This is a genomic window from Vibrio barjaei, assembly GCF_001639065.2.
GTDB lineage: Bacteria > Pseudomonadota > Gammaproteobacteria > Enterobacterales > Vibrionaceae > Vibrio > Vibrio barjaei.
Genome location: NZ_LQXO02000006.1, coordinates 172,810 through 230,480, shown reverse-complemented (window position 1 = coordinate 230,480; position 57,671 = coordinate 172,810). Strand labels below are relative to the sequence as shown.

The 57,671-nt window shown below is 44.6% G+C and carries 52 protein-coding genes (2 of these 52 only partly in view); 17 read left to right on the top strand and 35 right to left on the bottom strand.

Translation table 11 applies throughout. The annotated features are described in order from the left end of the window. The 15 genes from AWH66_RS25305 to yceD all read right to left on the bottom strand — a co-directional run. Positions 1–286, bottom strand: the 5' portion of a protein-coding gene (locus tag AWH66_RS25305) for a hypothetical protein (RefSeq protein WP_083399946.1). The gene continues 260 nt to the left of window position 1, outside the view; the window shows 286 of its 546 coding nt (coding positions 1–286); it begins with the start codon at positions 284–286; the stop codon falls past the left edge of the window. A gap of 206 nt (positions 287–492) precedes the next feature. Beyond that, positions 493–1,926 (bottom strand): PTS glucose transporter subunit IIBC, encoded by a 1,434-nt coding sequence (gene ptsG / locus AWH66_RS03705; protein ID WP_063605659.1) that lies wholly within the window; start codon positions 1,924–1,926, stop codon positions 493–495. Between the two features lie 454 nt (positions 1,927–2,380). Further along, the gene (locus tag AWH66_RS03700; protein WP_063605660.1) at positions 2,381–3,148 is read right to left on the bottom strand and encodes a TatD family hydrolase; all 768 of its coding nucleotides are present in this window, start codon (positions 3,146–3,148) and stop codon (positions 2,381–2,383) included. Positions 3,149–3,238: 90 nt separating this feature from the next. Further along, positions 3,239–4,195: a DNA polymerase III subunit delta' gene (gene holB / locus AWH66_RS03695; RefSeq protein WP_063605661.1), complete on the bottom strand. Its 957-nt coding sequence runs from the start codon at positions 4,193–4,195 to the stop codon at positions 3,239–3,241. A gap of 3 nt (positions 4,196–4,198) precedes the next feature. Further along, the gene (gene tmk / locus AWH66_RS03690; RefSeq protein WP_063605662.1) at positions 4,199–4,837 is read right to left on the bottom strand and encodes a dTMP kinase; all 639 of its coding nucleotides are present in this window, start codon (positions 4,835–4,837) and stop codon (positions 4,199–4,201) included. After that, complete coding sequence (gene mltG / locus AWH66_RS03685) at positions 4,834–5,850, bottom strand: endolytic transglycosylase MltG (RefSeq protein ID WP_063605663.1); 1,017 nt, start codon at positions 5,848–5,850, stop codon at positions 4,834–4,836. Before mltG ends, tmk begins: the two co-directional genes overlap by 4 nt. Continuing rightward, a complete protein-coding gene (gene pabC, locus AWH66_RS03680) occupies positions 5,847–6,650 on the bottom strand; it encodes an aminodeoxychorismate lyase (RefSeq protein WP_063605664.1) in 804 nt (267 codons plus the stop codon). The genes mltG and pabC overlap by 4 nt, the downstream gene beginning before the upstream one ends. A gap of 81 nt (positions 6,651–6,731) precedes the next feature. Continuing rightward, positions 6,732–7,973, bottom strand: a complete 1,242-nt coding sequence (fabF, locus tag AWH66_RS03675) for a beta-ketoacyl-ACP synthase II (RefSeq protein ID WP_063605665.1) — start codon at positions 7,971–7,973, stop codon at positions 6,732–6,734. Positions 7,974–8,067: 94 nt separating this feature from the next. After that, positions 8,068–8,301, bottom strand: coding sequence for an acyl carrier protein (gene acpP / locus AWH66_RS03670; RefSeq protein WP_004406112.1), 234 nt, complete (start codon positions 8,299–8,301; stop codon positions 8,068–8,070). A gap of 162 nt (positions 8,302–8,463) precedes the next feature. Continuing rightward, positions 8,464–9,198: a 3-oxoacyl-ACP reductase FabG gene (gene fabG / locus AWH66_RS03665; RefSeq protein WP_062460413.1), complete on the bottom strand. Its 735-nt coding sequence runs from the start codon at positions 9,196–9,198 to the stop codon at positions 8,464–8,466. A gap of 16 nt (positions 9,199–9,214) precedes the next feature. Then, positions 9,215–10,138: an ACP S-malonyltransferase gene (fabD, locus tag AWH66_RS03660; protein ID WP_063605666.1), complete on the bottom strand. Its 924-nt coding sequence runs from the start codon at positions 10,136–10,138 to the stop codon at positions 9,215–9,217. Positions 10,139–10,194: 56 nt separating this feature from the next. Beyond that, positions 10,195–11,145: a beta-ketoacyl-ACP synthase III gene (locus AWH66_RS03655; RefSeq protein WP_063605667.1), complete on the bottom strand. Its 951-nt coding sequence runs from the start codon at positions 11,143–11,145 to the stop codon at positions 10,195–10,197. Between the two features lie 5 nt (positions 11,146–11,150). Further along, positions 11,151–12,176, bottom strand: a complete 1,026-nt coding sequence (plsX, locus tag AWH66_RS03650) for a phosphate acyltransferase PlsX (RefSeq protein WP_063605668.1) — start codon at positions 12,174–12,176, stop codon at positions 11,151–11,153. Positions 12,177–12,185: 9 nt separating this feature from the next. Further along, on the bottom strand, positions 12,186–12,356 hold the full coding sequence (gene rpmF / locus AWH66_RS03645) for a 50S ribosomal protein L32 (protein ID WP_031493499.1): 171 nt from the start codon (positions 12,354–12,356) through the stop codon (positions 12,186–12,188). Positions 12,357–12,399: 43 nt separating this feature from the next. After that, entirely contained in the window at positions 12,400–12,927 is a 528-nt protein-coding gene (gene yceD / locus AWH66_RS03640; RefSeq protein ID WP_063605669.1) for a 23S rRNA accumulation protein YceD, read from the bottom strand. A 135-nt stretch (positions 12,928–13,062) separates the two neighbouring features. Here yceD and AWH66_RS03635 point away from each other — a divergent pair, with 135 nt between their 5' ends. After that, positions 13,063–13,647, top strand: a complete 585-nt coding sequence (locus AWH66_RS03635; RefSeq protein ID WP_063605670.1) for a Maf family protein — start codon at positions 13,063–13,065, stop codon at positions 13,645–13,647. A 72-nt stretch (positions 13,648–13,719) separates the two neighbouring features. Here AWH66_RS03635 and rluC read toward each other — a convergent pair whose 3' ends face one another. Continuing rightward, a complete protein-coding gene (gene rluC, locus AWH66_RS03630) occupies positions 13,720–14,667 on the bottom strand; it encodes a 23S rRNA pseudouridine(955/2504/2580) synthase RluC (RefSeq protein ID WP_063605671.1) in 948 nt (315 codons plus the stop codon). Positions 14,668–15,284: 617 nt separating this feature from the next. Here rluC and rne point away from each other — a divergent pair. Next, positions 15,285–18,248, top strand: coding sequence for a ribonuclease E (gene rne, locus AWH66_RS03625; protein WP_063605834.1), 2,964 nt, complete (start codon positions 15,285–15,287; stop codon positions 18,246–18,248). 331 nt (positions 18,249–18,579) lie between these two features. After that, on the top strand, positions 18,580–20,139 hold the full coding sequence (locus tag AWH66_RS03620; protein ID WP_063605672.1) for a SulP family inorganic anion transporter: 1,560 nt from the start codon (positions 18,580–18,582) through the stop codon (positions 20,137–20,139). 36 nt (positions 20,140–20,175) lie between these two features. Here AWH66_RS03620 and AWH66_RS03615 read toward each other — a convergent pair whose 3' ends face one another. Continuing rightward, a complete protein-coding gene (locus AWH66_RS03615) occupies positions 20,176–20,460 on the bottom strand; it encodes a YeaC family protein (protein WP_031494478.1) in 285 nt (94 codons plus the stop codon). Between the two features lie 142 nt (positions 20,461–20,602). On the opposite strand from AWH66_RS03615, the gene AWH66_RS03610 reads away from it, so the two are divergent. Continuing rightward, entirely contained in the window at positions 20,603–21,418 is an 816-nt protein-coding gene (locus AWH66_RS03610) for a DUF2989 domain-containing protein (protein WP_063605673.1), read from the top strand. An 84-nt stretch (positions 21,419–21,502) separates the two neighbouring features. Here the strand turns inward: AWH66_RS03610 and msrB are convergent, their stop codons facing one another. Further along, positions 21,503–21,904, bottom strand: coding sequence for a peptide-methionine (R)-S-oxide reductase MsrB (gene msrB, locus AWH66_RS03605; protein ID WP_063605835.1), 402 nt, complete (start codon positions 21,902–21,904; stop codon positions 21,503–21,505). A 362-nt stretch (positions 21,905–22,266) separates the two neighbouring features. Here msrB and gap point away from each other — a divergent pair, with 362 nt between their 5' ends. From gap to AWH66_RS03575, 6 genes are all read left to right on the top strand, one after another. Continuing rightward, entirely contained in the window at positions 22,267–23,262 is a 996-nt protein-coding gene (gene gap / locus AWH66_RS03600) for a type I glyceraldehyde-3-phosphate dehydrogenase (RefSeq protein WP_004748683.1), read from the top strand. Between the two features lie 144 nt (positions 23,263–23,406). Further along, positions 23,407–24,291: a D-hexose-6-phosphate mutarotase gene (locus AWH66_RS03595; protein WP_063605674.1), complete on the top strand. Its 885-nt coding sequence runs from the start codon at positions 23,407–23,409 to the stop codon at positions 24,289–24,291. A gap of 70 nt (positions 24,292–24,361) precedes the next feature. Then, on the top strand, positions 24,362–25,174 hold the full coding sequence (gene rlmA, locus AWH66_RS03590) for a 23S rRNA (guanine(745)-N(1))-methyltransferase (RefSeq protein ID WP_063605675.1): 813 nt from the start codon (positions 24,362–24,364) through the stop codon (positions 25,172–25,174). Positions 25,175–25,278: 104 nt separating this feature from the next. Then, positions 25,279–26,229: a ChaN family lipoprotein gene (locus tag AWH66_RS03585; RefSeq protein ID WP_063605676.1), complete on the top strand. Its 951-nt coding sequence runs from the start codon at positions 25,279–25,281 to the stop codon at positions 26,227–26,229. A 143-nt stretch (positions 26,230–26,372) separates the two neighbouring features. Then, positions 26,373–26,738, top strand: coding sequence for a hypothetical protein (locus tag AWH66_RS03580; RefSeq protein WP_063605677.1), 366 nt, complete (start codon positions 26,373–26,375; stop codon positions 26,736–26,738). 91 nt (positions 26,739–26,829) lie between these two features. After that, positions 26,830–28,704, top strand: a complete 1,875-nt coding sequence (locus AWH66_RS03575; RefSeq protein ID WP_063605678.1) for a BCCT family transporter — start codon at positions 26,830–26,832, stop codon at positions 28,702–28,704. A 37-nt stretch (positions 28,705–28,741) separates the two neighbouring features. Here AWH66_RS03575 and AWH66_RS03570 read toward each other — a convergent pair whose 3' ends face one another. Further along, positions 28,742–29,179 carry a YcgN family cysteine cluster protein gene (locus tag AWH66_RS03570; RefSeq protein ID WP_006071312.1) on the bottom strand — a complete coding sequence of 146 codons (438 nt, stop codon included), beginning with the start codon at positions 29,177–29,179 and terminating at the stop codon, positions 28,742–28,744. 159 nt (positions 29,180–29,338) lie between these two features. Between AWH66_RS03570 and AWH66_RS03565 the strand changes: the two genes are divergently transcribed. Beyond that, positions 29,339–29,587 carry a YkgJ family cysteine cluster protein gene (locus AWH66_RS03565; RefSeq protein WP_063605679.1) on the top strand — a complete coding sequence of 83 codons (249 nt, stop codon included), beginning with the start codon at positions 29,339–29,341 and terminating at the stop codon, positions 29,585–29,587. Between the two features lie 77 nt (positions 29,588–29,664). Then, the gene (gene aqpZ / locus AWH66_RS03560) at positions 29,665–30,360 is read left to right on the top strand and encodes an aquaporin Z (protein WP_063605680.1); all 696 of its coding nucleotides are present in this window, start codon (positions 29,665–29,667) and stop codon (positions 30,358–30,360) included. A gap of 69 nt (positions 30,361–30,429) precedes the next feature. On the opposite strand, the gene recR is transcribed toward aqpZ, so the two are convergent. The 6 genes from recR to AWH66_RS03530 all read right to left on the bottom strand — a co-directional run bounded on the left by recR (position 30,430) and on the right by AWH66_RS03530 (position 36,159). Continuing rightward, a complete protein-coding gene (gene recR / locus AWH66_RS03555) occupies positions 30,430–31,029 on the bottom strand; it encodes a recombination mediator RecR (protein WP_063605681.1) in 600 nt (199 codons plus the stop codon). Between the two features lie 22 nt (positions 31,030–31,051). Continuing rightward, positions 31,052–31,381, bottom strand: coding sequence for a YbaB/EbfC family nucleoid-associated protein (locus tag AWH66_RS03550; RefSeq protein WP_006071316.1), 330 nt, complete (start codon positions 31,379–31,381; stop codon positions 31,052–31,054). Between the two features lie 110 nt (positions 31,382–31,491). Next, entirely contained in the window at positions 31,492–33,675 is a 2,184-nt protein-coding gene (dnaX, locus tag AWH66_RS03545) for a DNA polymerase III subunit gamma/tau (protein ID WP_063605682.1), read from the bottom strand. A 13-nt stretch (positions 33,676–33,688) separates the two neighbouring features. Beyond that, positions 33,689–34,234 (bottom strand): adenine phosphoribosyltransferase, encoded by a 546-nt coding sequence (apt, locus tag AWH66_RS03540; protein ID WP_063605683.1) that lies wholly within the window; start codon positions 34,232–34,234, stop codon positions 33,689–33,691. Between the two features lie 133 nt (positions 34,235–34,367). After that, complete coding sequence (locus AWH66_RS03535) at positions 34,368–34,775, bottom strand: YbaN family protein (protein ID WP_063605684.1); 408 nt, start codon at positions 34,773–34,775, stop codon at positions 34,368–34,370. 280 nt (positions 34,776–35,055) lie between these two features. Next, on the bottom strand, positions 35,056–36,159 hold the full coding sequence (locus tag AWH66_RS03530; protein ID WP_063605685.1) for a response regulator: 1,104 nt from the start codon (positions 36,157–36,159) through the stop codon (positions 35,056–35,058). Positions 36,160–36,513: 354 nt separating this feature from the next. Here AWH66_RS03530 and AWH66_RS03520 point away from each other — a divergent pair, with 354 nt between their 5' ends. Beyond that, complete coding sequence (locus tag AWH66_RS03520) at positions 36,514–37,389, top strand: LysR family transcriptional regulator (protein ID WP_063605687.1); 876 nt, start codon at positions 36,514–36,516, stop codon at positions 37,387–37,389. 81 nt (positions 37,390–37,470) lie between these two features. Here the strand turns inward: AWH66_RS03520 and purF are convergent, their stop codons facing one another. The 10 genes from purF to fabB all read right to left on the bottom strand — a co-directional run bounded on the left by purF (position 37,471) and on the right by fabB (position 51,455). Next, a complete protein-coding gene (gene purF, locus AWH66_RS03515; RefSeq protein ID WP_063605688.1) occupies positions 37,471–38,979 on the bottom strand; it encodes an amidophosphoribosyltransferase in 1,509 nt (502 codons plus the stop codon). Positions 38,980–39,015: 36 nt separating this feature from the next. Further along, a complete protein-coding gene (locus tag AWH66_RS03510; protein ID WP_006071324.1) occupies positions 39,016–39,504 on the bottom strand; it encodes a CvpA family protein in 489 nt (162 codons plus the stop codon). Positions 39,505–39,565: 61 nt separating this feature from the next. After that, on the bottom strand, positions 39,566–40,129 hold the full coding sequence (locus AWH66_RS03505; RefSeq protein WP_063605689.1) for an SPOR domain-containing protein: 564 nt from the start codon (positions 40,127–40,129) through the stop codon (positions 39,566–39,568). An 18-nt stretch (positions 40,130–40,147) separates the two neighbouring features. Continuing rightward, positions 40,148–41,428 (bottom strand): bifunctional tetrahydrofolate synthase/dihydrofolate synthase, encoded by a 1,281-nt coding sequence (gene folC, locus AWH66_RS03500; RefSeq protein WP_063605690.1) that lies wholly within the window; start codon positions 41,426–41,428, stop codon positions 40,148–40,150. Between the two features lie 42 nt (positions 41,429–41,470). Next, entirely contained in the window at positions 41,471–42,397 is a 927-nt protein-coding gene (accD, locus tag AWH66_RS03495; RefSeq protein ID WP_063605691.1) for an acetyl-CoA carboxylase, carboxyltransferase subunit beta, read from the bottom strand. Positions 42,398–42,575: 178 nt separating this feature from the next. Further along, entirely contained in the window at positions 42,576–43,379 is an 804-nt protein-coding gene (gene truA, locus AWH66_RS03490; protein WP_063605692.1) for a tRNA pseudouridine(38-40) synthase TruA, read from the bottom strand. Positions 43,380–43,529: 150 nt separating this feature from the next. Then, positions 43,530–47,672: a FimV/HubP family polar landmark protein gene (locus AWH66_RS03485; RefSeq protein WP_063605693.1), complete on the bottom strand. Its 4,143-nt coding sequence runs from the start codon at positions 47,670–47,672 to the stop codon at positions 43,530–43,532. A 196-nt stretch (positions 47,673–47,868) separates the two neighbouring features. Then, entirely contained in the window at positions 47,869–48,882 is a 1,014-nt protein-coding gene (locus AWH66_RS03480; RefSeq protein ID WP_063605694.1) for an aspartate-semialdehyde dehydrogenase, read from the bottom strand. Beyond that, positions 48,866–50,011: a 4-phosphoerythronate dehydrogenase gene (locus AWH66_RS03475; protein WP_063605695.1), complete on the bottom strand. Its 1,146-nt coding sequence runs from the start codon at positions 50,009–50,011 to the stop codon at positions 48,866–48,868. Before AWH66_RS03475 ends, AWH66_RS03480 begins: the two co-directional genes overlap by 17 nt. A 232-nt stretch (positions 50,012–50,243) precedes the next feature. Next, positions 50,244–51,455 (bottom strand): beta-ketoacyl-ACP synthase I, encoded by a 1,212-nt coding sequence (gene fabB, locus AWH66_RS03470; protein ID WP_006071332.1) that lies wholly within the window; start codon positions 51,453–51,455, stop codon positions 50,244–50,246. A gap of 175 nt (positions 51,456–51,630) precedes the next feature. On the opposite strand from fabB, the gene mnmC reads away from it, so the two are divergent. From mnmC to AWH66_RS03450, 4 genes are all read left to right on the top strand, one after another. Continuing rightward, entirely contained in the window at positions 51,631–53,640 is a 2,010-nt protein-coding gene (mnmC, locus tag AWH66_RS03465) for a bifunctional tRNA (5-methylaminomethyl-2-thiouridine)(34)-methyltransferase MnmC2/FAD-dependent 5-carboxymethylaminomethyl-2-thiouridine(34) oxidoreductase MnmC1 (RefSeq protein WP_063605696.1), read from the top strand. A gap of 179 nt (positions 53,641–53,819) precedes the next feature. Beyond that, positions 53,820–54,881: an ABC transporter substrate-binding protein gene (locus AWH66_RS03460; protein ID WP_083399945.1), complete on the top strand. Its 1,062-nt coding sequence runs from the start codon at positions 53,820–53,822 to the stop codon at positions 54,879–54,881. Between the two features lie 7 nt (positions 54,882–54,888). Next, positions 54,889–56,715, top strand: a complete 1,827-nt coding sequence (locus tag AWH66_RS03455) for a sensor domain-containing diguanylate cyclase (protein ID WP_063605697.1) — start codon at positions 54,889–54,891, stop codon at positions 56,713–56,715. A gap of 123 nt (positions 56,716–56,838) precedes the next feature. Beyond that, positions 56,839–57,671: the 5' portion of a DUF4056 domain-containing protein gene (locus tag AWH66_RS03450; protein ID WP_063605698.1), read on the top strand. Its footprint extends 241 nt past the window's final position; 833 of the gene's 1,074 nt are visible here — the first part of the coding sequence; its start codon is at positions 56,839–56,841; the stop codon falls past the right edge of the window.

The window sequence follows — 57,671 nt, the reverse complement described above, 5'->3', positions numbered from 1 at the left end:
CGGCAAAGTTAACAGTATTATTGATTTGACCAACAATACTTAATCCTTGATCCAGTCCCATACCGATCTTGAAGCCAGAGTTACCACCGCTGCTGCGCGATGAACTTCTAGACTGATTAGATTTTTGACTGCTTTGGGCTGGCTTACTTGCCGCTGGAGTAGCAGTTTGGTTTTCTTCAACAATTTGCCATTGCTCTTCACCGCCAGCAGTATTGCTTGCAAACGTTGCAAATGACGAAATGGTAGCCATAGTAAATACCACTACCAAAGGAAATTTAATTTTCATAGGTTTGCTCTCTGATTGTTCATGCCTGCTCTTCTGCTTAATTGAGAGCTTATATCGTCTGGCATGTAAGTTGGAATAACGGCATTCTAGAGAGGCACGTAGTACAAATGTCATGACAAGGAAAACAGAGAGCAAGAATTTCCACTTCACACAAACAAAAAAAGGGAAGCAAATGCTTCCCTTTCCATTGTTATTGAACGTGTTGATTAGCCGTGGTTACGAATCCACTCGTCCATATCTGTTTTCAGGTTATCTGATTTAGTACCGAAGATAGCTTGAACACCACCTGATACTACAACTACACCTGCCGCACCAAGTTGCTTAAGCTTATCTTGGTCAACGATTTCAGTGTCAGCTACCGCTACACGCAGACGAGTAATACATGCGTCTAAACCTGTGATGTTAGCTTTACCACCGAATGCCGCAACTAGTTCGCCAGCCATTTCGCTACCAGAAACTGCCGCAGCTGCATCTTCAGACTCGTCTTCACGACCTGGAGTCTTAAGGTCCATTGCAGTGATAACTGTACGGAACACAAAGTAGTAGATTGCCGCGTATACTAGACCAACACCAATCATCAGACCCATTTTCTGAGCGTGGCCAGAAAGAACTAGGAAGTCGATAAGACCGTGTGAGAATGAAGTACCGTGTACAAAACCTAGAGTGTTAGCAACAACGTATGCAGAGCCAGCTAGTAGAGCGTGGATTGCGTATAGTACTGGAGCAACGAATAGGAATGAGAATTCGATTGGCTCAGTAATACCTGTTAGGAACGATGTTAGTGCTGCAGAAGCCATGATACCCATAACTTTCGCGCGGTTCTCTGGTTTAGCACAGTGTGCAATAGCGATTGCAGCAGCTGGTAGACCGAACATCTTGAACATGTAACCGCCCGCTAGCTGACCGAAGCCATTACCAGCAGCACGAGATGCTTCATCTGCAACTAGGTAACAAGTTAGTACGCCGTTTTGAGTTTCGCCCGCTGCGTTTACACAAGTACCTGCTTCGAAGAAGAATGGTACGTTCCAAACGTGGTGTAGACCGAATGGGATTAGAGAACGCTCAACAACACCGTAGATACCGAATGCTAGTTGTGGGTTTTGCTCAGCAGCCCAGTGAGAGAATGCACCGATTGCAGCGCCGATTGGTGGCCATACGATAGATAGTACGATACCTAGTGCGATTGCAGTGAAACCAGTGATGATTGGCACAGCACGCTTACCAGCGAAGAAACCAAGATATTCTGGAAGCTGAATTTTGAAGAAACGGTTGAATGCCCAAGCAGCCACACCACCGACAAGGATACCACCTAGTACACCTGTATCGATTTTTTCAACACCCATTACGCCAGCCATAACGCTTAGCGTAGCTGTCATGATGCCGTAACCAACGATTGCAGCAAGACCTGCAACACCATCGTTGTTAGTGAAGCCTAGTGCAACACCCACAGCGAATAGAAGAGCCATTTGGCCGAATACTGAACCACCAGCTTGTTCCATTAGATTAGAAACAACATCTGGGATGAAGCCAAGGTTGGCAGCGCCTACCCCAAGTAGAATACCTGCAACTGGTAACACCGATACTGGTAGCATCAGAGACTTACCAACTTTTTGCAGGTTAGCAAAAAGGTTCTTAAACATGTTTATGCTCCTGATAAAGTTATTAGTTTATGGGCTCTAACGGCACACCCCCGTAGCCTTAAATGTTAGCACCCATAGAAAATGTAACCACGAATTGAATTATATTTTCTGCCTCTAAATATATATTGATGCCCCTCATGGTTTCTACACACTTACGAAATTTAGTTTCAAAACTACGCTTGGATCACAGTTCATTAGCCAAAATGTAATGCTTTACACAAATCATAAGTCATTGTTTTAATTAATGTTAATATTAACATTAATTAATTTTACGCAGTGAATAAAATACACTCTTAAGTTATTTTACGTAACATAATTACAGTTTGTGCAGACTCACTACTTTTTTCTCAACAGATTTGGTGAACATTGACTTTTTTTGACTTTTTCAATTTTAGAAAACAAAAAAGACGCAATATGCGCCTTTTTTAATCACTCTTAGCGAGAAACTTATTTTTTATCGCAAAAATAGATCGTGGTAATTTTGGGTTGTTTTTTCACCGACTTCTTTAAGAGATACCCCTTTTAACTGTGCTATGTACGCTGCAACTTCAACTACATAAGCCGGTTGATTCTCTTTCCCTCGATGAGGAACAGGAGCAAGGTAAGGCGAATCTGTTTCAATAAGCAGTCGCTCTAACGGCAACTCTTTAACCACCTCTTTCAGCTCTTTGGCTTGCCTAAAAGTGACAATTCCAGAGATAGAAATGTAGAAGCCTAACTCCATCGCTGCCTGAGCAAATGGCAAATCCTCTGTAAAACAATGTATGACACCACCACACTTGTCAGCCGAACCATTTTTCAGAATAGCTAAAGTGTCTTCACGTGCGTTTCTCGTATGAATAATCAGGGGCTTATTAACCTCAACCGCTACCTCTACCTGTTGCTCAAATCGGGTTTTCTGAAGGACGGCTGTTTCCGGTTGATAGTGGTAATCCAGTCCTGTTTCACCAATAGCAACCACTCGGTTGTGTGAGGCATATTGCTTAAACAGCTCAAGAGAGAAGTCACTTTCAACGTCTAATGGATGGACACCACATGAGGCCATAACCTCTGAATAAGGTTCTATTAACTCCAACATCTTTGGAAATGAACCTAATGTCACACCCACTGATAACAGCTTCTCGACATTGGCTGATTTAGCTTTATGAATCACATCTTGAATGTCCAAATGGACATCCTCATAGTCGAGTTTGTCTAGGTGGCAGTGAGAATCTACAAACATAATTTTCTAACTTAAATTTGATAATGATGAACGAGCTTTGCGTTAGCCAAGCTCGTTCAAAGTAATATAGCGCAATGACTAATTCTAGACTTAGTTCAACCCATAAAGCCAATCAGCCACGAGTAATTCAGTGTTAAGGCCTGGAAAGGAACGTAATTGCTCGCTCAGTGCTTGTAGCGACTGAGCATGCGTATATAGGCTTTCGTAACCGTACACTTCAGCAATTTGGCTCGCTTCAGGTAAAGACGTTTGAATATCAATACCTAAGGAAGATTTTTGAGCACAGCTAAGAAGTAACCACAACCAATTGAGCTGAGTAGAAAGCTCGCTACTATTCTTCATTAACGCTGTGATAAATTCATTAGTATCTAAACCATCACTACGAATAAAACCGATGAAGGCGCCAATTAACGCTTGATACTCTTTATTTTGTCCCGACTCTACAAACTGACGCGTTGAAATCGGTTCAAAATGGCAAAGTAGCGCAGAATGACGAGGGACGGGCTTTCCTATCTCTTTGCTAACCCAGTCAATACACATTTGTTCGGAAGGCGATGAAACATGCCACACTTCACAACGACTTCTGATCGTTGGCAGCAATAACTTGGTGTTATCAGTCAACAAAATAAACAAACATTGCGCCGGAGGCTCTTCGAGTGTTTTTAACAGCGCATTGGCTGCCGAGGCATTCATACGATCGGCTTGAGGAATAACAATAACTCGATAGTGACCAAACTGAGAAGACTCTAATGCCCACTTGTTTGCTTGTCGTATCTGCTCAACGGATAACGATTTTTTATCTTTCTCGGGAAGCACATAGTGAACATCGGGGTGTCCACTGGCCTTAAGTAAATCGCAACAATGGCAGAATCCGCAAGGTTCAGACTTGTCGTTTTGACACATCAGCCCTGCGACGTATCGTTCAATCAGTGATTCCGGAGCCAAACCTACCTTAGCTTGAATCAACATCGCTCCGGGCACGTGCTGTCGTTCAAGGTTATCCTTAAGCTTCGACCAAATTGGTACTAACCACGGATAGACTTGCATAGATTACCCTTTTTGCTTTGCTAACCAAGTACGCACAACCTGCTGGATCGAGTGCTGTACATCTTCAATTTTCTGGCTCGCGTCAATAATAGCAACTGACTCATCATTGTTCGCCATTTCAAGATAGCGCTCACGGGTGCGCTCAAAGAAACTAATGTCCATTTTTTCGATTCGGTCGAGTTCACCTCGTCCACGTGCACGCTCAAGACCTAAACGTGGGTCGATGTCCAGATACAAAGTAAAATTGGGTTTGAATTCACCAATGGCAATATGCTTTAGCGAAGACATCACAGTTTGATCAATTTCACGACCACCGCCTTGGTATGCTTGTGAAGACATGTCATGTCTATCACCAATTACCCAAGCACCTTTTGCTAACGCCGGCTTGATCACTGTCTCAACCAATTGGATACGTGATGCATACATTAACAGTAACTCAGCGCGGTCTTGCAGCGGCTCGCCTTCGTGTTCTTCTTTGACCAAGGCTCGCATTTTTTCTGCTAGAACTGTCCCTCCAGGTTCACGTGTATTAACGATTTCCTGAATGCCAGCTGCATCCAACTCAGCTCGCAATGTACTGATCGCTGTGCTTTTCCCTGCACCTTCTAGTCCTTCAATAACGATAAATTTTGCTTGGCTCATTTTTTACTTCTTAATTGTCTTAAGTATTGTTGGACCGCTCGATTGTGGTCTCGTAGATTTTTGGAAAATACATGTCCACCTGTACCGCTCGCAACAAAGTATAAGTAATTGCTATCTTCAGGATTTACTGCAGCAAGGATAGACGCTTTGCCTGGCATAGCAATTGGCGTAGGTGGCAAACCATTGATGACATAAGTGTTATACGGAGTTGCCTCTCGGAGATCTTTCTTTCTAATATTGCCATCGTAACGATCGCCCATTCCGTAAATAACGGTAGGATCGGTTTGAAGTCGCATACGCTTATTGAGTCGATTCACGAAGACAGACGCTACTCGCTCTCTTTCTGATGGTACCGAGGTTTCTTTTTCAATAATAGAAGCGAGTATCAGTGCCTCATAGCTATTCTTTAAGGGTAATTTATCTTGTCGAGTCTCCCAGCTCTGCTCTAGGATAACATTCAGCTTTCGATGAGCACGCTTCAAGATGTCTAAATCACTATCACCAACAGAATAATGATAGGTCTCAGCAAGAAACAGCCCTTCCAGCTTTTCACGTTCAATACCCAATTGCTGCGCAATTTCTGCTTCTGTTAACGTGTCTGTCTCATGCTCAAGATATTCTGCTTGTTTGAACTGCTCTCGCCACTCTTTGAAAGTAGACCCTTCGATAAAAGTGATCGCGAGTTGATATTCTTTGCCATCAATGATCGCGTTGAGTGCTTGCTCAAAAGTCATCCCCGGTAGGACTTCGAAGGTACCCACTTTTATTTGAGTAAGATTCGGATGAAAACGACGAATAAGAGATGAAAATTGAGTAGGCTTAATCCACTGATCGTCTACGAATGTTGAGATGACCGTATTGAGATTATTACCTCGCTCCACGGTTACAAGATGTGGTTGTTCAATATTCAACGGCTGAGCGATAAATTCGTTTACGCTCTGTTTAACATATAGAAAGCCACCTAAAGCAATTGCTCCTAAAACAACCACTGCAAACAAAAACTTCTTTATCACTGACCTAACTTCTCCTGAATACGTCTTGTCATGCTTCCAATAGGGAATTGAGCATCCTGAATTTTGGTTACGGGCGCAACCCCTAAAATACAATTGCTAACGAATATCTCATCTGCGGACATCAATGTGTTGAGCTTAAAAGAGTCGATTGAGATCGGCAGCTCATCTTGATTTGCTACTCGTATAACTTCTTCACGCATAACACCTTCTACTCCGGCCATATCAAGACTTGGCGTGTGAAGTACACCATCCCTAATCCAAAAGATATTCGCCATTGTAGTTTCGATCACGTTACCGTTAATATCCAACACGACTCCATCGAGACGGTCACTACGTTCAACTTCTTCCTTTGCAAGGATTTGCTCCAGACGATTGTTATGCTTTAACCCCGCTAGCAACGGGTTTAGCCCCAATGCGACTTCACAAAGTGTCAGCTCAAGGCCAACTTGGCGTAATTCAGTATAGCTATCAGGGAAATCGAACTGGCTTAGGGTAATCAAAGGGCCTCGATTGACACAAGGACTATAACCTCGCCCTCCTTCACCACGGCTCACATGTATTTTAATGCCAGCTAGTGCTTTGCGTGACACAACTCGCTCAAGTTCTGCCTTCATCTGTTGCCAATCTACAGCCGCTATCTTCAGACGCAGTAAAGCCCGTTCCATTCGCTTAACATGTTGACCCCACAACTGCATTTTGCCTGACTTAGTCAGAATCGTTGTAAAGCAACCGTCACCATATTGAAAACTTCTGTCCGTAACTGAAACATGGTCGACTTGATTTCCATCACGCCAAAACATAGTTCTTCCTTTAAAAACAAAACGGCTTAATGCTAAGCATCAAGCCGTTTGAATACAAGTGTCTTGTACGATTACCGCGGGTTACATCTTTTTGAAAATCAATGAACCGTTAGTACCGCCAAATCCAAATGAGTTACAAAGTGCATATTCCATGTCAACTTTGCGTGCAGTATGTGGAACTAAGTCTACATCACACTCAGGATCTGGATTATCTAGGTTAATCGTTGGCGGAACAATTTGATCAACCAAAGACATAATAGTGATGATCGCTTCCGCTGAACCCGCTGCGCCTAGAAGGTGGCCTGTCATCGATTTTGTCGATGACACTAGCACTTTCTTCGCACCTTCTTCGCCAAGAGCACGTTTAATGCCTTTAATCTCAGCAACGTCACCGGCTGGTGTTGAGGTACCGTGAGCGTTCACATAACCGATTTGTTCACCAGTAATGCCTGCATCACGAAGTGCAGCTTCCATCGCTAGAGCGCCACCAGAGCCATCTTCACTTGGTGAAGTCATGTGGTAAGCATCACCACTCATACCAAAGCCGACAAGCTCAGCATAAATTTTCGCGCCACGCGCTTTAGCATGCTCATACTCTTCAAGAACGATCATACCTGCACCGTCACCCAGTACGAAGCCATCACGGTCAACGTCCCAAGGACGTGACGCTTTTTGTGGCTCGTCGTTACGAGTAGATAGCGCTTTAGCCGCACCAAAACCTGCCATACCAAGTGGCGTAGAGGCTTTTTCCGCACCACCCGCTACCATTGCTTCAGCGTCACCATACGCAATCATACGTGCAGCATGACCGATATTGTGAAGGCCAGTCGTACATGCAGTAGAGATTGCGACGTTAGGACCACGAAGACCAGCAAGAATAGAAAGTTGGCCAGCAACCATATTTACGATAGTCGAAGGTACAAAGAAAGGGCTTACACGACGTGGGCCTTTCGTTACCAACGCTTGATGTCCCGCTTCGATTAGGTCAAGACCACCAATACCAGAACCAATAGCTACACCGACACGGTGTTGGTTTTCTGGAGTGACTTCTAAACCAGAGTCTTTGAGAGCGTGCATGCCTGCCACGATGCCATATTGGATAAATAAATCCATTTTCTTAGCATCTTTTTTAGACACGTATTCACTACCATCAAAGTCTTTTACTAAGCCAGCGAAACGAGTTGAAAAATCGGTTGTATCGAAATGTTCAATATTTACGATACCACTCTTACCCTCCAAAAGGGCTTTCCATGAAGATTCTACGGTGTTGCCTACCGGTGACAACATACCCATGCCAGTGACAACAACACGACGCTTGGACACGATTTTATTCTCCGGGATATTTGTGATTCTATTTGAAAGGATAGAAGACGTTTAAAAAAACACAGGCGGCCAGAAGGCCGCCTGGAAAGAGATATTACTGAGCGCTGTTTACGTAGTCGATAGCAGCTTGAACAGTAGTGATCTTCTCAGCTTCTTCATCAGGAATCTCAGTGTCGAATTCCTCTTCTAGAGCCATTACTAGCTCAACTGTATCTAGAGAATCTGCACCTAGATCGTCAACGAAAGAAGCTTCGTTCTTAACTTCTGCTTCGTCTACACCTAGCTGTTCAACAATGATTTTCTTTACGCGTTCTTCGATGTTGCTCATTTTTCTTTTCCTTTACAGATTTCGCTTTATGCGATGTTTCCGTAGTTTATTCGAACTATTGAAAGTTGCAAGGGGGTCCTTGCTGGTCAAACCACAATTTTAGCGAATTTAACCGAAATTCAGCACATTTTTGACTTAAATCATGCACAAATGTTGCACAGATCAAACCATGTACATGCCACCATTTACGTGAAGTGTCTCACCTGTGATGTATGCCGCTTCTGGTGATGCAAGGAATGCAACAGCAGACGCAATTTCACGAGGGTCACCTAAACGACCAGCAGGTACGTTGGCTAGTGTAGCAGCTCGTTGCTCATCATTCAGTGCTTTTGTCATATCTGTTTCGATAAAACCTGGTGCAACTGTGTTCACGGTCACACCGCGAGATGCAACTTCACGTGCCATTGACTTAGTAAAACCAATTACGCCCGCTTTCGCTGCCGCGTAGTTCGTTTGACCTGCGTTACCCATAGTACCAACAACAGAACCTACGTTGATGATACGACCTTGACGCTTCTTCATCATACCGCGTAGTACTGCTTTAGACAGGCGGAAGATAGACGTTAGGTTAGTGTCCATGATATCTGTCCACTCGTCGTCCTTCATACGCATAAGAAGGTTGTCGCGTGTAATACCAGCGTTGTTTACAAGAATGTCGATCGCACCAAAATCAGCGTTGATCTGCTTTAGTACTGCTTCGATTGAGTCGGTATCTGTCACGTTTAGTGCCAAACCTTTACCATTCTCACCTAAATACTCGCTGATCGCCGCAGCACCATTTTCAGATGTTGCTGTACCGATTACTGTTGCACCGCGCTCTACCAATAGCTCGGCAATTGAGCGACCGATACCACGGCTAGCACCTGTTACTAAGGCAATTTTGCCTTCAAGGTTCATCATTATCGCGTTCCTTTTATTTTACCGCTTCAAGTGACGCAGCATCGTTTACTGCTGCAGCACTCAATGTCTTAACGATTCGCTTCGTTAGACCTGTTAGTACTTTACCAGGACCAAGTTCCAGCAATTTCTCTACGCCTTGCTCGCTCATTTTCTCAACACCTTCAGTCCAACGAACTGGGTTGTAAAGTTGACGAACTAATGCATCTTTGATTTTCGCAGGGTCAGTTTCAGCGGCGACATCAACATTGTTGATCACTGATATTTCTGGAGTATTAAATTCAAGCGCGTCTAGAGCAACTGCGAGTTTATCAGCAGCAGGCTTCATCAGTGCGCAGTGAGATGGTACTGACACAGGTAAAGGCAGCGCGCGTTTTGCACCAGCTTCTTTACAAAGTGCACCTGCACGTTCTACTGCCGCTTTGTTACCAGCGATAACAACTTGACCTGGAGAGTTAAAGTTAACTGGAGAAACGACTTCACCTTGAGCAGCTTCTTCGCAAGCCTTAGCAATAGACTCATCATCAAGACCGATGATCGCATACATCGCACCAACACCTGCTGGTACTGCTTCTTGCATTAATTGACCACGAAGCTCAACCAGTTTGATCGCTTCTTTAAAATCGATAACACCAGCACAAACTAATGCAGAGTACTCACCAAGACTGTGACCTGCCAAAAGAGCTGGCTGTTCTAGTCCTTGCTCCTGCCATACACGCCAAATAGCGACTGAAGAGGCTAACAATGCTGGCTGAGTACGGTGAGTTTGGTTTAGATCTTCAACTGGACCATTTTGAACAAGTGCCCACAAGTCGTAACCAAGTGCCTCAGATGCTTCAGCAAATGTCGCTTTAACTACATCATATTGCTCGCCCAGTTCTGCAAGCATTCCAACTGTTTGTGAACCCTGACCAGGGAACACGATTGCAAAATTACTCATCGTTATTTCCTTAAACAACGCAATCTAAATTAGTATTGGTTTGGATTTTGCTGGGATTAGAAACGAACAAGCGCCGATCCCCAAGTAAATCCGCCACCAAAGGCTTCCAGCAACAGATTTTGTCCACGTTTAATACGGCCATCGCGTACTGCTTCGTCTAGTGCAGTAGGAACCGTTGCCGCAGAGGTATTCCCATGACGATCAAGGGTAACCACCACTTGATCCATCGACATACCAAGCTTTTTAGCTGTTGCTGAAATAATTCGATAGTTCGCTTGATGCGGAACAAGCCAATCTAGCTCTGACTTATCCATATCATTTGCCGCTAATGTGTCTTTAACCAGCTTTGACAATTGTGTCACCGCAACCTTAAAGACTTCATTGCCTGACATATTCAGCCATTTATCAAGTTCACCACCGCGTACCGGCATCTCAAGACTTAACAAGTCTCCAAATCGACCGTCAGCGTATAGGTGAGTAGAAATAATGCCAGGTTCTTCGCTAGCACCCAGTACGACTGCGCCTGCCGCGTCGCCGAACAGAATAATAGTCGAACGATCAATGTCTTCAACTGTCTTCGATAAGCAATCAGAACCGATAACTAAAACATTTTTAGCCATACCAGAGCGAATGTGCTGGTCAGCGACTGATAGTGCATAAACGAAACCAGTACATGCTGCCGCCATATCAAATGCAGGACAACCTTTAATACCAAGTTTTGCTTGAACTTGACATGCGGATGATGGGAAAGCATGGCTACTGCTGGTCGTTGCTACGATAATGAGATCAATGTCATCTTTATCGATACCAGCCATTTCGATAGCTCTTACCGAAGCTTCGTAGCCCATATCTGCAACAGTTTCGTCTTCTGCGGCAATTCGTCGCTCTTTGATACCTGTGCGAGTTACGATCCATTCATCTGTCGTATCTACCATTTTCTCTAGATCCGCGTTAGTACGAATCTGAGATGGCAGGTAGCTGCCCGTACCTAAAATTTTGCTATACATGAAGACTAATACTGCCTCTCGAGTAACACTGCTTCTAGACGATCGCTGATTTGGTTCGGGACTTGGCGTTTAACCTCGTGAACCGCTTCGCCTATTGCATGAACAAGTGCTGAAATATCAGCACTTCCGTGGCTTTTTATGACAATGCCGCGCAATCCTAACAAACTTGCCCCGTTATACTGGTCGGGGTTCAGTGTTTTCACCTCAGTTATGAGATCGGAAAACAATATTCTTGCTACCCATCCTTTCCATGTAGAGGCGGTCAGTTTTGCTTTTAGTTTATCTAAAATCAGTTGAGCCGTTCCTTCGCACGCTTTCAACGCTGTGTTTCCAACAAATCCATCGCAAACAACGACATCGGCGGCGTCGTGTAACAACTCGTTACCTTCGACGAAACCAATATAGTTGATAGATTGCGTTTGAGTAAGCATTTCAGCGCAACGTTTTACAAGATCGTTGCCTTTTATTTCTTCAGCGCCAATGTTTAAGATGGCGACCTTTGGTTTTCTGCCTAAATGCTGTTCTGCTAATGCACTGCCCATGACCGCAAACTGAAAGAGAGAATCCGCATCGACCGATGCGTTGGCACCTAGATCGAGCATCCACGTCTTGCTTCCCGACACAGTCGGCAACGCGGTGACTAAAGCAGGCCTATCAATACCTGGTAACAGTTTCAGTCGAAAGCGAGATAATGCCATTAGTGCGCCGGTGTTACCGCTGCTTACGCAAGCATCAGCATTTTCTGACTCAACGAGATCAATCGCAATACGCATTGAGGTATCGTGACTGTTTCTAAGCGCAAAGGAGGGCTTTTCTGAATTCGAGATGACTCGGTCACTATGCATAACCTCTAAACGGGCAGTGCGTTGGTAACCTAGTTGATTGAGTTGTGTATTTATCGACGGTTCGTCGCCGACAAGAACCACTTTTAGCTCTGGGAAAAGCGACAGTGCCTGCACGGCGGCAGGCACTGTTACGGAAGGACCGAAATCCCCGCCCATTGCATCAAGTGCAACGGTTATATTATGCAAAGGTCAACCTTACTTGTTGATAACCTTTTTGCCACGGTAGTAACCGTCAGCAGTCACATTGTGACGTAGGTGAGTTTCACCTGAAGTTGCGTCTACAGATAGTGCAGCTGAAGTTAGCGCATCATGTGAACGACGCATGCCACGCATAGAACGTGACTTCTTGCTTTTTTGTACGGCCATGGACCCTACTCCTATGTTAGTAATTTAAACGTCAGTAACAGTGTTACTCACGCTTTAAGCTCTTTAAAACATCAAATGGATTTGGCTTATCTTCTGGAACCTCTTCCGGAATATCTCCAAAAACCATGTTGTTTGAGTCAACGCTACAATTTGCTATATCGTGCATTGCGACTTGAGGCAGGTTTAAGATGAACTCGTCTTCAACTAATTGTATGAGATCGACCTCACCGTACTCATTAAGATCTACCAAATCATAATCTTCCGGTGCATCCTCTTCACTTTTCTCACTATAGTAAGGAGTGTAAGTGAATTGAACTTCACACAGATGTGTGAAAATCTCATTACAACGCTGACATTCCAAATCAACTTCGATGTTAGCTTTACCAGAGATAACAACGAGTCGCTGTTCATCATGCCCAAAGGACAATGTCACTTCAGCATCGCGTTTTACGCTACTAACTGACTCGCTCAGACGCTTAAAAAGACTTACTTGGATGATGCCATCAAAGTCCAATCTTTTTTGTGCTGTCTTACCCGGGTCAACAGTTCGCGGTATTTTTACCTTTTGCATAGGGCGCGAATATTATCTTCCAAAACGGATTTAGTCAAAGAAAAAGGCTAAAAAGTTGTACTTTTTTTGCCTACAGATTAAGAATCTAACATTATGTCTAGAATCTGCAATTATGATAAGAAAAACTGTACCAAAATGAAAACAATTCGACTCATTTTAGCCTCAACGTCTCCGTACCGTGCGGAGCTTTTATCCAAATTAGGTTTAGACTTTGAAGCTATTGCACCAAACGTTGAAGAAACTGCACAAGAGCACGAAACGGCAACAGAGCTAGTTCAGCGACTCGCATTAGCAAAAGCGAGTGCGTTAAAAAATGAAAAAGACGCCGTCATTATTGGCAGCGATCAAGTTTGCGTCATCGATGGCAATATCATCGGCAAACCGTTGACTCGCAGCAATGCAATACACCAACTTCAGCAACAAAGTGGAAAAACTGTTCGGTTCTATACTGGACTAGCAGTCTACAACACCAAAACTCAACAATCGGAAACCGTTCTTGATACTTTTGATGTGACGTTTCGAAAATTAACGACCACTCAAATCGAGCGTTATGTCGATATGGAACTACCACTATACTGTGCCGGAAGTTTTAAGAGCGAAGGGCTCGGTATCACGTTATTTAGTCAACTCAATGGTAAAGACCCAAATACTTTAGTCGGACTACCTCTCATTGATCTTGTCACTCTCTTAGAGAAACAAGGCATATCTCCACTAGCTTAAAAACAGAAGCGTATAAACAAAAGCGGAGTGCTTCTGGGATTGAAGCACTCCGCTCTAGTTATAGTTCTCAAGTTACACGCCTGCTTTTAGCTTTTTAATCGCTTGCTGCAACTTTGGCTCCATCTCAGCATGTATTTCCATTTTTTCATCATTCGCTGGGTGCACAAAGACAATGTTTGCAGCATGCAGGAACAAACGGTCTAGGCCCACTTTCGCTGTATAAGCATCAAATCGGCGATCACCATAGCGATCATCCCATGCTATCGGATGGCCAGTATATTGAGTATGTACTCGAATTTGGTGGGTACGCCCGGTAATTGGACTTGCTTGAACCAGCGTTGCCTGCTCAAACGACTCTAATACTTTAAAGCGAGTTTCTGAAGGTTTTCCATTAGGGTTAACCCTAACAATACTGTTCACTTCATTCTTTAGCAGCGGAGCTTTTACTACTCGACAACTAGGCTTCCATTTCCCCATGACTAGGGCGAAGTAATACTTCTGCACGGTCTTCTCACGAAACTGAGCTTGCAAATGACGCAAAGCAGATCGCTTCTTCGCAACTAAGAGAATACCTGAGGTATCACGGTCAATACGGTGCACTAATTCTAAGAAGCGTGCTTGTGGCCGTAAGGCCCTTAGTGCTTCAATCGCACCAAACTTCAAACCACTACCACCATGAACCGCAATTCCAGATGGCTTATTTAAGATCAGCATGTGGTCGTCTTCATAAATAATTTGCGACTCAAGTTCTGCTACTTTATTCAATTTTGTGCTGATCGGCGTTTCTTCTTGCTTCTCTTCAATTGTGACAGGAGGTATACGGACGCTATCACCTGCTTGAAGCTTGTATTCCGCTTTGACACGCTTTTTGTTTACACGTACCTCACCCTTGCGCACAATTCGGTACACAACACTCTTAGGAATGTTTTTCAATTGGTTGCGCAAAAAGTTATCGATGCGCTGACCAGCCATATCGTCGTCAATATCGACAAATTGGACTTTAGTTCTAATTTCACTCATTTCGCTATTATAACATTCAAAGCGGCAAGAAAATAACGCTTTCTATTGGTAATTTTGTCGATGAGATAGTGGAAAAACCATCAACAACACGCGCTTAGCCATTGACTGAACAAGCTGTGGATAGAAATCAACCAGTTTGAACCAGCTTTTACGCTTGCTGAGATATTATCGCTTAAAATCAGCACATTAAACGTACATTGCCTAGGCAGAATCAGATTTTTTTCTGTGGTTTATACTAAAGCTGATTGCTGATAATTCGCTGCGCTGCTATAGTTCACAGCTGCAATAGGTAATTAAAATCGATTTATGATTTGTCGATATTATCTTTGAGCAATTTTAACTATGAGTAGAACGCTTAGTTTTGAGACGCAGCAACTGGCATAAGACGTTGATCGCTAAGACTTCCTTGTCACCTACTCACGTAATCGTGTTGAGTATCACCGCCACATATGCGGAGCACACAGCGAAAGTTCTGTGTGAAGACTGTAGTGCCCAAGAGCATCCCTTCCAGCCGGGAGGCTGCATTTTACAAAGCCATGGGATCCGGCACCACGACTTACGAAAACTGTGACAAGAGCACTGATGAAAACAAAGAAAATACAACGAGAATTTCTGTAATGAAAAGAATGTTAATCAACGCAACTCAAAAAGAAGAGTTGCGTGTCGCTTTGGTCGATGGCCAGCGACTATTCGATCTTGATATCGAAAGTCCAGGTCACGAATCTAAAAAAGCGAATATCTACAAAGGACGTATCACTCGAGTTGAGCCTAGCCTAGAGGCCGCTTTTGTTGACTACGGTGCCGAACGCCACGGCTTCCTCCCTCTCAAAGAAATTGCACGCGAATACTTCCCTGAAGGCTACACCTACCAAGGTCGCCCAAGCATTAAAGATGTCTTGAGCGAAGGCCAAGAAGTGATCGTGCAAGTTGAGAAAGAGGAACGCGGTAGCAAAGGTGCTGCATTGACAACCTTCATCTCTCTAGCAGGTAGTTACTTAGTACTGATGCCTAACAACCCTCGTGCTGGCGGTATTTCTCGTCGCATTGAAGGTGAAGAGCGTACAGAGCTAAAAGCTGCCTTGAGCACTCTAGAACTACCACAAGGTATGGGCCTAATCGTTCGTACTGCGGGCGTGGGCAAAAGTGCAGAAGAGCTGGAGTGGGATTTGCGTTTCCTCCTAAACAACTGGGAAAACATTAAGGGTGCAGCAGACCAAAACCCTGCTCCGTTCTTAATCCACCAAGAAAGTAACGTTATCGTTCGTGCACTTCGTGACTACTTACGTCGCGATATTGGCGAGATCTTAATTGATAGCAATACCATCTATGAGCGTGCTCGTCAGCACATTCAACTGGTTCGCCCAGACTTTGTGAACCGAGTGAAGAAATACGAAGGTGAAGTACCGCTATTTAGTCACTATCAGATTGAAAGCCAGATCGAGTCAGCGTTCCAACGCGAAGTGAGGCTTCCATCTGGTGGTTCTATCGTTATTGACCCAACTGAAGCACTTACTTCTATCGATATCAACTCTGCCCGCGCTACCAAAGGCAGCGATATCGAAGAAACTGCACTGAATACTAACCTTGAAGCAGCAGATGAAATTGCTCGTCAGCTACGCCTTCGTGACCTAGGTGGTCTCGTCGTTATCGACTTTATCGATATGACACCTGTGCGCCACCAACGTGAGGTTGAGAATCGTCTACGCGAAGCAGTGCGAATTGATCGCGCTCGTGTTCAAATAGGTCGTATTTCTCGTTTTGGTCTACTAGAAATGTCTCGTCAACGCTTGAGCCCATCTTTGGCTGAAGCAAGTCATCACATTTGCCCTCGTTGTACTGGTACGGGTGTGGTGCGTGATAACGAGTCATTAGCACTATCAGTACTTCGTCTCATCGAAGAAGAAGCCTTGAAAGACAACACGTCTCAAGCTCTTGCCATCGTGCCAGTGCCAATTGCTTCTTACCTACTAAACGAAAAACGTCGCTCCATTAACCACATTGAGCGCGTACAAGATGTTAAGATCACTATTGTTCCTGATTCTGATATGGAAACACCTCACTTTGAGGTAATCCGTGTTCGTGAAGGTGAAGAACAAGACCTGTTGTCATACCTGCTACCTAAAAAGCTAGAAGCACTTAAAGAGGCTGAAGCTAAGGAAGCCGAAGTTGAGGCTAAACCGCGTAAGATTGAGCAGCCTGCACTGCAAGGTTTTGCAACGCCTACTCAAAACGCCCCGACTCCAGCTCCTAAGCCAAGTAAGCCTGCTAAGGTAGAAACGAAGAAAGAAGAGAAACAGCCAGGTCTGATTTCTCGCATCCTTTCTGCTATCGGTTCACTTTTCTCTTCAAATGAAGAGCCTGTGAAAGAGCCAGAGAAGAAAGAAGAAGCACCTAAAAATCGCAATGGCAGACAGCGTCGTAATCGAAACAACGATCAACGTCGTCGTAATAATAAAGATTCTCGCGATAATGATCGTAACAAGAATCGCCGTAACAAACCTGCTCGTGACGAAGAGAAAGAGTCTATCGACAATGCTCAAGAGTCACGCAAACAGCAAAATCGTCGCGGTAAGCAGCAAGATCGTCGTAATAAAAAACGCGATGAAGCAAGCGGCAAATCAAAAGTAGAAGAGCAAGGTCAACAAATCGCAGCTGATGTTCAAGCTGAGAAAAAAGCACCTCGTTCTGAAGAAAAAGCGGCGAAAGTTAAAGAGCGCCGTCAGCGTCGTAAGCTTTCTAAGCAAGTGCGCGTAAAAGATCAAAAAGCACAACAGGAAGAGCAAGCTACTCAGGTTGTGCCTGTTGAGACAGCTCAAACTGCAGTAGAAAAGCCTCAAGCACCTGAAGCAGCAACAGAAGCTCCAGCGAAAGAGGAAGGTAAACAACGTCGTAACCGTCGTTCGCCTCGTCACTTACGTGCAAGTGGTCAACGTCGTCGTCGTGGTCGCGATCGTCGCCCTAACCCATTCCGCCTACGCAAGGGTGGTGTAGCTTCTCCTGAAATGGCGATGGGTAAAGTAATGCCGAGCTATGGCATTGTGAAACCTAAGGCAAAAGCGAAACCTGAAGCGGAAGTTAAAGAGTTAGTCACAACTACCGGTGTTGCTATGCCTGAGATGGCAATGGGTAAGGTTATCGTAATGCGTAAGCCTGAAGCTATTGAAGCACCTGCTGTCACAGAACCTAAGGTTGAGCAAGCGGTCGTTGAAGCAGCAGTTGAGCCAGTTCAAGTTGTTGCTGAACCAGTTGTGGAAACTGCACCAGCAATCGTTGAGCCTGCCGCAGAAACCGTTGTTGAAACCGAGCCTATGGTTGAAGTCTCAGTAGCGGAAAATGCAGTTGTTGAAGAGCAACCTACTGTCGTGGAGCCTACTCCAGTAAGCCCTGTTGTAGAGAAAGCGACTGTTAGCTTCAAAGGCCACGCGAGTGCACCAATGGCTAAGGCTGAAGGCAAGCAGGAACTTGGTGAAATTATCATCAAAGCTGCACCGGTTAAAGCTGAGCGCTACCAACAGAAAGGTGCGGGCAGCCAAGTTGCCACTAATTCTGCATCAGCAGAAATGACAAAACCTAACTACTAGTTCGTAGAGTAGAAAGGAAAAATTGAAAAGGCTGCGAATATCGCAGCCTTTTTTATTATTGAGGAATAGTCGGCGGAAATTGCAGACATAAGATGCTACTTGGCATAGAAACACTTTCTTTCAATATTGAAGTTTTGTTCACATTTCTGTAGCATGCCGAGCTTTGATTATTTCATCAACAATGCGCCATATCTATGTCATATAGAAAATGGATAATGACGACGAATCATTTTCACCTATGCTATTCATATAGCAATTCTACACTTTGAACGTCTCAATTTGCGCTGGATGAAATCCATATAAATCCAACAACATAAGTAAGCACAATTACATGTTTGAATTTCCACAGTTTTCCAAGCACTCGGTAAAAAACGATGTTCTATCCGGCCTTACCGTTGCGTTGGCATTAGTGCCAGAAGCGGTTGCTTTTGCGTTCGTTGCCGGTGTTGACCCAATGGTTGGCCTATACGCCGCGTTTATCGTCGGTTTAGTCACTTCTATCTTCGGTGGCCGTCCGGGCATGATCTCTGGCGCTACAGGCGCAATGGCTGTAGTAATGGTCAGCCTAGTAGCAACTCACGGAGTACAATATCTCTTTGCCGCTATTATGCTTGCAGGTCTACTACAAATCAGTGCAGGTTTATTTAAATTGGGTAAATTCATTCGCATGGTACCCCACCCTGTTATGATCGGCTTCGTTAACGGCCTTGCGATCGTTATCTTCTTAGCACAGCTTGGACAATTTAAAGCCCCCGACCTTTCAGGCGCCTTAACTTGGCTACCTCAAGATCAAATGATGCTGATGCTTGGATTAGTTGCGTTGACTATGGGTATTATTCACTTTCTACCTAAGCTAACTACCGCCGTTCCATCATCGTTAGTTGCTATCGTGACTGTTACCTTATTGGTTCAGGGTCTTGGTTTGGATACACGCACTGTTGTCGATTTTCTGCGCTCGATGTCGGGTGATATGAACGCGACATTGGCGGGCTCTCTGCCAGAATTCTCTATCCCAGCGGTTCCATTGACGCTTGAAACCCTACAGATCATTCTGCCATACGCTATTATTTTGGCGGCAATAGGCTTAATCGAGTCACTATTAACACTGACCGTGCTTGATGAAATGACCAATACACGTGGACAATCTAACCGTGAATGTGTAGGTCAGGGTCTAGCAAACGTAACCTGTTCGGTGTTTGGTGCGATGGGTGGCTGTGCCATGATCGGCCAGTCAATGATCAACGTGAACTCTGGTGGTCGTGGCCGTTTGTCAGGTATCGTTGCAGCTGTTGCACTACTAATGTTTATTCTGTTTGCAGCAGCACTTATCGAAATGATTCCGTTAGCCGCACTAGTAGGCGTAATGTTTATGGTTGTGATTGGGACGTTCGAATGGGCGACCTTTAAGCTTGCACGCCGTGTACCTAAACAAGATTTCTTTGTTATTGTGCTGGTTACGGTAGTTACCGTTCTGACTGACCTTGCCGTAGCGGTTGCTGTGGGTGTCGTTGTCTCTGCGCTTATGTTCGCTTGGGAACACGCAAAACACATCTACGCAAGTAGCAGCATCAATGCTGAAGGCTCTAAAGAGTACCAAGTAAACGGACCTATCTTTTTCGGCTCTGCGGCAAACTTCCTAGAGTTGTTTGATGCTAAGAACGACCCAGTAGATGTCATCGTTGATTTTGCCAACTCGCGCGTTACAGACCACTCGGCTATTGAAGCAATCGAGACGTTAGCAGAACGTTATGCAGCGGTAGGTAAAACACTTCACTTAAGGCACTTAAGTCCTGACTGCCGCGCACTGTTACAAAAAGCCGGCAGCTTAGTCGAAATCAATGTCAAAGAAGATCCGAGCTACAAAGTTGCAACGGACGTACTTGCTGGCTAACAAAAAGTAAAATAAAAGGGGCTCATCGCCCCTTTTTTATTCGTTACTCACTTTAACTCTCATTATGTCTTGCTGTTCCGCACTGAATTGTTTTTTTAGCTCAGCTTTGCTTTTAAAGCTAATTTCGCCCCCTGCGGCGACCGACATATGCTGAGGGTCTACATTATGCTTCGATTGATAAAGCATTACCGCTTGCATACAAGAGTCTCTTTGGTCTTGAGATAATCTACTACCTTCTGGCCAGCGACCAGTTTCAGTGGCATACAGAAGTCTCTCATAAACATCCGGAGTCATGGCTTCTAAGAGTTGTTCTACGTCCATACTGAACCTTCTTTTTGCTTGAACTTTCAGACCCGCTAAATTTCGGTTCTGAGAGGTTAATTCGTTACTCGAACCATAACGTGATGATACACTGAGTCAAGTTGAGTACGACAAATCAGTGTAATTGATCACAAGTAGTAGAATGAAATTACCTTATCTCCTATCCGTCTTAGTAGCCACTTCACTTTTATCCGGCTGTTTTGAAACTCGCAAGAACACAGATCAACTCTGCGAAAACCAGCCCAGTTTGAACTGTTCTTCACTAAACATAAACGATGGTCAATGCCGAATCGCGAGAACAGACCTTATTTGGCATCGCTCTGAGATGCTTGACGATCCTAGTGAAAAGAATCAAGTCAAAGACTATCACCTGCTCAAGGCATATCGAAAGTGTCTAGAGTTAGCATCTCAAATCCAGCCAATTGAACAGGCCGACCTCAAAGCAAAAAGATTTAACGCTCTGATGTATTCGATAGAAGAACAAAAACGAATCACTCGAGAATTAGCGAGCTCCACTTCTCCAGAAACGCTCTATTTTCTTTGGAGCGAAACGGGAAGCCAAGCAGCTAAACGTCGTTTTTTAGCCATGGAAGATACCGGCGTACTTGACACCTCTTCCATGCAATATGCACTCGCCACCTACTATATTTCACGAGATAAGCAAAAAACCTATCAACTATTAAATCGCTCTCTAGAGCTTTCAGCAGGTGGAAAACACGTCAACAAAGAAGTGATTAAGTCTTTAGCGAGCGTAACTCAAAACCTTGATCTCCCAAAGCAATCCTATCTTTGGGCGATGGTTGGTAAAGAGTTTGACGTACCTATCGCTTCAAACGACGAACTCAGGTTGCTTTTTGGGTTAACGGAAGAGGAGTATCGCTCTCTCAATGAGCAGGCAAAAACTGTCGCGAAAGCTATTGATAACGGAAAATATACGAGAGACTTAGTGCTTCAGTAGTTAGCTAAATTATTGAAAGTAAAAACGGGCCCCACTAATGGGGCCCGTTTTTATTTCTACAAAATGAAAGAATGGTACATAGAATCAGTCAGATACATCACTACTTTCGCTTTTGTTGAAAATTAACGACACAGAGTTGACACAATACCTTTGCCCCGTGGTTTTGGGACCATCTTCAAAAACATGGCCCAAATGGCTGTCACACGCCTTACATCTAATCTCTATTCGCTGCATACCATGGCTTATATCTTCCAAAAATCGAATAGCTTCATCATCAACAGGCGCATCAAAACTAGGCCAACCACAGCCTGAATCATACTTACTCTCAGAATTAAAAAGTGGCGCTTCACAGCAAGTACAGTGGTATAAGCCAGTATCACGGTTGTGTAGTAGAGTACCGCTAAAAGGCGCTTCAGTTCCCTGCTGTCGACACACACGGTATTGTTCATCATTTAGGGTCTCACGCCAGTAATCATCGGGCTTCATCGCGTTTTTATTTTCACCACTCACGACCTTTACACTCCCTTTTTTATTGTCTACATTTTATACACGCTATATATCATACGTATAGCAAACTTGGTTGTAGCACATTGTTGTCAATTTCCAACCAAGCTGTATCAGTTATGTTAACTTACCTTGCTTACAAGGTTAAATACATAACTAAAACTATTACAGAGTCTCTATCAAAGTTCAAAAAAACGTCATTTAATACCGAATGTTAAGAAAAGCGACACTTTTTTTTGACTTTAAACAAATTAATTCCGATTATCTATTGAAGTTAGTGACTGGATTCTGTAATTTTACTACCAGTTATCTTTAAACAGAAATTAAGTTGTGGAGCAACTATAATGACTATCAAAGTAGGTATTAACGGTTTTGGCCGTATCGGTCGTTTCGTATTTCGTGCAGCGCAAGAGCGCAACGACATCGAAGTAGTAGGTATCAACGATCTAATCGACGTTGAGTACATGGCATACATGCTTAAGTACGATTCAACTCACGGCCGTTTCAACGGTACTGTTGAAGTTGAAGGCGGTAACCTAATCGTTAACGGCAAAACTGTACGTGTAACTGCAGAGCGCAACCCAGAAGATCTAAAATGGGATGCTATCGATGTTGACGTAGTAGCAGAAGCAACTGGTCTTTTCCTAACTGACGAGACTGCACGTAAGCACATCACTGCTGGCGCGAAGAAAGTTGTTCTGACTGGTCCTTCTAAAGACGCTACTCCAATGTTCGTAATGGGCGTTAACCAAGACACTTACGCTGGTCAAGACATCGTTTCTAACGCTTCTTGTACTACTAACTGTCTAGCGCCTATCGCTAAAGTTCTTAACGACGAGTTCGGTATCGAATCTGGTCTTATGACTACAGTTCACGCTACTACAGCTACTCAAAAAACTGTAGACGGTCCTTCTGCTAAAGACTGGCGCGGTGGTCGTGGTGCTTCTCAGAACATCATCCCATCTTCAACTGGTGCTGCTAAAGCTGTAGGCGTTGTTCTTCCAGAACTAAACGGCAAACTAACTGGTATGGCTTTCCGCGTACCAACTGCTAACGTTTCTGTAGTTGACCTAACTGTTAACCTTAAGAACGGTGCATCTTACGAAGCTATCTGTGCAGCTATGAAAGCAGCATCTGAAGGCGCTCTTAAAGGTGTTCTAGGTTACACTGAAGACCAAGTTGTTTCTCAAGATTTCATCGGTGAAGTTCAAACTTCAGTATTCGATGCTAAAGCTGGTATCGCTCTAACTGACAACTTCGTTAAAGTTGTATCTTGGTACGACAACGAAATCGGTTACTCAAACAAAGTTCTAGACCTAATCGCTCACATCTCTAAGTAATGTAAGCTTTTAGCTGAATATTTGTATTAAGGCGACTCATTGGGTCGCCTTTTTTGTATCTGTTTCTGGGTTCAATATCACCTGGGAATGTCAAACATTGCCCACCCCTAGGAACCAGAAACTCACACCTAGGAGTTACAATCTATGGACTTGTCTACGCTACCAGCTTTAACTGTACTTTCTGACTGCGTAACGACTGCTAAGCTAGGCGACAATACGATCGTTCGTATCAACCACCCGAAGGCAACTGCTGCGATTTCCCTTCATGGCGGTCATATCATCTCGTTCAAGCCCTCTAATCAAGAAGAGTTGATTTGGATGAGCAAAGACGCGGTCTACGACAATAAAGCTGCACTACGAGGTGGCATCCCTATTTGCTGGCCTTGGTTTGGTCGCGTTGCTGCCCCCGCTCATGGGTTTGCGCGCAACAGTGCTTGGACGCTAATCGAGCACCGTGAAAACGATGCTGGTGTCATTGTAAGCTTGGGGTTATCTGACAACGACCAAACGCGCGAAATTTGGCCACACCGCTTCCAACTCGTTTTAAACGTAGAAGTATCTGAAACACTCACCGCTACTCTCAACGTAACCAACACCGATTCGGCTGCGTGGAAGTTCTCCGGTGCACTGCATACCTATCTAAGCATCGGTGACATTCATAACATGGAAGTCACCGGGATGGGCCCAACTTATATTGATGGCCTACAACAAGGTAAAGTGTGTCAGGGTGGCGAAATGCTGGCTCTAACCGATACTATCGATCGTGTTTACACCGAGCCGAGCAAAGAAATTGTGCTTCACGATAATGCATTAGTTCGACAACTCTCCGTCATCAATGACGGTGACAATTCAGCAGTCCTTTGGAATCCTTGGGAAGCAGGCGCGAAGTCGATGGGTGACATGAACGATGATGGCTACTTAACTATGTTCTGTATAGAGTCCACATTACACGCTAAGACACTAGAAGCGGGACAGGAGCTTAACCCTGGTGACACTTACCAGCTCGCAACCACTCTTTCGATAAAGTAAATCGCCTGAGCTAATTGCTTCCAATCAATGATATGGTTAGACTTACGAAAATTTTCGTCGAGTCTAACCTATGTCCTATCAATGTCCGCTCTGTCAGCAATCGTTATCCCTTAATGAGCGTAGTTTTCGCTGCGAAAACAACCATCAGTTCGACTTGGCAAAAGAAGGTTATGTCAACCTCATGCCTGTGCAGCACAAGCGCTCAAAAGATCCTGGCGACAATAAAGAGATGATGCAGGCACGACGTACTTTTCTTGAGCACGACCTGTACGCACCTATGCGTCAGCAAGTTGTGGAAACTCTAGCCAAACTCGTAGACCATGGCACTGTTCTCGATATCGGCTGTGGAGAAGGTTATTACACCAGCTTTTTTCAACAATACCTAGCTGAAAGGGACAAAACGTTAGACTTTTATGGACTCGATATTTCCAAAGTAGCGGTTCGATACGGCGCAAAACGCTACCCAAACGTCAACTTTTGCGTTGCCTCAAGTCATAAACTGCCCTTCTCTGAAAACAGTCTAGCTGCTGTGGTTCGAATTTACGCACCTTGCAAACACGATGAGTTACTTCGCTGTATTGAAGATCAAGGTATCATGCTGACCGTAACGCCAGGTAGTCACCATTTATATGAACTTAGGGCGCTGATCTATCAAGATGTTCGTTTACATGATGAAACGGCAGAGCAAATTGAAGGCTTCGAACTTTTGTCAGAATCTAAGCTAGACTATGAAATGAACCTTAGTGGACAACAAGCGTATGATTTATTGCAGATGACACCATTTGCTTGGAAAGCGACAGACGAAGTAAGGTCAAACCTAAAATCACAAGCATCGTTTCAATGTCGCGCTGATTTCTTGATTCGAGCCTACCGTAAAATGTAATGAGATTTATTTTCAATTAGATTGAGTCCACGTTCAATCTCTATTACCATTACGGTTCCAAGATAGCCTTCCAATGAAGGCTATTTTTATAGAGAGAACAGACTATGAAAGCATTACCCATTCTCATATCACTCGCCCTTCTATCGGGTTGTACCACGACAAAAAACTCACCTGAATACTCGGCTATAAAACCTGATAAGATCGCTTCATTTTACGATTACCAATTGGCCAGCCCGACTGGTGAATCTATCAGCCTGAACACTTTACCTGAGTCGATATTGAACGCCGATGTTATCCTAGTTGGGGAATGGCATACCCATGCGGGCATTCACCGATTTCAAACCGATCTTCTGAAAGAACTCATTAATAACAACCCTGACACTGCGCTTTCTATGGAACAGTTTACCCGTGACAAGCAGTCTGTAGTTGATGACTATCTCGCTTCCCAAATTGGCGAGCAGATCTTAATTAAACAAGGAGGAGCTTGGCCAAATTACGAAAGTGACTACCGCCCACTCGTAGAGTTAGCTAAGGATTCAGATATCGACATCATTGCAAGCAACGCACCGAAATCCATCGTCCGCTGTATTGGTCGTCAGGGGGTTGGCTACTTAGATAAACTGGATGAACAAGAACGCTCGCGGGTCGCTACAACGATAGATACGTCAAATTCACCGTACAAAGAAAAGTTCATGGCCTCTATGCATCACGGTGACATTGAGCAAACGAAGAAACAATACGCTGCTCAACTCGCCTGGGATGCGACCATGGCAGAAAGTATTGTAGACTATATGGCTGCACACCCTGACTCTCAGGTCATGCACATCGCAGGTAAATTTCATACCGAGCAAGCACTAGGAACCGCAACGCAGATCCAGCAATTGAACCCTAACTTGAGTATCGTCGTGATTACGCCAGTAAGTGACATTGCTAGTGCAAGCGAAGACTACCAATTGGAAGTACTACCGCCACCAGAACGTTACATAAAAAGTGAGAACCGAATGAAGGCGTATAAGAATCTAAAAATGCGCAACGATTCACTGGTTTGCAAATAACTCATCAACACTACTTATGACTGGCGCACAAATTGCTTTGTCCTTTGTTAACAGCATCGATCAATCTCTCATTTATAGAAGCTTTTATAAAGTTTTTGCCACATTTGACGATGTATTGATTGATAGCGCTAATGGAGATAGTTATGCAAAGCGTCAATTCAAACCTAATGAGCCATACAAACGCACCTGTTGCGACGGCCACCAAGACGGTAGTAGAAGGTAACACTGCTAACGGCAATACTTTGCCTATGGGCAACGGAGATAGTGTTTCCATCTCACCTCAAGCCAAAGCAATGCTGGAAAAGGAAGTGAGCGAAGACGCCACTAAAGAGAATATCTCAAAAGACGATGACGATAGTGTAGGTAAATCTGTCACATCCTTTGCTCACGGTGCATTAGGTATGGATCATCCAGATGACCTAGAGAAACAAGAAGATAGTTCTTACTCTGCCGGTCAATATGTCTCCGCAGCCGTGACCATAGGTGCTTTGATATTGGCCTTGGCATAACGTCATTTATCCTAACGACAAATAATCCTGTTTGAGGTGGAAACCACATTCACTTGATAATCGATCATCTTTAACTGCATGATCACAATTTATGAATCGACACTTCAAGCTGATTGATAAGCCAACTTTCTTTGGCGCAATCACATTGCTCCTGAGCGTTATCATTCCCCTGATAATGTTCCCTGAACAAGGCGCAAAAATCATCGGGCAAGCCAAGCTCGTTATGACCGATAAGTTTGGCTTCCTGTATCTCGCCCTTGGCCTCGCTGCCCTCTTTTTTATGATATTCATCATTTTTAGCGATATTGGTCAGATTAAACTAGGCGAACCTGACGAAGCACCAGAGTTTGCAACGTCTTCTTGGGCTGCCATGCTGTTTTGCGGCGGTATCGGTGCCAGTATTCTCTACTGGGGGTGTATTGAGTGGGCTTATTATTATCAAGCGCCACCTTTTCAACTAGAAGCGGGAAGTGAAGAAGCGGTTCGCTGGGCGGCAACATATGGCATTTTCCACTGGGGACCCATTGCATGGGCCATCTACCTGATCCCTGCGCTACCTATCGCTTATTTCTTCTACGTACGTAAGCAGCCTGCACTGAAAGTATCCAGCGCCTTGATCCCAGTCATTGGCGAGAAACACACAAATGGTGCACTCGGTAAACTGATTGATGTGCTTTTCATCTTTGGTCTATTAGGTGGTGCGGCGACGACATTAGGACTTGCAGCCCCGCTTATCAGCGAGGGCTTGAGCGTCTTATTCGGACTACCACAAAACACCTATTCACAAATCGGCGTATTAGCTATCTGTACCGCGATTTTCGCCTACTCTTCATTTGCGGGGATGGAGAAAGGCATTAAGATCCTCAGTAACATCAACTTCTGGGGTGCGATGCTGCTTCTTGCTTTAGTGTTAGTTTTGGGTCCAACTATTTTTATTCTTGAGACGGGTCTAGATTCAATCGGTCGAATGATGTCCAACTTCTTTGTGATGGCAACGTGGGCTGAGCCATTTGGTGGCTACGGCACATTTGACAACACTCACTTCCCACAAGATTGGACTATTTTCTACTGGGCATGGTGGTTAGTGTTCGCGCCGAGTATGGGCTTGTTTGTCGCACGCATTTCTCGCGGTCGCACCATCAAACAGATGGTCGCAGGTTCATTGTTTTTTGGTTCATGTGGTTGCTTCCTATTTTTCATCATCTTAGGAAACTACGGCCTATCACTACAACTATCCGGACAGCTTGATATTGTCGCAATTTTAAACGAGTTTGGTGCAACAAAAGCCATCTTTTCTATGTTGTCAGAACTCCCATTTGCTTGGTTTATCATTCTGTTGTTTACCCTGCTGTGTATCATCTTTACTGCAACAACATTCGACTCAATCTCCTACATCTTGGCGTCTGTGGTTCAAAAAGACGTAACACAGGAGCCAATGCGCTGGAACCGCTTATTTTGGGCCTTCACTTTGAGCTTTATGCCTGCTGTTCTCATGTTCTTAGGTGGTTTGAGCACACTGCAAACTGCTGCAATCGTTGGCGGGCTGCCTCTACTCGGTATTGCAGTTATGTTGATGATTTCTGCGGTCAAAGCCACAACGTTGGACATTCGTCACCAAGAAGATTATGTAGAGCCAACAATTAACATAGAAGAGCTGCCAGAGTTTGATCCTTGGTCAAATGAAGGCGTAGCACTAGCTAACTTTGAAAAGTGTCGTGACGCTGCGCAAATTGCCGCGGATGAAGAGCGCACTGCGCTGCATGCTCTGTTCAAAGTTAAGAAAAAGATTCGCGCTTATGCTTTAGAGCATGCCGATGACACCAGTAAAGCGATTCCACAAGAATTGTTGGACGATTTAGAGGCGAAGCTTCAATTACTCACAGATGCTCAGAACGCGAAAGAGCAGTCCTCACAGGCTGCACAAGATGCGAGAATGAGGTTTACTGAGGTTTGTTCCGCAAGCTAATAGCAACAAAAAAGCAGGCTCAAAGCCTGCTTTTCTATTAACGATTTGGATGGTTGATTATGTGGTCTTCCCAATCCACCACATCAATTTCATACACGACCTTATTGCGAACACTTTCCCCTGCCGCATGCATAGCGGACTTAGAACCCGTGATCAATGGATGCCATTCTGGAAGGGGTTTTCCTTCTGATAACACACGGTATGAGCACGTTTCTGGGAGCCAATTAAACTCGTGAATTTTTTCACGGGTTAGCTTTAGACATTCTTCACCCGATTGGAATCGATTTGGATAATCCTTACACGAACAGGTTTTGCTGTTCAGCCAACTACAAGCCACATTGGTGTAATAGACCTCATCCGAGTCTTCATCCATAAGTTTGTGTAGGCAGCACTTACCACAACCATCACACAATGATTCCCATTGCTGTTCACTCATTTGCTCTAATGGTGTTGTTTCCCAAAATGGACTGGTCATGTGGTATTACCTTCTAAATCTATGGAGGCGTTTTATACCGCTAGTCGGTACAAACTGCAAGTACTCTGTTCGTTCTGGATGCCGTAGCTGTGATTCAATTATGTACAACACCTTTATTTTTGGTAAACTCAGCGCCCTTCAATTTTAAGGCTGCAAAAGATGGATTGTCGACTAGGTTGTGGTGCGTGTTGTATCGCCCCCAGTATTTCTTCCCCTATTCCTGGAATGCCAAACGGCAAACCCAGCGGCGTTCGCTGCATACAACTTGATGAACACAATCTTTGTAAGTTGTTTGGTCAGCCCGAACGACCAAAAGTGTGTCATGCTTTTAAAGCCTGTCCAGACGTGTGTGGCGATACTAATGCTAAAGCATTGGCAAACATCCTAGAGCTTGAACGAATTACCTAATATCTAACGCTAAACTGGCAGTATCAAACCAATAAGCTATGTTGTTAAGACGCACAACATTAAGAATGGTGTTTCTTATGAACAGATATTTAGCTGAGGTATTTGGTACATTCTGGCTAGTACTCGGAGGTTGCGGTTCAGCGGTGTTAGCGGCAGCATTTCCAGATGTAGGTATTGGCTTATTGGGTGTGGCGTTTGCCTTTGGTTTGACTGTGCTCACAATGGCATTTGCTATTGGCCACATTTCTGGGTGTCACTTAAACCCAGCCGTTAGTATCGGCCTTTGGGCCGGTGGTCGCTTCGAAGCCAAAGAGCTACTTCCTTATATCGTTGCTCAAGTCATCGGTGGCTTACTTGCGGGTGGCGTGCTCTATATTATCGCCTCCGGACAAGCCGGATTTGACGCCGCCGCGTCTGGGTTCGCCTCTAATGGTTATGGAGAACACTCTCCAGGGAAGTACTCGTTAACCGCGGCCTTGCTCTGCGAAGTCGTCATGACAGCAATGTTTTTACTGGTCATCATGGGATCTACTGACAAAAGAGCACCGCAAGGCTTCGCCCCTATAGCGATTGGCTTGTGCTTGACTCTGATTCACCTAATCAGTATTCCTGTAACCAACACGTCGGTAAATCCAGCACGCAGTACAGGGGTCGCGCTTTACGTTGGTGATTGGGCTGTCGCACAATTGTGGCTATTCTGGCTGGCACCTATTGTTGGCGCAATCATTGGAGCTTGGGTGTATCGTTCCTTGCTAAGCAGTGATCATGACTAAAGCTAATTTTGAACATAAAAAAGGCGCTAAATGCGCCTTTTCACTATCAATCTTATTTAGCAATCTACTTTAGATTTTTTGTCTGCCCAACAGAGAGTGAGACAACGTCGTTCCATCGACCAGTTCTAACTCACCGCCCACAGGAACGCCATGAGCAATGCGACTTGCTGATACCTTGTGTTCATGACACAGTTCAGCAATGTAGTGCGCGGTTGCTTCACCTTCCACTGTTGGGTTGGTTGCTAGAATGACTTCACCGATATCGCCTTGGCGCAGTCTATAATCAAGAACATCTAATCCAATATCGCTAGGACCGATGCCATCTAATGGCGACAAGTGCCCCATTAGAACAAAATAGCGACCTGAGAATTGCCCCGTTGCTTCTACAGCAGCAATATCAGCAGGACTCTCTACCACACAAAGTTGGCCATTCTCTTTACGCTTAGGATTGCTACAGATATGACAAACTTCTTCTTCGGTAAAGGTACGGCATTCCTGACAATGACCAATTTCAGTCATTGCATTTGAAAGTGCATCCGCTAGCTGAAGACCGCCTTTTCTATCGCGCTGTAACAAATGAAAGGCCATGCGTTGTGCTGACTTGGGACCAACCCCAGGTAGACATCGCAAGGCCTCCATCAAATGCTCCAGCATATGGCTAGTACGCATTAATTGTTCTCTAATCCTTCAATTAGAAAGGCATTTTCATGCCTGGTGGTAGCTGCATTCCACCAGTTACTGACGCCATTTTCTCTTTTTGAGTTTCCTCTACACGACGAGCCGCGTCATTGAACGCCGCTGCGATCAAGTCTTCTAGCATCTCTTTGTCGTCTTCCATAAGGCTTTCATCGATTTCAACACGACGAGTGCTGTGGCTACCTGTGATGGTTACTTTAACAAGGCCAGCACCAGACTCACCTGTTACTTCCATGTTAGCGATTTCTTCTTGAAGCTTTTGCATCTGCTCTTGCATTTGCTGGGCTTGCTTCATCAGGTTGCCCATACCACCTTTACCAAACATAGGGTTCTCTCGGTTTATTCATGTTTCAACTAATAACATGGGGACGCATTCATAGATTGCAACCCCGTATCCTAGCTGTTTACCTCGAGCAAACAACCGGGAAAGTAACTTTATAAAGGTCGAATACTCTCTTCGTCTAGCTCTGCCGCAAACCTTGTAACAATAAACTGAATGTTAGGATCCGCTTGCAAGCTCTTGGCCGCATCAGAAAGCTTGCCTTGATATAACTGCTCACGCAACTCGAGTGGTGTCGTCCCCTCCTCAGAGAGCTCTACCGACAAATGACACTCTTCTCCCAATAAGACATTAAGCCCTGCAAGTAGTTCTGACTGATTTTTGTCAGAATTTAAATGCGCATGCGTAGCACGCAGTCCCAATTGAATGGATGAACCATCTTTTTTGAAGACTGAGTTAAGCGCTAATTGTTGCACTAGTTTGCCAACATCGAGACGTTCAAGCAGTTCAGCCCAAGTGTCTTGCTGAGCAGCTTCTTGCGTGAGTCGCTGCGCCATTTCTGGCGTTTTGATATGTTCAAGAGCCTTTTTAAGCGTAGACGGTTTGACGACAGGCTTCACTTCTTGGGCAACAACATTACCTGTTGGCCGCCATCGATAAGGCTCGTTATCTTTAACCTGCTCGGTATTTGATTTAGCGGCATCTAAACCATTTGACGCACTTGGCGTGCGACCTGGGGTTCTCTGAGCAACGCGCTCTAATACAGAGGCAGATTCAGATGACGCTTTAGGCTTTTTTACAGGAGAGTTTCCTGAATTCGCTTGACCTTGAGAAGCCGATTGTCGTTTCGAACGTAATTGATGACGTAATCCACCCGAAGGTCTTGCAGGCTCGCTGGCAGGTACTGAGCGCTGCGCCTCACCGCGAACAGCATCATTAGCTCCAGTATTTGGAGCGGGCTGGATTTGCTCAGGCGGTTTTTGAGAATACTGCTCTTGACTTGATGGAGGTGCTTGCCATTCACTTTGCGTACTTGGTCGATGTTCGGCCCGTACTTGCTGGTTACCCATCGGCATAGTAGAAGTATCAATATACGGTTCACGCGTACTATCAAACTGAGGCGTCGGTGTGGCATAAGTTTGAGCGTTAGTGTCACTCGACACCTGCTGTGTTGCCATACTTTGTGACGATGACAACGCCGGCTTAGCCACTGCACTTTGATTCGCAACCGTGATTTCATTAGCACTGAGCTGAGTACTTGGCCTAAATGCCAACATACGCAATAGCGTCATTTCAACGGCGACACGTTGCGATGGAGCGAAGGGCAGATCTTGCCGGCCTTTCAGAGCAATTTGATAGTACAGCTGTACATCAGTTGCTTGTAGTGTTCGCGCAAGGTGCTGAATCTTGTCACTGTCGGCAGTTGCGGCATCGATACTAGATGGTAATGCCTGGGCCATCGCGATTCTATGTAACTGCAATGCGAGTTCAGAAAGCAATGTATCCCAATCCACACCATTTTCCGCCAAGTGCTCAAGCTTAGTCATAACTTGATGTGCATCACCCGTAGCCAATGATTCCAGTATTTGAATCGCTTGAGCCGTATCTAATGTCCCCAACATCTGACTGACGACTGGTGTCGACACATTGCCATTTCCTAGCGCGATCGCTTGGTCGGTCAAGCTCAATGCATCACGCATACTGCCGTCAGCAGCATGAGCAAGCAGAGCAAGCGCCCGGTTTTCAGACTGAACTTGTTCCTTCTCAAGAATATGCTCTAGCTGTTGCTGGATATTCTCAACCGTGATCGGCTTGAGGTGGAACTGTAAGCAGCGCGACAGAATGGTCATCGGCAGCTTTTGAGGATCCGTCGTTGCCAGTAAGAACTTCACATACTCCGGTGGCTCTTCAAGCGTTTTAAGCAACGCATTGAAGCTATGACGCGAAAGCATATGAACTTCATCGATCAGGTAAACCTTAAATCGGTTTCTCGCTGGCTTATATTGAACGTTATCTAGAAGCTCTCGAGTATCTTCAACCTTTGTACGAGACGCCGCATCGATCTCAAGCAAGTCAACACTTCGGCCTTCATCAATCTCTATACAAGTCGAACATGTACCACAAGGTGTCGAGGTGATGCCTGTTTCACAGTTTAAACCTTTTGCGAACAAGCGACCTATGGACGTCTTCCCCACACCACGTGTACCACTGAACAAATAAGCATGATGCAGCCTATTCTGGTCTAGTGCATTCTCAAGCGCAGTTAAGACATGGGTTTGTCCAACTACCTCTGAAAATTTTCTTGGTCGCCATTTCCTAGCTAACGCGAGATAACTCATTAAGGTGTCCTAATTAGTGACCTTCAAATTCACACAAGCTATATACTTCAATACCTAGTGCTTCTAAGCGCTTATCTCCACCAATTTCTGGTAGATTGATTACAAATGCAGCGTGAGATACTTCACCACCTAGTTGGCGAATGAGTTTTGTTGTAGCTTCAATCGTGCCACCAGTCGCTAACAGATCATCAACCATCAGGACTTTATCGCCTTCCGAAATAGCGTCTGTGTGGATTTCTAAAGTATCAGTGCCATATTCAAGTTCATACGATTGTGCAACAGTTTCACGTGGCAGCTTACCGGGCTTACGAACTGGAACAAATCCCAGATCTAGCTCAAGCGCTAGAGGTGCCCCAAACAAAAAGCCACGAGCTTCAGTACCAACAATTTTAGTGAAGCCCTGATCTTTGTATTTGTCCACAAGCATCTCTATCGTTGCTTTGTAAGCTGCTGCGTCTTCCATAAGACTCGTTACATCACGAAATAGAATACCTGGCTTTGGGTAATCTGGAATGCTTTTGATGCTTGCTTTGATCTGGGAGATTTTATCGATTGTCATAGTATTGGTCTCTGGAAAGGTCTTTATATGCCTGACGATCAGAGTACGCTGTCGCGAATAGTCACGAGCACGTTCATTCTGTAGGTATAAATTAAAACGCCCACATTAAGCGTGGGCACACAACCTTCACATGTTAGTGATTTTCATCGTGGTCGGCAACGGGCTGTTTCACAGGAATTCGCAAAAAGAAGGTAAAAACGCCGATAAACAGCATAAATAGCGCAACTTTTAACCACACTGGTTGGACAACCAATATAGAGATAGCAAAACTTAAAACGATGAAGATTGCGCCTTTGGTTCTGACCGCGCGTTTAATGCAACGCTCGTTTTCCCAGTCAGAGATGATGGGACCGAGCTTACGATGAGAAAGTAACCAATCATGAAATTGAGGGCTACCACGGAAAAAACTCGCACTAGCCAGAAGCAGGAAAGGTGTGGTGGGTAGAAGCGGAAGTACGATGCCTACCACACCCAATATTACTGAAGCAACACCTAACGTATTCCAAAAGAAACGTTTAACTGGACTTATTGTATTGGTCAAAAACCCGCATATCCGTTCATAACTCTAATCCACGTCAGAGTAGCGGGAAGCGTTGGAATTAGCAATGCGGCAATGAAGCCTAAAAAGTAAAAAATGTTGTATGGTTCTTTGAATTCTGTATCAGACATGACTTTGCTCTTGGGTATAGTTGTTTTAGACATCAAAATGGGAAGCTTTCGCTTCCCATTTTTGTTAACACTTTGACTATATCTCAATTACATTCAATCAAAAACAGACTAACTGTGTGGTTATTTTTGAAGAGCGCTTCAACGACGCTGTTTTAACTTGGCAGTGCGAGTTTCACCTCCCAACTGAAACTACTTGAACCAACACGACTTAAGGACAGCTTTCCCCCTTCTAAAACAGCAAGGTCTTTAGTCATAAAATTACTTAAACAGTTCTCACCCAAACGATTTGACCCGGAGATGTTGTAATGAGCTTGAGAATTCTCCCAACGACAATCCAATCCAGCGGGCAAGACAGATATGGTGCCCTCCGATAAATCAATCACGCCAAAAACAGCTTCGACAGGATATGCAGCGCACGAGCATTGCATACCTTTTTCTATATTTCGCGCAAGATCTTTAAGATCGACACTGTTGTGATGCAAACGGCGTACATAATCATCAAATAGTGTCCGTACTAACAACGTACTAGCCACACCCCCATGGTCACTTGATGAAGCATCGACCAGATAAAATGCCATCTGACCGCTCATAAGCCATGTGTAATCGAACACAAGTGGTAACGTATTGGCCGACTGCAAAAGCCGGTAACTACTTCTCCACGCCCCTAACGCAGAATCTTTTTCAGGTAACAGTGCTGTGAGCAATTCTCTCGCTGCGTTAGGATTTTGCTGGAGATATTGTAGGTGCCAATGCAGTTCTTGTTCTTCTTGCGAACCGTCTTCTTCTGATTCATCAATACGGAACCATCGACTGACAAAGTCAGATTGTTCACAACTGCTAGAACTCTCCTCTAAGACGACATTAATAGATTCCGTAAGATGTTTATAATCACCAATAGGTTTGGTTAAGAAGTCTTTTACTCCCATACGTAACGCTTTAGCAACGTCCGCCATATCACCCGTCGCTGAAATTACAATAACCGGTAATGACGGGTATTCTACGCGCACCTCTTCGGTGAACTCCATGCCAGTAAGAAGCGGCATAGCTAAATCACAAAGCACTAAATCTGGCTCAGCAATGCTAAGTAGTTTTAAAGCCTCTAATCCATCCCCAGCTTCTATTACTTGGTGGCCCGTTGCCTCAAGAAAGTTTCGGGTAACGGTTCGAAATACGGGATCATCATCAACAACCATAATCCGCGCACTGTGTTGCTGATGAGGTATAGCCACAGCAGCCTGACTGTCGGTATTAGACATAAAATTACGCCTCACAAAATTTATTGAGCTTGTTGTTATTATTTTTTGGTTTACATTAAACGTCGTACCGTAGGACACGTTACAATAATGCATTTATATGTATATGCAGGCAGCAGAACAAACTGCTCCTGAGTATTTTAACTGTAGGCAGAAATTCGTTTTTATACAAATGTACCCTTGGGAGAGTTTTTTTAATACAATAGCTAAAGTTGAAAAAATCAAACAACCCTTTGATATCAAGTTAGTTTGCTTGAGAACCCTTGTGTTATTTAGCAACAACGCTTGAAATTAACCACGCCAGCTTGACAAGGTGTAAGCTATACTAAAAGCCAATTAATACAAATAGTTGAATATATGAAACTTGACGATTTAAATCTGTTCCGACTTGTTGTGGAAAATGGGAGTTATACAGCAACTTCTCGTAAGACAATGATCCCTGTTGCAACAATTACTCGACGTATACAGGCTCTAGAGGATTCTTTGAATCTTCGTTTACTGAATCGTCACGCGCGAAAACTGTCTTTAACTGAAGCGGGTGAACGCTTCTATAGTGAGTGCTCTCCCCTTCTTCAGCGTCTTACTAGCACTACCGAAGATATCGCAGATGAATGCAAAGGTGCGTCTGGTAAATTAAAAATATCGTCACCTTCTAATTTGACTAAGCGCATGATGATGCCAATGTTCAATGACTTTATGTCTAAATACCCTGACATCAGCCTTGAGCTAACGATGAGCAACCATGCCGATCAATTAGACCCAACAGAATGGGACGTTATTTTCCGCGTCGGTCCTCAACGTGATTCAAGTTTAATTGCTCGTAAAATCAGTACGGTCAAAGATATCCTTGTTGCGCACCCAGACTATCTGTCATTAAACGGCGAGCCTAAGCATGCCGAAGAGTTATCAACCCATCGCCTATTAAAAGGCGCACCGTTAATTAAATGGCAACTGAAAAATACCAGTGGCGAGTCCATTATTAACAACACGAAAGGCCGTTTCGAAGCCAATAGCTTAAATGTGGTTCGCAGAGCGTGTTCTGCTGGTTTGGGGATAACCTTGATGCCCGATGTCATGCTAAAAGAGTACATTAACAACGGAGAGCTAGTTCGAGTCCTGCCTGAGTGGAGTGCGAACCCACGCGATATTTATATGCTCTATAACCATAAAGATCATCTACCTGAAAAAGTCCGTCTATTCATCGACTTTGTTATCGATTACTCACTTCATTGATCTGTCACTAGACTACGGTTTCAAATTTTAGAGGCAAAAAAAAACCAGAGCTTGCTCTGGTTTTTTCTTTTCATCTTTTGCTTATTCGTTATGCAGTTCTAGATTCGCTAGGTCCGCTTGAATATCACGTTGCGCTTTTGCGTCATCACTACGCAGCGAGTCAAGAAAGTCTAGATACGTTTGATCAATATCGCCAGTCACATATTCACCGTTGAACACTGACGCCTCAAACAATTTCACATCTGGGTTTCCAAGACCAACAGCTTCAATTAGGTCAGGAATGGTTTGGTAGATTAGGGCGTCCGCACCAATTTGCTTACAGATAGCATCGTTATCACGGCCGTGAGCAATCAGTTCATTGGCGCTCGGCATATCAATACCGTAAACGTTAGGGAAGCGAACTTCCGGCGCAGCGGAAACCATGAATACTTTGTTAGCTCCTGAATCGCGTGCCATCTCAATGATTTGCTCTGACGTTGTACCGCGAACAATCGAGTCATCCACCAACAGAACGTTCTTACCTTTAAATTCTGAGCGAATGGCGTTCAGTTTACGACGAACCGACTTCTTACGTTGTTGTTGGCCTGGCATAATGAAGGTACGACCGACATAACGGTTCTTAACAAAACCTTGGCGGTATGGCTTATCGATGGCCTGAGCGATTTGCAATGCGATATCACATGACGTTTCAGGGATTGGGATAACCACATCAATGTCTAGATCCGAATATTCTTGCTGAATGCGCTCACCCAGTTTCTTACCCATTTCAACGCGCGCACTGTAAACAGAAATTTTGTCGATGAATGAGTCGGGACGAGCAAAGTAAACAAACTCAAAAATACATGGGTTTAGGCTTGGGTTGTCAGCACATTGACGCGTGAATAGCTCACCGTCAAAAGTCACATAAATCGCTTCACCTGGAGCGACATCGCGAACGAAGTCAAAGCCCACGGCATCAAGAGCTACCGACTCAGAAGCCACCATATACTCGGTTTTTCCTTCGACGTCACGTTTACCTAAGCATAGCGGTCGGATACCGTTAGGGTCACGAAATGCAATCATACCGTGGCCGATAATCATAGCAGCTACTGCGTAAGCCCCTTTGATCGTACGATGTACATTAGTAACAGCTCTGAAGACATCATCAGATGTCACATTGCCTTTTACGGTATCAATTTCATGGGCTAGAACATTCAGTAGTACTTCAGAGTCGGACGTAGTGTTCACATGACGACGGTCTTTTTCAAACAGCTTCTCACGAACTTCGTGAGCATTAGTCAAGTTACCATTGTGAGCCAGTGTGATTCCGAATGGTGAGTTCACGTAGAAAGGTTGAGCTTCTGAAGCGCTTGAGCTACCTGCTGTAGGGTAACGAACATGTCCAATACCAACACAACCTTGGAGGCGTTGCATATGCTTCGCTTCAAATACGTCTTTTACTAGACCATTCGCCTTACGCAGACGAAAACGATTGCTTTCTATGGTAACAATACCAGCGGCATCTTGGCCACGGTGCTGTAAAACGGTCAAAGCGTCATAGATAGACTGATTCACAGGCGTTGAGCCAACGATTCCAACAATACCACACATGTCCTAATCCTCGATTTGCGACATTAGCTGACGCCATTAGGCGCCAGACAGGAAACTAGAAGTTGCTTCGATGTGTTCAAAAAACGGCTGTATCACAAGTTTAAATTGCGGAACAAGCTGGGAAGACTCCCACCATTCACTGCTATTTAGTGTCGTGAAGGTATCGACAAAGAACAATACCGCTGAAACAATTAACACACCTCGAAGCGCGCCAAATACGATACCTAATACTCTGTCAGTACCCGATAGACCCGTTTTTTGCACTAACTGCCCTAAAACATAATTAATCAATGCCCCAACAATCAGTGTGGCAACAAATAGGGCAGCAATTGCGGCGCCATTTCGGAACATCTCATCTTCGATATTGGTAAAGTACACCGCAAGTTTTGCGTAGTACTGGCTGGCAATAAAAAATGCGCCGAACCATATCACTAAAGACATTGCCTCTTTGGCAAATCCGCGAACTAAACTGATTAAAGCTGAAAGCCCAATCACACCCAAAATGACAAAATCTAACCAATTCATGAATTCTTCATCTCAAGTTGGCGCGCATTTTAACAGAAAAATCCGCGACGCAAACGTTTTCTTATGGATTTAGTGGTTTAAATTTGAGCAACTGACCTTTTGAACCGGTAATTTTCTCCAATTCTAGCAATTGCTTCTCAAGTTTACTTTTTGAAACATCTGGACCAATGATGACACGCGTAAAGGTAGCTTCCTGTTTTACATGTGCTTGATAGCCGCGTTTTTGTAGGTCAGCAACAAGACCGCGAGCATTATCCGCATTCTTAAGAGCCATAAGCTGAATAATCCATGCACTATCAGCATACTCATTACGCTCAGGCACTTCTTTCACTGCAACATCTACGATATCACGCTTATCTTGTTCAGCCTTCTGCTCAGGCATAGCTGCAAGCTCTTCCCCTACCGTTGCTTGAACAGGTGAGTCAGGTAACACCGATGTGTCTTCTTCTGGCTCTAGTACCTCAAAGCTTTCTACTTGAGCGCTGATTTCAGGCTTAAGTGGAATACTGGCAAATTCTTCTTTGTAATGAAGCTTTTTACCATCAAGTAGGTCAGGCAAAATGATGACACCAACTGCGACCAATACAATGGTACCCACCAAGCGGCTTTGAAATTTACTCGCCATTGATACTCCTTAATTACTTTATTGCTCTTGAACGCCTAACTTCTCACAATACTCAAGAACTTCGCCAACGGTATGGAAGGATCCTACGACCAAAATCATATCGTCTGACTTTGCTTCACTTTTCGCGGCTTGATACGCACTGACTGGGTTGTCGTATCGCTTTAGAGCATTGCCAGACATTAAATGCTGGCACAGTTCGTCTGCACTCGCCGCTCTTGGCCCTGATAATGACGCTGGATACCAATCTTCAGTTAATGGGTTTAACACTCGAATGGTCTCTTCGATATCCTTATCATGCAGCATGCCAATCACGACTTTAAACCTGCGATTTGGGTAATGCTTAGAAAGCTGTGCAACCAGATACTCTGCTGAATGGGGATTATGGGCCACATCAAGAATACTCAGTGGCGTTCCGGTAAGCATCTGCATACGACCCGGAAGACGCGCTTGTTTAAGTCCATTAACGATATTGACATCGGAAATGTCCAATTCCGCTGCCCCTAACGCCATCAACGCAGTGTTGGCATTCATGAGCGGTAAGACGGGTACTGGCAAGTCCTCAAGCATGAATGTGCCATGTTGCCATGCCCATGTGTGCTCTGACGTCAGTTTGTAGTCAAATTGAATACCAGTTTGGTAGAAATTTGCCTTAATATCATCAGCATGCGCAGGTACAGTTGCAGGTGGTTTGGGCTGACCACATATTGCGGGCTTCCCAGTTCTAAAGATTCCTGCTTTCTCGAACCCAATCACATTGATATCGTTACCCAGCCAATCAACATGATCTACAGCGAGGCTAGTAATGACAGAAACGTCGTGATCAACCACGTTGGTTGCATCAAGACGCCCTCCTAGACCAACTTCCAGTAGAACCACTTCCACTTTGTTTTCCTGAAACTGTCGCAATGCAGCAAGCGTGGCGTACTCGAAAAAACTAAGGCTGACTTCGCCGCGCAGCTTTTCGATATAGTCAAACGCACGGGTGTGTGATTCATCAGGAAGATCGCTACCATTAACGCGAACACGCTCGTTGTAACGGATAAGGTGTGGGGAACTATAAACACCGACTGAATAACCTGCATCGAGCAAGATTGCTTCCATAAGCGCGCAAGTGGAGCCTTTGCCATTGGTACCAGCGACGGTAATGACAGTTGGAGCAGGTTTGGTCAATTGACCCTTTTGGGCGACTATCGAGACTCGATCTAAACCTAGGTCGATAGCACTAGTATGAATACTATTTAAGTAATCAAGCCACACCTGTAAAGAAGATGTGGCTTGTGGAACGGATTGTGAACTCATTTAGCCGTCAATATCTTAACGTTTGATAACTTAGTGAGTACTTTACCCTTTTTCGTCCACTTCTGGTACTTCATATGTCGGTTCTTCTGGAGAATCTTCAACTGAGACCACTAAAGGAGACGCTTTATTTGTCATTTTAGCAAGTAGGCTACCGACGCGTTGACGCATTTCACGACGATCAACAATCATATCAATCGCACCGTGCTCCAGTAGGAACTCACTACGTTGGAAGCCTTCTGGCAAGTCTTCACGAACCGTTTGCTCGATAACACGACGACCAGCAAAACCGATCAATGCCTTTGGTTCACCGATATTGATATCACCCAGCATTGCTAAACTCGCCGATACACCACCCATAGTTGGGTCAGTCATAACAGAAACGAACGGCAGACCTTTTTGAGATAAGCGCTCAAGTGCAGCACTGGTTTTCGCCATTTGCATTAGAGACATTAATGCCTCTTGCATACGCGCTCCACCACTGGCAGAGAAACACACTAGACCACAGTTGTTTTCTATAGCTGCTTCTACTGCACGAACAAAGCGAGCACCAACCACAGAGCCCATAGAGCCACCCATGAAGGAGAACTCAAATGCACATGCGATGACTGGGTTACCCAGCAATTCACCTTGCATTACAACGAGTGCATCTTTCTCACCGCTGTTTTTTTGAGCAGCAGAGATACGTTCTTTATAGCGTTTTGAATCTTTAAACTTGAGTTTGTCTTGTGGCTCAAGCTCAGTCGCAAGTTCAACACGATTGCCTTCATCTAGGAATGTTTCTAAACGACGACGCGCTTTCATTCGCATATGGTGGTCACACTTAGGACACACCTCTAGATTACGCTCTAATTCAGCATGATAAAGTACTTGCTCACAGGAAGTACATTTAGTCCAGATACCTTCTGGGATAGACGCTTTGCGCGAGCTAACGATGTTGCTTTTTTCTAAAATTTTTTCAAGCCAACTCATGGAAGACCTTTTCTCTTGTGACTCCCGCTTAATGGCGAGAGATTGAAATTCTAATTAATGCCGTTGGATTAAACCATATTACAGGCTAACTGTAGATAAAAAACTGGTTGTACCTATCCTTGTGACATTGCCATAAATATTTGTAACGCCGAAAGTCTCTACTGATTTTCGAGTACAATTACCAACCAGAGTTCACATCATTCGGCAAAAATAGTGGACCAATTGGCACTTCTGGGAGCTGGTACTCACTTGGATAATCCACATCGACCAAATACAGGCCTTCGGCTTTTGCCGTTGCACCGGCTAACTTGCGATCTTTCTGCTGCAATAGCCATTCAATCCACTCTGGTGGCTGTTCACCTTTACCCACCATAATCAAGCTGCCAGTAATATTACGCACCATATGATGAACAAAGGCATTAGCTTTGATATCAATAACCACGTACGGTCCATGGCGAGAAACATTTAGATGCATGATATTACGCCATGGGCTTCGAGACTGACAGTGAACCGCTCTAAACGACGTAAAGTCATTTTCGCCCAGCAAATGTTGACCTGCTTGATGCATTTTTTCCGCATCAAGTTCACCATGATAATGACTAATACCAGAAGACAAAATGCCAGGTCGCAACGTATGGTTAAAGATCACATAACGATAACGTCGCGCAGTCGCTGAAAAACGAGCATGAAATTCATCAGGGACTTCTTTTGCCCAACGTACAGCGATATCCTTAGGAAGATTCGCATTCACACCCATGGTCCAGGCCGCTGGTTTACGAATGACAGAAGACTCAAAATGAACCACTTGCCCAGTGCCGTGCACACCTGCATCTGTTCGACCGGCACACTGTACTTCTACTGGCTGATTTGCAACGATCGATAGTGCTTTCTCCAGCTCCTCTTGCACACTTGATACGTCTCTTTGTCTTTGCCAACCGTAGTAGTTTGCACCGTTATATTCGATACCTAATGCAACTTTCATCGTTTTCTCTGTCTATCTGTCAATTTTCAAAGGGGGCAAAGTATATACCCAACTCATAAAGGTATAAACCCGTAGGTGGTGAATGCTTTGTCATCAAAGCGTAAAAGCAAAAACGGCGGTCATTCAACCGCCGTTTTACATCACTTTTATTTACTGATATTCGGAAAGCTTTGCAAGCAAGGCCTTCGCTTCTGATTGAATATTGCCACTACCTTCTAGTAGCGCTTTCTCAAGTAATTTCACCGCCCCGTCGAAATCGTTCATTTCGATATAGATCTTGGCAAGATCAAGGTTTCCTGCGGCTTCGGAATCAGAATCGACATCGACTTCAGTAATAGGACCAATAACATCAGGGAACTCATCCAATCCCACATCCAACTTCAACTCTTCTTCCTCATCGGTGGAATCATTGTCGTCGACCTGTGCCATCAGCTCATCGATCGTCATAAATTGTTCTGCGTTGTCTTCAAAGTCGGCGACAGGGTCTTGGGAAGCCCAGTCTTCTTCACTGGCATCAGCTAAAGAACCAGCATGAGTGTTGTTCCAAATTTCCTGTTCTTCATCTGGGATTTGATGGTCGATTGATGCTCGCTGCTCGTCAGTCAATGAGAAACCATTCCAGTCCTCACCACCTTCTTGGTCTGGAGCATCTTGCAGCATCACACCTAAATCCATACCAGCACTATCCACAGTGGTTTGGTCAACAGGACTAATATTTGAGAACGCTTGCTCACCCTCTTGCAGCAACTCCCCCAGCTGACCTTCTTGCTCAATGGCTGACATGTCTACCATAGAGAAAGCATCTGCTAGAGCATCAATTTCTGAGTGATCTAATGTTTCACCTACCATGTCTTGCTCAACTGCAAAACTTGGCTCTTGTTCAGAAGCGGACGGCTCCATATCCGCCGCAGCTTGTGACTCATCGTATTCCGGTAGGTCCTCTAGCGAAATAGCGCCACCGGTGAACTCATCCTGAGCCGAAGTCTCATGAACAAGCTCAGGTTCTGCTTGCTCGCTATCCGCATACGCGTCCTCTTCGGTGTAATCAGGAAAATCAAATTCTTCAATCGGTTCTCGTTCCAGCATCGTTTGAGTGGCATCTGATTGAGAAGCAGTCTCAATGTCACTCTCAGTATTGTGGGCAACGTCTACCTCTGGCAGTTCAATGTCATGTAGTACGGCTTCAATATCCGATTCGTTAACATCGCTTGGCTCAGACCCCTCCTGCTCTATTGGCGGTCCTGCCAACACATCAGCAAGCGCATCTTCTTCGCTATACTCAGGTAGTTCATCATCAGCCATGGCAAAGTCGGCAGCCAATTCTGAATCCGGCTGCAACGTATCCTCAGCCTCACCCTCTGCATCGGCGAAGGCATTTTCTTCGTTGTATTCACTTTGTAAAGCCTTGGCTAAAAAGTCATCTTCTGACTCTTCTTCATGAGATGATTCAGCCACTGCTGCTTCCACCGCAATTGACTGAGTATGTTCATCATCTGTCAACCAATCATCATCTTGAGGAATTCCAAACTCATTTGCCATCAAGGCTTCAAGTTCTTTCTGTTCTTGCGCATCATCACGCGGCGCTGTGCCCGACTCGCCTACCCCTTCAATTTCAGGGGAGAAGTCGAACTCATCTTCAAATGCAGTACTCGCGTTATCACTGGCTGACGTTTGTTGCTGATGCGCCTCGTTACGTCGCTCGTTCTCTTGCGAAGCTTCGCTTTCAAAACTTGACTTTAACGGCGCTTCTTCAATGCCTAGGTTATCTGGAATAGAATCAACATCAGGAACATTACTGTCTAAGTCATCTAATGTTGATGGCTCTTCCACTTGGGACAGCGCTTCAACAGCAGGAGCTTGCGAAGATGAAGACAAATCCATCGAATCGAGCTCTTCGATATTTACTTGCTCAGCCTCAGCAGTAGCTGGAAACAACTCAGCATCTAATGCCAGATCGAGTTCATCCTCTAAGTGCTGGTCTTCAGTCACATTTTGCGCTGTGGCAGCCACACTCTCTTCGACCGGCTTATCTACATCAGTGTTTTCTTCTACATCCGTACTTTCTGCTACAGCCATTACGTCGTCAGGCTGTTGTGCTAGTGGAGATTCGGCTTCTACTGTTGAAGGTTCAAGGTTTGATGGCTCAAGGCCAGAAAGTCCAAGTTCAGAGAGTTCAAGTTCGCTGTCTTCGATCTCATTATCTAAATCAATATCTGCGCCAATAAGATCGTCAGAGGCAAACGGGTCCAGACCGACGGCTTGCTTCTCATCAGAGGCTGAATTGCCTAATGTGCTTTCGAAAAGCAACTCATCAAGTAAATCGGTATTATTTTCATCAAGCTCTAAGTCTTCATCTGCCAGCAGAGTGACATCATCTAGGTCTATATTCTCGGAAGATTCAAGCTCCTTGTCAGTCACTTCTTTCTCATCAGCATCGACTATTTCATCGAGCATTAGATCAGAATCATCCAAATCCGACAATTCAAAATCGTCGTCCAGCATATCGTCTAGAAGTGCGACTTCTTCGTCTTGTGTGACCTCATCGGTATTAGACTGTGGCGCTTCAGGCGTTGTATCTATTTGTGAAAACTGGGCAAAAAGGTCATCAATATCGGCATTATCAACGGGCTCATCTGCTTGCTCTGATGCAGCTTTGTTATCGGTTTCAATATCTAGATCATCGAGATTAAAGTCACCATCACTTTCTAGATCAAAGCTATCACCCGCAAGTAACTCGTCCATGTCCGCTTGATTCAGGGAGCTTTCAGGCTCCTCCAAATCAAGGTCCGTCGTTTCACTATTAGACGTGCCGTTAAAATCAGCAAACAGATCGTCGAGCTCTTGTTGAGAAACAGGCTCTGAATCTGTATCAGACAAGTTTAAATCGAGGTCATCTTCTGCATCTGGAACAGCAACATCATTGAGTGCACGTTCCATTTCTTCAAGACCTAATGCCTTTTCACCATCTTTAACGCTGATGCCGTTATTACTCGCGTCAAGATCAACAAAACCGATATCCAGCTCACCATCTTCGTCGATGCTGGCGAACGGATCTTCGTCATCATCATCTAAATTGAAATCAAGATCGCTATCATTCAAATCGGCGAAGATATCATCTTCTGGCTGTTGCTCTACCTCTAGTTGGCTACTGTCATCATCTTCCTCAATCCCAGCAAGGAGGTCATCCGAGAACGGGTTATCATCATCCAGAGTATCAACCGCAACAGCTGCAGTAGCAACACCAGCGGTCGCTGCTGCAACATCAGAAGACGGATTTGAAGTATTGGTTTCTTGATTACTAGTAATCTGCGTCTTTTGCTTACGAGATCGTAAAACCATCATTACCAATAAGCCGATCAGCAATGCAGGAACAAATGCTAGTAAGGCAACAAACCAAGGCTTAGCTAACCACGTATCCAACTTGCTCGGCGCAAGCCTTGCCATCTCTGCTTGCTTGCGTTTTTCTTCACTGAGCTGTCGCTCAACCTCTGTACGAATACGCTCTTCGTTGCTGACTTCAGTTTTTAGAACTTCCACTTCATTTTGGACTTCTGACAACATCAATCTCAGTTGATGATTACGCTCTTCTAAGGAAAGTAATTCACTTTCTGAACGCGTCAACTCTTCCTGAAGCTTTTGAGTTAGCTCTTGTGCTGGCGGCTTAATCTCACCCGACTCAATTAAGCCTTTCGCTGCTGGAATAACTTGCTCTAAACCTGTCTGAGGTTTTATGTCCGAAACTTTTTCTTTCGTGGCTTGCGATGGATTCGATTCGGTTATCGCCGATGTTTCCAACCTTGGTTTCACATCAGCCGGTTTTACCGCAGGCTCTGATTCCGCGACCACCTTGGTCTGTGTCGCTGCTGAATTGAGTTTATTTTGATGAGCAGAAAGTACGGCTAAAGCTTCTTGTAAATCGACACGATTGATTTGAGTGTCAGACGGGATACGGAGCTCGCTGTTAGGGACCAGCTTGTGAATATTGTTTTGCTCAAATACGGCTGGATTGAGTTGATAAAAGGCGTAAATCGTTTGTTGTACAGTAGCGTCTGCTGGTTTGAACCGACTCGCAATCGACCAAAGAGTTTCGTTGACCTTAGTAGGCCCATAATAGCGAGCAGGCGTGTCAGAATCTGGAGTAACTTGATTACGAATTGGCTGTGAAAACTGTGGCGCAGCCAGAGCTTCACCGTTAGGGCCAGTTAATCGAATAGTATCAGCGCTGATAGAAAAAGAAGTCGTCGCTCCTGCTAGTGCAAGTGTCACCAGCAAAGGCTTTAAAAAATGATGCATGGAAGGCTCAGCTGTCTGCGATAAAAAATACAAATCTAATCTTGGTACTATATCGGATAATCACTGCAAAACTATAGCTCAGCCTTGAAAAAACATGATTCAAGCATGATATTCGTACCAATTTTGTCACTCTATACAGAACAAAGGCCTCTAACAAGAGGCCTTTAATAATCAACTTAAATCCAACGTAACGAATTTAGAAGTAATCGCGAATTAATACTTCTGCAATTTGCACTGCATTCGTCGCGGCGCCTTTACGTACGTTGTCTGCAACTACCCAAAGGTTGACACCGCTGTGATGACTGATGTCATTGCGAATACGACCAACCATAACGTGGTCTTTGCCGCCCGCATCACGAACTTGGGTTGGCATATCTGCACCATGGAATACTTCAATGCCGTCCGTTTGCTCTAACAGTTGCGTCACTTCTTCCGCTGAGATTGGCGCACGAGTTTCTAAGTGTACCGCTTCAGCATGGCCGTAGAATACCGGAACTCGAACACACGTTGGGTTCACCATGATGCTCGCATCATTGAAGATCTTCTGAGTTTCCCACACCATTTTCATTTCTTCTTTGGTGTAGCCATTGTCCATAAACTGGTCAATCTGTGGAATACAGTTAAACGCAATCTGCTGGCTAAACGCTTTATTTTCAACTGGTTTGCCGTTTAACAGCATTGCCGTTTGACCCGCTAACTCATCAATACCTGTTTTACCCGCGCCAGACACTGACTGATACGTCGTGACATTAATACGATCAATACCTACAGCGTCATGAATAGGCTTCAATGCAACCAACATTTGAATAGTTGAACAATTTGGGTTGGCAATAATGTTACGGTTACGGAACTCAGCAATCGCTTCTGGATTAACTTCTGGAACAACCAAAGGAACGTCATACTCGTAACGGAAGTTTGAAGAGTTATCGATAACAACCACGCCTTCATCAGCCGCAATCGGTGCCCACTTCGCTGATTGCTCGCCACCAGCAGAGAACAATGCGATGTGAACTTGAGACCAATCAAAGTTTTCTACATTCTCGACTCGAACGGTTTTACCATTAATGCGATAAGTTTTACCTTCACTACGTTCACTAGCCAGCAAGTAAATGTCACCCATTGGAAATTCACGTTCTTGAAGCACTTCCACCATAGTTTCACCTACAGCGCCGGTTGCTCCAAATATAGCAATATTAAATTGTTGGCTCATTGGCTACCTCGATTTGAAATCCTAGTTCTGCTAAAGGTGCTAAATTGCATGAATCGTTACCTTTAACAAGGATGGCGCCATATTCACGCCTATCCCAATAATTTTTGCGCATTTTATCAAAGCCGCCTTCATTGTGAATCTTACGGCGGAAAATTGCGTCGTCTTTGCGTACATCATAGATGATTTGAGTCATGCTATGCAGTGTCGCTTCATCCCACTCTCTATCTAATGTAATTTGTGGAATGGGGGCAATAGGTAATAAAGCATCTGGGTTAGCACGTTCAGATAACTGCAAAAACTCACAATAGCTATTGAAGATCATCGTCGTGCCGCGAGCTTTACCCTCTAAACCATAGCCCGCAATATGAGGGGTCGCGAACGTTAACAGAGGAAGCAGGTCAAAATCAACTACTGGTTCAAACTCAAACACGTCAAGAACGGCAGTAAACCCATCGTTCTTAAGTAGTCGTTGCTTTAGAGCAGCATTATCCACCACAGGACCACGTGCTGCGTTTATTAAGATTTGGTCAGCTCTAAAGTTGTTTAAACGCGCTTCGTCGATTAAATGATGAGTCGGAAATTCACCATCTCGTGTAATTGGCGTGTGCATAGTGACGACGTCAGATTGCTCTAGCAGTACATCTAGATCGGTAAATTCACGGCTGTCGCTTTGTTGCTGCTTAAGAGGGTCGTTGAGCAGAACCTTAACACCAATACCTTGTAAACACTTTTGAAGATAGCTTCCTACTTGACCACAACCAACAATGCCTACTGTTTTGTCAAAAATAGAGAAACCTTGTTGCTGAGCAATAACCATCAAGCTACTGATCACGTATTCCGCAACGCCAACCTTATTGCAACCTGGTGCAGCCGTGAAAAAGATACCACGTTGTTGCAATAATGCTTGATCAACATGATCCATGCCCGCTGTCGCTGTACCGACAAATTTCAATTTGTTCGCTTTTTCTAGCAACGATTCATTCACTTTTGTGATCGAACGTATCATCAACGCATCAACGTCAATAAGGTCGTCAGCCGTTAGCTCACGTCCTGGTTTCGCTATAACTTCTCCTAGCTGCTCGAACAATTCGACAGCATAAGGCATTGCTTCATCAACAATAATCTTCATTGTTTTGTCCAAAGGGTGTTGTCCTTACCTAGGCGTGAATTGTGCTAGATCTTCACCACAGTGTCGAGAGAACTCTCTTCAAACTCCGTAGATAGAAAAATGCCCAGCCAATAATGGCTGGGCAATATCCAGAACAAAAGGATTCTAACCCGCTCTCCAGGGGCTAAAACTTGCGTCTGCGACCAATTTTCACTGGTCAGCTCTGGAAATCATAATAACTGATTATCCAGTCTTAGCCTTGGTACTTTTTCAATACTAACGTTGCGTTAGTACCGCCAAAACCAAAGCTGTTTGACATCACTGTGTTCAGTTCTTGTTCGCGAGTTTCAGTAACAATATCTAGACCTTGAGCCGCTTCATCCAGTTCTTCAACGTTGATGCTTGGTGCAATAAAGCTGTGATGTAGCATTAGCGCAGAATAAATCGCTTCATGAACACCAGCCGCACCCAATGCGTGACCCGTCATTGCTTTTGTCGCCGAGATTGCAGGGCTATTGCCGCCGAATACTTCTTGAATAGCGCCCAGCTCTTTTACGTCGCCAACTGGGGTTGATGTACCGTGAGTGTTTACATAGTCAATCACTTCTACGTCTTGCATTGCCATCTTCATACAACGAACCGCACCTTCACCAGATGGCGCTACCATGTCGTAGCCATCAGAAGTTGCACCGTAACCTACGATTTCACCGTAGATAGTCGCACCACGTGCTAGAGCGTGCTCAAGTTCCTCGACAACAACCATACCGCCACCACCAGAGATAACAAAACCGTCACGGTTTGCATCGTAAGTACGGGAGGCTTTTTCTGGTGTCTCGTTGTATTTAGTAGATAGTGCACCCATAGCGTCAAACATCATAGTTTGCGTCCAATCAAGCTCTTCACCACCACCAGCAAATACGATGTCTTGTTTACCAAGTTGAATCAGTTCCATCGCATGGCCAATACAGTGTGCCGAAGTTGCACATGCAGAACTCATCGTGTAGTTCACACCACGGATTTTAAATGGAGTCGCCAAACATGCAGAAACAGTTGAAGACATAGTACGAGGTACCATGTAAGGACCAACACGCTTCACACCTTTTTCACGAATAGTGTCTACCGCCAGTGTTTGGTTTAGTGCTGAAGCACCACCCGAACCGGCAACAATACCCGTGCGATCATTTGATACTTGGTCTTCTGTTAGACCCGCATCAGCAATTGCCTGTTCCATAGACAGATAAGCGTACGCCGCAGCATCACCCATAAAGCGCATTTTTTTACGATCAATGTGCTCAGCTGGGTTGATTTTCAGGTCGCCCCACACTTGAGAACGAAGGCCCATCTCTTTGAACTGCTCTGAGGCGTTAATACCAGAACGGCCTGCTTTTAGAGACGCTAAAACTTCTTCTACGTTGTTACCGATGCTCGAAACAATACCCATACCGGTAATTACGACTCGTTTCATGTGACTTTCCTATAAATTCAAAAACTGCTAAATGATAACGAAGATACAGGATATAAGTGGTCAGCTTTCCCATAAATTCGTACAATCCGCACCAATAAATGCTACCAATGCCCTAATAACTGTAGTTGTGATAACTTTCTAGTAACGGGTATAACACAAGTTAAGTGTCAATATTATGACTTCCATCACTCACGCTCAACTCGACTGGAATGAGTCGGGTACTCCAGTTTCAGACCAATTTGACGATGTTTACTTCTCTAATGTCAATGGGTTAGAAGAAACACGTTACGTTTTTTTGAAACAAAATCGCCTTCCGGAGCGTTGGCAGGATTTCGAACAACGACGTTTTGTCATTGCTGAAACCGGATTTGGTACCGGCCTCAATTTCCTCGCAGTGTGGCAATGGTTCGAACAGTTCCGAATGAGCAATCCAGATTCGACACTTCAAGAACTGCATTTTATTAGCTTTGAGAAATACCCTCTTTCAAAAACCGATCTAGAAAAAGCGCATCAAGCATGGCCTGAATTAGCGCCGTATGCCGAACAGTTGCAAGCACATTACCCTATGGCTTTACCGGAATGTCATCGCATCGTCTTGGCGGATGGCGCGATAACGCTGGATCTCTGGTTTGGTGATATTAAAAACTGCATGCCGCTAGTACCCACACCAAAAGAAGGTGTTGTTGATTGTTGGCTCTTAGACGGTTTTGCGCCAAGTAAGAATCCAGAGATGTGGAATCAGGACTTGTTTAACGGCATGGTCAAGCTCGGTAAACAAGATTGTACTTGTGCAACGTTTACGGCAGCAGGTTTTGTCCGAAGAGGTCTAATCGAAGCGGGTTTTGATATGCGTAAAGCCAAAGGTTTTGGCACAAAGCGCGACATGATTGTCGGTCAAATCGCACAAAAAACGCCATTCACAAATTATCACTCTCTGTATTATCGACCAAACCTAAATACACCTGAACAAGTGGCTATTATTGGAGGCGGTATTGCTAGTGCTTGCCTGACGAAAGCGTTAGCCAATCGAGGGATTCACAGCCAACTGTTTTGCAAAGACAGTGAACCTGCTCAAGGTGCATCCGGAAACAGGCAAGGTGCAGTTTACCCACTTCTTAACGGTGAACACAAAGGCGTATCGAGAGTGTTTGCTCCTGCGTTTATTTATGCCCGCCAGTTTGCGGAGCAAGCAGCAACCACAATCCCTTACGACCACGATTGGTGTGGTGTCACGCAACTGATGTGGGACGAGAAATCTACAACTAAACTTGAGCGTATGTTGTCAGGAGGCTTTCCGACAGCGCTTATCCATAAGTTAGATGCAGAACAAACCTCAGAGACCATAGGCCTCCCTTCACCGCATGCGAGCATTCACTACCCTCTCGGAGGTTGGTTATGTCCATCCCAGCTCACTCAAGGTCTAATCCAAAGAAATATCAACAACGGAAAAAGTAGTGCTTACTTTAATTTAGAAGTAGCTGAGCTAAAACAAACGAAGGACGGAAAGTGGCAAGTCATCCTCGTCGACGGCACTATCCATCAAACGCATTTCGACACAGTTATCGTTGCTAATGGCCATAAATTTAGTGCTATAAAACAAACCGAGAAACTTCATCTTACGGCGGTAAAAGGACAAGTCAGCCATATTCAGACGACAGATAAGCTCAAATCGCTAAAGTCCGTCTTATGCTATGACGGCTATATGACACCAAACAATCCACAAACAGACACCCATTGCATCGGCGCAAGCTACGATCGTAAACACATCGACAGCCATTTTGATCAACAAGCTCAGTTCGAGAATGCCGAAAAACTCAGACACTGTATTCAAGACGTCGATTGGGTTAATGAGGTAGATACCACTGATAACCAGTCACGACAGGGGATTCGCACCGTGAGTCGTGATCACTTACCCTTTGTTGGTCAAGTGTGTGATTTTGATACGCTGGAAGCCTCCTATTCGGAGGGCGATAACACTTTAAATGAACTTCCGAATTATAGCGGCTTATATTGTATGCTCGGTTTAGGCTCTCGAGGACTGAGTTCTGCGCCGCTTTTGGCTGAACTATTAGCCTCTGAGATTTGCGGTGATCCTCTTCCGCTACCCGTGGATGTTTTATCACAACTGCATCCCGCTAGGGCTTGGACTAAACGAATTGTAAAATCAAAACCTTTAACCCTATAAGCAAACCTGCATCAGCCACGCCCAACCTCGTGGCTGGTGCCTTTCACTTCTACTATCTCAAAACCAAAAAAGCGTTTAAGAAATGAGAAACGCGAATAATCCGCAACAAATTCAAACCAATCCATTCGACTTAACGTGATCTAAATCCCATAATTTTCACTAACACAGGGAGTGTTAGTATGATTTGGAGACCCATTTGGTTGATATGCTGCTTGCTTATCATTCATAGTCCGTTCGCATTAAGTGCGAGCCAAAACGTCACAACAAGAGTTCTATTCGTTAATCCAGGCTTTGCTGATGAGAGCTTTTGGGGAGACGTTGACGGCTACGCGAAAACCGCGGCATCCTCGCTGGGCTTAACCTTGGAGATACTTCACGGTAATAGAGACCACATTCTGACACAGCAGTTGCTTGCAGAACGGATGCAAGTTTTGCCTAAACCCGACTATGTCGTTCTCGTTAATGAAAAAAACAACGGACTCGCACTATTAAACATGCTATATGAATCAGATTGCTTTGTTTCTTTCGTACTCAACGACCTCTCCCCTTCAAACAAACAAACGCTGCGAACCGATCCAATATGGAATACGCGGCTTATGCCTGGCGTATTTCCCAACAACTTTAATATCGGATATCTCACTGCCAAAGATCTGTATCAAAAAGGAAAGGATAAACAAGGCGCATTCTTAATCCTGTCAGGAGATAAAAACACTCCCGCATCAAACAATCGCGAAGCAGGTGCTATGGCGTTTGTGATGCAGCAAGAACACACCACGGTTGCGCAGCGAGTGTACGGAGATTGGCGAGAGGATCTGGCTTATGAACAAACCAAGGTCCTGCTTAAACGTCATCCAAAAGTCCGTTACATCTGGACCGCTAACGATCACATGGCATTTGGTGCTCAAAAAGCGGTTAGAGAGGCTAGACGCAGTATCGGCAACGACATTTTTATTAGCACTATCAACACATCACAAGCAGTACTATCTAAACTTAAAATTGGGCACATTACTTCATTGGGCGGTGGACATTTCACCGCAGTCGGCCTGCAAATGGTTAAGATTCACCATCACCAGAAAGACCAGCGTTGGCCACAAAGAACCAAATTCAATCTATTCCAATTAATTCGTTATCCCTCTGAGCTGTTCTCTACGCTTGAGGACAAAACATGGAGCAACATAGACTTCGAAAATATCGACATTTTTGCCAATCCAATCGACCCTTTTGTTGTCAAAAGTGAGTGAACGATAGATGCAGCGCTTCAATGCTATGTCCATCCGCCGCAAAATGATCACCATTTTGATTATTGTTACGGGAGCTCTGGCGCTGTTAAACGTAGGTATTCAAGCTTATGTCGACTATCGACAGGAAATACACAAGGTGAACAAACATGCTCGAGTCCACGTACACTCGCTCACCTACCCCATTGCAGAGTCGCTATGGGATCTAGACCTCTCACAACTTCAGCAACTTATGCTGAGCATTAGTGAAGATGATTACATTCGCAATATTCGATTAACAGGCGTCGATGGCACCTATTTGGACGCCAATTTATCACCACAGATCAAAACCAGCCCCTCGATTTTAGAACTGCGATACAACGGTCGCTACCTCGGCAACATCTCTTACATGATTGACGACGAAATTATCCAAGAAGAAGTGATATCTAAGCTCGCATTAGGGCTTTTACTTAACATTATCGAAGCCGTAATTATTCTGGTCGTTATTCTCTACATTGTTCGCAAGCTAATAACAGCGCCACTCTTAGAGCTTTATAGTCTTTCGAAAGATATTAGCCCCAGAACCTCAAGCAAAGTGAAACTACCGCAAGGTTTAACAGAGCGTACAGATGAACTATCTTATGTCGCTCACGCCTTGCAAAACCTAAACAACACTTCTCGTAATGCGATTGCGGCACAGAAAAAAACTGAACGTCAGCTATTGCAGCATCAAAGCCAACTTAAACATTCTATTGAACGGCAAACGGAAGCGTACAAAGCGCAAAGTAAGTTGCATCGTATCTTGGCAGATATGTCATTAAACATACTCACATGTAACGAAGACAATGTTACCGAAGTGATGTATAGCGCGTTTGAACCGATAGGACGGGTTCTAGAAATCGATCGTATTAGCATACTCTCAATCCAAGCTCAGATGGCTACGTTCAGCTATTCATGGCGTGCAGATGGTTCAAAGAACCCTTTAGGTGAAGGTTTTAATATCGAAACCATGACATTGCTGCAAAGGCGGTTACTGTCTCTTGACCCCATCATTATCGATGACATCGAATCGATTAAAGACAATGCTCAAACTGAATACGCGCTGCTTAAAACCCAGAATGTCGCCTCTATTGCCCTATTCCCTCTTATTGATGGTCAGTCTGTTTTTGGCATATTGAGTGCGTCTAACTTGCATCACTCCCAGCAATGGACAGAAACGCAGAGAACTATTTTAAGCCGGTTATCAACCACTGTTAGCGAACTGCATATTCGCTTGAAAAACCATAACGAGATGACTGCTTTACAAGGCGAGCTCATCGAAACTAATCGCAGATTACATATCGCTGCCGAAACAGATGAACTAACTGGTCTACCCAACCGCCGTCCGTTTATGACTGAGCTCGCCCACAACACCGAAAGCCTCTTTGTTAGTACCATTACGACCATGATGATAGATGTCGACCACTTTAAGCAATACAACGATACCTATGGTCATGTCCAAGGAGACTTTGCCCTTCGTTATGTGGCACAAGCACTCAAGCAAGTGTTGTCTCCTTGTGGTCATATGGTGGCGAGAATCGGGGGGGAAGAGTTTTGTGCACTTCTCATCAATACCTCACAAGAAGAGAGTGTCGTGCTAGCACAGCAAATGCGGCAAGAAGTAGAGAAACTCAACATCACGCATTCCGGTAACGACCCTTATGACATTGTGACCATTTCCATTGGTGTCGCGTTTCAGCACTTAGGTGAACACCCCATTACTCCACAATACATGCTTGAAAATGCGGATGAGGCCCTCTACGCCGCCAAAAAGCGAGGCAGAAACCACGTAGAAATCGCACCTGGCACCAAATGGTAAATCTCATCAATTCATTGATTTATTATCGTCACCACAAATTCTTGCATTTTTTTGACAACGCAAGGCTGTGTAAACTGCACACTTTGCCGTTTTTTCGTTCCACACACTGATTTTTGGTTGATTATGAGAAGAATAGTATTACTACTTAGTCTAGCTTTTGCGTCTGTTCAGCCTAGCTTTGCTGACGTAAACACTGTACCAGTAGGGATAAGACCATGCTGCGCCTTTGGAACAGGCCTTAAAGCTGAGCTAGGAAGCGTGCCCGTCCCTTTCTACTCCATTAAAAACGTACTCAATGTCGAAGACGTTGATGCTCACGTGTTTAATGATGGTTCTTCGAGTGTCATAGGTAGTCTTCTCGGCACGTCAGACGAAGTTAACGGTCTGATTTTCTCTAATAAAGGTGGCTTCATCGATACTGCTCATGTAAGAGATACTGCGGACTTCACCTTATACCTTTATCACAGCATCAAAAATCGTGACAGTGACCACTTCGAATTGGCGCTTACACCTGAGCTTCGTAGCCGCAAAATCGAGTTCAGTAACTTAGACGAGCTTGACTCAAGTAACAACGAAGAAGCCAAACTTGCAGGCCTATTGGCGTTTCGACTAGCCCAGTGGCATGAAATCGCACAATGGTATGGCTTAGTGTCCGTCGGCGGATTTAAAGAGTATCCTTCCGCCTTCTCTCCTGAAGATTTGTACTCAAATATGCTCGGTGCGTTAATCGCGATGGAGATCATTAAGATCAACCCTGACATCACTCAAGATGCCTTTGTTGTGTTGTTTCCACAGTACTTCAGAAAACACCTGAAAATGCTAGATGCACAAGACGAAGACACCACCATTGCCCAACTCAAAAAGTTGGATGGCATCTGGTGGGATAGCAGCAAACGCTTACCAGATAAGTGGGTAGTCAAAACTCGCGATTATCACTACAGCCTAGATTTGACTCC

Excerpts from the sequence above, each read along its gene's own strand:
- recR (WP_063605681.1), bottom strand. The coding sequence starts at position 31,029 with ATGCGTACTAGCCATATGCTGGAGCATTTGATGGAGGCCTTGCGATGT.
- dnaX (WP_063605682.1), bottom strand. The coding sequence starts at position 33,675 with ATGAGTTATCTCGCGTTAGCTAGGAAATGGCGACCAAGAAAATTTTCA.
- fabD (WP_063605666.1), bottom strand. The coding sequence starts at position 10,138 with ATGAGTAATTTTGCAATCGTGTTCCCTGGTCAGGGTTCACAAACAGTT.
- AWH66_RS03505 (WP_063605689.1), bottom strand. The coding sequence starts at position 40,129 with ATGGCGAGTAAATTTCAAAGCCGCTTGGTGGGTACCATTGTATTGGTC.
- AWH66_RS03700 (WP_063605660.1), bottom strand. The coding sequence starts at position 3,148 with ATGTTTGTAGATTCTCACTGCCACCTAGACAAACTCGACTATGAGGAT.
- acpP (WP_004406112.1), bottom strand. The coding sequence starts at position 8,301 with ATGAGCAACATCGAAGAACGCGTAAAGAAAATCATTGTTGAACAGCTA.
- AWH66_RS03480 (WP_063605694.1), bottom strand. The coding sequence starts at position 48,882 with ATGAGCCAACAATTTAATATTGCTATATTTGGAGCAACCGGCGCTGTA.
- AWH66_RS03455 (WP_063605697.1), top strand. The coding sequence starts at position 54,889 with ATGCAGCGCTTCAATGCTATGTCCATCCGCCGCAAAATGATCACCATT.
- gap (WP_004748683.1), top strand. The coding sequence starts at position 22,267 with ATGACTATCAAAGTAGGTATTAACGGTTTTGGCCGTATCGGTCGTTTC.
- AWH66_RS03580 (WP_063605677.1), top strand. The coding sequence starts at position 26,373 with ATGCAAAGCGTCAATTCAAACCTAATGAGCCATACAAACGCACCTGTT.
- AWH66_RS03510 (WP_006071324.1), bottom strand. The coding sequence starts at position 39,504 with ATGAATTGGTTAGATTTTGTCATTTTGGGTGTGATTGGGCTTTCAGCT.
- aqpZ (WP_063605680.1), top strand. The coding sequence starts at position 29,665 with ATGAACAGATATTTAGCTGAGGTATTTGGTACATTCTGGCTAGTACTC.
- AWH66_RS03475 (WP_063605695.1), bottom strand. The coding sequence starts at position 50,011 with ATGAAGATTATTGTTGATGAAGCAATGCCTTATGCTGTCGAATTGTTC.
- purF (WP_063605688.1), bottom strand. The coding sequence starts at position 38,979 with ATGTGTGGTATTGTTGGAATCGTTGGCTCAACGCCTGTGAATCAGTCT.
- apt (WP_063605683.1), bottom strand. The coding sequence starts at position 34,234 with ATGACAATCGATAAAATCTCCCAGATCAAAGCAAGCATCAAAAGCATT.
- AWH66_RS03610 (WP_063605673.1), top strand. The coding sequence starts at position 20,603 with ATGAAATTACCTTATCTCCTATCCGTCTTAGTAGCCACTTCACTTTTA.
- mnmC (WP_063605696.1), top strand. The coding sequence starts at position 51,631 with ATGACTTCCATCACTCACGCTCAACTCGACTGGAATGAGTCGGGTACT.
- AWH66_RS03530 (WP_063605685.1), bottom strand. The coding sequence starts at position 36,159 with ATGTCTAATACCGACAGTCAGGCTGCTGTGGCTATACCTCATCAGCAA.
- AWH66_RS03485 (WP_063605693.1), bottom strand. The coding sequence starts at position 47,672 with ATGCATCATTTTTTAAAGCCTTTGCTGGTGACACTTGCACTAGCAGGA.
- yceD (WP_063605669.1), bottom strand. The coding sequence starts at position 12,927 with ATGCAAAAGGTAAAAATACCGCGAACTGTTGACCCGGGTAAGACAGCA.
- AWH66_RS03550 (WP_006071316.1), bottom strand. The coding sequence starts at position 31,381 with ATGTTTGGTAAAGGTGGTATGGGCAACCTGATGAAGCAAGCCCAGCAA.
- AWH66_RS03635 (WP_063605670.1), top strand. The coding sequence starts at position 13,063 with ATGAAAACAATTCGACTCATTTTAGCCTCAACGTCTCCGTACCGTGCG.
- rlmA (WP_063605675.1), top strand. The coding sequence starts at position 24,362 with ATGTCCTATCAATGTCCGCTCTGTCAGCAATCGTTATCCCTTAATGAG.
- ptsG (WP_063605659.1), bottom strand. The coding sequence starts at position 1,926 with ATGTTTAAGAACCTTTTTGCTAACCTGCAAAAAGTTGGTAAGTCTCTG.
- rpmF (WP_031493499.1), bottom strand. The coding sequence starts at position 12,356 with ATGGCCGTACAAAAAAGCAAGAAGTCACGTTCTATGCGTGGCATGCGT.
- truA (WP_063605692.1), bottom strand. The coding sequence starts at position 43,379 with ATGAAAGTTGCATTAGGTATCGAATATAACGGTGCAAACTACTACGGT.
- AWH66_RS03565 (WP_063605679.1), top strand. The coding sequence starts at position 29,339 with ATGGATTGTCGACTAGGTTGTGGTGCGTGTTGTATCGCCCCCAGTATT.
- accD (WP_063605691.1), bottom strand. The coding sequence starts at position 42,397 with ATGAGTTGGCTTGAAAAAATTTTAGAAAAAAGCAACATCGTTAGCTCG.
- rne (WP_063605834.1), top strand. The coding sequence starts at position 15,285 with ATGAAAAGAATGTTAATCAACGCAACTCAAAAAGAAGAGTTGCGTGTC.
- AWH66_RS03595 (WP_063605674.1), top strand. The coding sequence starts at position 23,407 with ATGGACTTGTCTACGCTACCAGCTTTAACTGTACTTTCTGACTGCGTA.
- AWH66_RS03575 (WP_063605678.1), top strand. The coding sequence starts at position 26,830 with ATGAATCGACACTTCAAGCTGATTGATAAGCCAACTTTCTTTGGCGCA.
- AWH66_RS03520 (WP_063605687.1), top strand. The coding sequence starts at position 36,514 with ATGAAACTTGACGATTTAAATCTGTTCCGACTTGTTGTGGAAAATGGG.
- AWH66_RS03615 (WP_031494478.1), bottom strand. The coding sequence starts at position 20,460 with ATGGACGTAGAACAACTCTTAGAAGCCATGACTCCGGATGTTTATGAG.
- holB (WP_063605661.1), bottom strand. The coding sequence starts at position 4,195 with ATGCAAGTCTATCCGTGGTTAGTACCAATTTGGTCGAAGCTTAAGGAT.
- pabC (WP_063605664.1), bottom strand. The coding sequence starts at position 6,650 with ATGTTTTGGCGTGATGGAAATCAAGTCGACCATGTTTCAGTTACGGAC.
- tmk (WP_063605662.1), bottom strand. The coding sequence starts at position 4,837 with ATGAGCCAAGCAAAATTTATCGTTATTGAAGGACTAGAAGGTGCAGGG.
- folC (WP_063605690.1), bottom strand. The coding sequence starts at position 41,428 with ATGAGTTCACAATCCGTTCCACAAGCCACATCTTCTTTACAGGTGTGG.
- AWH66_RS03460 (WP_083399945.1), top strand. The coding sequence starts at position 53,820 with ATGATTTGGAGACCCATTTGGTTGATATGCTGCTTGCTTATCATTCAT.
- AWH66_RS03570 (WP_006071312.1), bottom strand. The coding sequence starts at position 29,179 with ATGACCAGTCCATTTTGGGAAACAACACCATTAGAGCAAATGAGTGAA.
- msrB (WP_063605835.1), bottom strand. The coding sequence starts at position 21,904 with ATGAAGCCCGATGATTACTGGCGTGAGACCCTAAATGATGAACAATAC.
- AWH66_RS03585 (WP_063605676.1), top strand. The coding sequence starts at position 25,279 with ATGAAAGCATTACCCATTCTCATATCACTCGCCCTTCTATCGGGTTGT.
- AWH66_RS03620 (WP_063605672.1), top strand. The coding sequence starts at position 18,580 with ATGTTTGAATTTCCACAGTTTTCCAAGCACTCGGTAAAAAACGATGTT.
- fabB (WP_006071332.1), bottom strand. The coding sequence starts at position 51,455 with ATGAAACGAGTCGTAATTACCGGTATGGGTATTGTTTCGAGCATCGGT.
- fabG (WP_062460413.1), bottom strand. The coding sequence starts at position 9,198 with ATGAACCTTGAAGGCAAAATTGCCTTAGTAACAGGTGCTAGCCGTGGT.
- rluC (WP_063605671.1), bottom strand. The coding sequence starts at position 14,667 with ATGAGTGAAATTAGAACTAAAGTCCAATTTGTCGATATTGACGACGAT.
- AWH66_RS03655 (WP_063605667.1), bottom strand. The coding sequence starts at position 11,145 with ATGTATAGCAAAATTTTAGGTACGGGCAGCTACCTGCCATCTCAGATT.